45 protein-coding genes (1 of these 45 only partly in view) are annotated in these 57,671 nt (G+C 41.4%); 28 read left to right on the top strand and 17 right to left on the bottom strand.

Annotation, left to right across the window (positions count from 1 at the left end):
- Nucleotides 1-2,264: the 5' portion of a PAS domain S-box protein gene (locus tag PL11201_RS19690; RefSeq protein ID WP_079680588.1), read on the bottom strand. It extends 1,615 nt beyond the left edge of the window; only the first 2,264 of its 3,879 coding nucleotides appear in the window; its start codon is at nt 2,262-2,264; the stop codon falls past the left edge of the window.
- A gap of 152 nt (nt 2,265-2,416) precedes the next feature.
- Between PL11201_RS19690 and PL11201_RS19685 the strand changes: the two genes are divergently transcribed.
- Nucleotides 2,417-4,567, top strand: a complete 2,151-nt coding sequence (locus PL11201_RS19685) for an EAL domain-containing protein (RefSeq protein WP_079680587.1) — start codon at nt 2,417-2,419, stop codon at nt 4,565-4,567.
- 21 nt (nt 4,568-4,588) lie between these two features.
- Nucleotides 4,589-5,257, top strand: coding sequence for a DUF1345 domain-containing protein (locus tag PL11201_RS19680; RefSeq protein WP_079680586.1), 669 nt, complete (start codon nt 4,589-4,591; stop codon nt 5,255-5,257).
- Between the two features lie 64 nt (nt 5,258-5,321).
- On the opposite strand, the gene PL11201_RS19675 is transcribed toward PL11201_RS19680, so the two are convergent.
- The 4 genes from PL11201_RS19675 to PL11201_RS19660 all read right to left on the bottom strand — a co-directional run bounded on the left by PL11201_RS19675 (nt 5,322) and on the right by PL11201_RS19660 (nt 8,477).
- Nucleotides 5,322-6,143: a dienelactone hydrolase family protein gene (locus tag PL11201_RS19675; RefSeq protein ID WP_079680585.1), complete on the bottom strand. Its 822-nt coding sequence runs from the start codon at nt 6,141-6,143 to the stop codon at nt 5,322-5,324.
- Nucleotides 6,144-6,317: 174 nt separating this feature from the next.
- Complete coding sequence (gene rsmH, locus PL11201_RS19670) at nt 6,318-7,229, bottom strand: 16S rRNA (cytosine(1402)-N(4))-methyltransferase RsmH (protein ID WP_234996783.1); 912 nt, start codon at nt 7,227-7,229, stop codon at nt 6,318-6,320.
- 60 nt (nt 7,230-7,289) lie between these two features.
- Nucleotides 7,290-7,994: a hypothetical protein gene (locus PL11201_RS19665; RefSeq protein WP_079680584.1), complete on the bottom strand. Its 705-nt coding sequence runs from the start codon at nt 7,992-7,994 to the stop codon at nt 7,290-7,292.
- Nucleotides 7,995-7,997: 3 nt separating this feature from the next.
- On the bottom strand, nt 7,998-8,477 hold the full coding sequence (locus PL11201_RS19660; RefSeq protein WP_079680583.1) for a hypothetical protein: 480 nt from the start codon (nt 8,475-8,477) through the stop codon (nt 7,998-8,000).
- Nucleotides 8,478-8,763: 286 nt separating this feature from the next.
- Between PL11201_RS19660 and PL11201_RS19655 the strand changes: the two genes are divergently transcribed.
- Complete coding sequence (locus PL11201_RS19655; protein WP_079680582.1) at nt 8,764-9,948, top strand: NAD(P)H-quinone oxidoreductase subunit H; 1,185 nt, start codon at nt 8,764-8,766, stop codon at nt 9,946-9,948.
- 133 nt (nt 9,949-10,081) lie between these two features.
- Here the strand turns inward: PL11201_RS19655 and pyk are convergent, their stop codons facing one another.
- Both pyk and PL11201_RS19640 read right to left on the bottom strand, forming a co-directional pair.
- Nucleotides 10,082-11,863, bottom strand: a complete 1,782-nt coding sequence (gene pyk, locus PL11201_RS19650) for a pyruvate kinase (protein ID WP_079680581.1) — start codon at nt 11,861-11,863, stop codon at nt 10,082-10,084.
- A 329-nt stretch (nt 11,864-12,192) separates the two neighbouring features.
- Entirely contained in the window at nt 12,193-12,978 is a 786-nt protein-coding gene (locus PL11201_RS19640) for a COP23 domain-containing protein (RefSeq protein WP_079680580.1), read from the bottom strand.
- Between the two features lie 136 nt (nt 12,979-13,114).
- On the opposite strand from PL11201_RS19640, the gene crtR reads away from it, so the two are divergent.
- Entirely contained in the window at nt 13,115-14,008 is an 894-nt protein-coding gene (gene crtR, locus PL11201_RS19635) for a beta-carotene hydroxylase (RefSeq protein ID WP_079680579.1), read from the top strand.
- Nucleotides 14,009-14,122: 114 nt separating this feature from the next.
- Nucleotides 14,123-14,707, top strand: a complete 585-nt coding sequence (gene lepB / locus PL11201_RS19630; RefSeq protein WP_079680578.1) for a signal peptidase I — start codon at nt 14,123-14,125, stop codon at nt 14,705-14,707.
- A 165-nt stretch (nt 14,708-14,872) separates the two neighbouring features.
- Here the strand turns inward: lepB and PL11201_RS19625 are convergent, their stop codons facing one another.
- The 3 genes from PL11201_RS19625 to PL11201_RS19615 form a co-directional block, all read right to left on the bottom strand.
- Nucleotides 14,873-16,042, bottom strand: a complete 1,170-nt coding sequence (locus PL11201_RS19625) for a CO2 hydration protein (RefSeq protein WP_079680577.1) — start codon at nt 16,040-16,042, stop codon at nt 14,873-14,875.
- Between the two features lie 94 nt (nt 16,043-16,136).
- Complete coding sequence (locus PL11201_RS19620) at nt 16,137-17,639, bottom strand: NADH-quinone oxidoreductase subunit M (protein WP_079680576.1); 1,503 nt, start codon at nt 17,637-17,639, stop codon at nt 16,137-16,139.
- A 75-nt stretch (nt 17,640-17,714) separates the two neighbouring features.
- Complete coding sequence (locus tag PL11201_RS19615; protein ID WP_079680575.1) at nt 17,715-19,586, bottom strand: NAD(P)H-quinone oxidoreductase subunit F; 1,872 nt, start codon at nt 19,584-19,586, stop codon at nt 17,715-17,717.
- 559 nt (nt 19,587-20,145) lie between these two features.
- On the opposite strand from PL11201_RS19615, the gene PL11201_RS19610 reads away from it, so the two are divergent.
- The 8 genes from PL11201_RS19610 (at nt 20,146) to PL11201_RS19575 (ending at nt 28,267) form a co-directional block, all read left to right on the top strand.
- Nucleotides 20,146-20,457, top strand: a complete 312-nt coding sequence (locus tag PL11201_RS19610; RefSeq protein WP_079680574.1) for a carbon dioxide-concentrating mechanism protein CcmK — start codon at nt 20,146-20,148, stop codon at nt 20,455-20,457.
- 161 nt (nt 20,458-20,618) lie between these two features.
- On the top strand, nt 20,619-20,960 hold the full coding sequence (locus PL11201_RS19605; protein ID WP_026789214.1) for a carbon dioxide-concentrating mechanism protein CcmK: 342 nt from the start codon (nt 20,619-20,621) through the stop codon (nt 20,958-20,960).
- A gap of 89 nt (nt 20,961-21,049) precedes the next feature.
- Nucleotides 21,050-21,352 (top strand): EutN/CcmL family microcompartment protein, encoded by a 303-nt coding sequence (locus PL11201_RS19600; protein WP_079680573.1) that lies wholly within the window; start codon nt 21,050-21,052, stop codon nt 21,350-21,352.
- 253 nt (nt 21,353-21,605) lie between these two features.
- On the top strand, nt 21,606-23,546 hold the full coding sequence (locus tag PL11201_RS19595; RefSeq protein WP_079680572.1) for a ribulose bisphosphate carboxylase small subunit: 1,941 nt from the start codon (nt 21,606-21,608) through the stop codon (nt 23,544-23,546).
- A 257-nt stretch (nt 23,547-23,803) separates the two neighbouring features.
- Nucleotides 23,804-24,898: an RRXRR domain-containing protein gene (locus tag PL11201_RS19590; protein ID WP_079680571.1), complete on the top strand. Its 1,095-nt coding sequence runs from the start codon at nt 23,804-23,806 to the stop codon at nt 24,896-24,898.
- A gap of 61 nt (nt 24,899-24,959) precedes the next feature.
- Nucleotides 24,960-25,685: a carbon dioxide concentrating mechanism protein gene (locus PL11201_RS19585; protein ID WP_144017833.1), complete on the top strand. Its 726-nt coding sequence runs from the start codon at nt 24,960-24,962 to the stop codon at nt 25,683-25,685.
- Nucleotides 25,686-25,691: 6 nt separating this feature from the next.
- A complete protein-coding gene (locus PL11201_RS19580; RefSeq protein WP_079680570.1) occupies nt 25,692-26,456 on the top strand; it encodes a carbon dioxide-concentrating mechanism protein in 765 nt (254 codons plus the stop codon).
- A gap of 116 nt (nt 26,457-26,572) precedes the next feature.
- Entirely contained in the window at nt 26,573-28,267 is a 1,695-nt protein-coding gene (locus tag PL11201_RS19575) for an NAD+ synthase (protein ID WP_079680569.1), read from the top strand.
- 7 nt (nt 28,268-28,274) lie between these two features.
- Here PL11201_RS19575 and PL11201_RS19570 read toward each other — a convergent pair whose 3' ends face one another.
- Nucleotides 28,275-31,286, bottom strand: a complete 3,012-nt coding sequence (locus tag PL11201_RS19570) for a UPF0182 family protein (RefSeq protein ID WP_079680568.1) — start codon at nt 31,284-31,286, stop codon at nt 28,275-28,277.
- A gap of 610 nt (nt 31,287-31,896) precedes the next feature.
- Between PL11201_RS19570 and PL11201_RS19565 the strand changes: the two genes are divergently transcribed.
- From PL11201_RS19565 to PL11201_RS19555, 3 genes are all read left to right on the top strand, one after another.
- A complete protein-coding gene (locus PL11201_RS19565) occupies nt 31,897-32,742 on the top strand; it encodes an ABC transporter permease (RefSeq protein WP_079681038.1) in 846 nt (281 codons plus the stop codon).
- Nucleotides 32,743-32,808: 66 nt separating this feature from the next.
- Nucleotides 32,809-34,227: an ABC transporter ATP-binding protein gene (locus tag PL11201_RS19560; protein WP_079680567.1), complete on the top strand. Its 1,419-nt coding sequence runs from the start codon at nt 32,809-32,811 to the stop codon at nt 34,225-34,227.
- A gap of 51 nt (nt 34,228-34,278) precedes the next feature.
- Nucleotides 34,279-40,566: a glycosyltransferase gene (locus PL11201_RS19555; protein WP_079680566.1), complete on the top strand. Its 6,288-nt coding sequence runs from the start codon at nt 34,279-34,281 to the stop codon at nt 40,564-40,566.
- Between the two features lie 137 nt (nt 40,567-40,703).
- Here the strand turns inward: PL11201_RS19555 and PL11201_RS19550 are convergent, their stop codons facing one another.
- On the bottom strand, nt 40,704-41,411 hold the full coding sequence (locus PL11201_RS19550) for a methyltransferase domain-containing protein (RefSeq protein ID WP_234996781.1): 708 nt from the start codon (nt 41,409-41,411) through the stop codon (nt 40,704-40,706).
- Between the two features lie 228 nt (nt 41,412-41,639).
- Here PL11201_RS19550 and PL11201_RS19545 point away from each other — a divergent pair, with 228 nt between their 5' ends.
- The 3 genes from PL11201_RS19545 (at nt 41,640) to PL11201_RS19535 (ending at nt 46,968) form a co-directional block, all read left to right on the top strand.
- A complete protein-coding gene (locus PL11201_RS19545; RefSeq protein ID WP_234996780.1) occupies nt 41,640-43,226 on the top strand; it encodes a sulfotransferase domain-containing protein in 1,587 nt (528 codons plus the stop codon).
- Nucleotides 43,227-43,328: 102 nt separating this feature from the next.
- The gene (locus tag PL11201_RS19540; protein WP_079680563.1) at nt 43,329-44,591 is read left to right on the top strand and encodes a glycosyltransferase family 4 protein; all 1,263 of its coding nucleotides are present in this window, start codon (nt 43,329-43,331) and stop codon (nt 44,589-44,591) included.
- A gap of 373 nt (nt 44,592-44,964) precedes the next feature.
- Nucleotides 44,965-46,968, top strand: coding sequence for a calcium-binding protein (locus tag PL11201_RS19535; RefSeq protein WP_079680562.1), 2,004 nt, complete (start codon nt 44,965-44,967; stop codon nt 46,966-46,968).
- Between the two features lie 179 nt (nt 46,969-47,147).
- Here the strand turns inward: PL11201_RS19535 and PL11201_RS19530 are convergent, their stop codons facing one another.
- The gene (locus PL11201_RS19530; RefSeq protein WP_079676739.1) at nt 47,148-48,482 is read right to left on the bottom strand and encodes an IS701 family transposase; all 1,335 of its coding nucleotides are present in this window, start codon (nt 48,480-48,482) and stop codon (nt 47,148-47,150) included.
- A 437-nt stretch (nt 48,483-48,919) separates the two neighbouring features.
- Between PL11201_RS19530 and PL11201_RS19525 the strand changes: the two genes are divergently transcribed.
- Complete coding sequence (locus PL11201_RS19525) at nt 48,920-49,183, top strand: AbrB/MazE/SpoVT family DNA-binding domain-containing protein (protein ID WP_200816822.1); 264 nt, start codon at nt 48,920-48,922, stop codon at nt 49,181-49,183.
- Between the two features lie 68 nt (nt 49,184-49,251).
- Here the strand turns inward: PL11201_RS19525 and PL11201_RS19520 are convergent, their stop codons facing one another.
- Nucleotides 49,252-49,527: a hypothetical protein gene (locus PL11201_RS19520; protein WP_079680561.1), complete on the bottom strand. Its 276-nt coding sequence runs from the start codon at nt 49,525-49,527 to the stop codon at nt 49,252-49,254.
- 69 nt (nt 49,528-49,596) lie between these two features.
- On the opposite strand from PL11201_RS19520, the gene PL11201_RS19515 reads away from it, so the two are divergent.
- Complete coding sequence (locus PL11201_RS19515; protein ID WP_079681036.1) at nt 49,597-50,013, top strand: XisH family protein; 417 nt, start codon at nt 49,597-49,599, stop codon at nt 50,011-50,013.
- Nucleotides 50,001-50,336 (top strand): XisI protein, encoded by a 336-nt coding sequence (locus PL11201_RS19510; protein WP_079680560.1) that lies wholly within the window; start codon nt 50,001-50,003, stop codon nt 50,334-50,336. The genes PL11201_RS19515 and PL11201_RS19510 overlap by 13 nt, the downstream gene beginning before the upstream one ends.
- Before the next feature lie 12 nt (nt 50,337-50,348).
- Here the strand turns inward: PL11201_RS19510 and PL11201_RS19505 are convergent, their stop codons facing one another.
- Together PL11201_RS19505 and PL11201_RS19500 are read right to left on the bottom strand one after the other, a co-directional pair.
- Nucleotides 50,349-51,281, bottom strand: coding sequence for an FTR1 family iron permease (locus PL11201_RS19505; RefSeq protein ID WP_079680559.1), 933 nt, complete (start codon nt 51,279-51,281; stop codon nt 50,349-50,351).
- Nucleotides 51,282-51,353: 72 nt separating this feature from the next.
- Entirely contained in the window at nt 51,354-51,788 is a 435-nt protein-coding gene (locus PL11201_RS19500; protein ID WP_079680558.1) for a ferritin-like domain-containing protein, read from the bottom strand.
- 433 nt (nt 51,789-52,221) lie between these two features.
- On the opposite strand from PL11201_RS19500, the gene PL11201_RS19495 reads away from it, so the two are divergent.
- Nucleotides 52,222-52,638 carry a CAAD domain-containing protein gene (locus PL11201_RS19495; protein WP_079680557.1) on the top strand — a complete coding sequence of 139 codons (417 nt, stop codon included), beginning with the start codon at nt 52,222-52,224 and terminating at the stop codon, nt 52,636-52,638.
- A gap of 66 nt (nt 52,639-52,704) precedes the next feature.
- On the opposite strand, the gene PL11201_RS19490 is transcribed toward PL11201_RS19495, so the two are convergent.
- Complete coding sequence (locus PL11201_RS19490) at nt 52,705-53,484, bottom strand: response regulator transcription factor (RefSeq protein ID WP_079680556.1); 780 nt, start codon at nt 53,482-53,484, stop codon at nt 52,705-52,707.
- A 351-nt stretch (nt 53,485-53,835) separates the two neighbouring features.
- On the opposite strand from PL11201_RS19490, the gene gvpA reads away from it, so the two are divergent.
- From gvpA to PL11201_RS19465, 5 genes are all read left to right on the top strand, one after another.
- Nucleotides 53,836-54,054, top strand: coding sequence for a gas vesicle structural protein GvpA (gvpA, locus tag PL11201_RS19485; RefSeq protein ID WP_026789190.1), 219 nt, complete (start codon nt 53,836-53,838; stop codon nt 54,052-54,054).
- A 184-nt stretch (nt 54,055-54,238) separates the two neighbouring features.
- Nucleotides 54,239-55,261: a gas vesicle protein GvpC gene (gene gvpC, locus PL11201_RS19480; protein WP_079680555.1), complete on the top strand. Its 1,023-nt coding sequence runs from the start codon at nt 54,239-54,241 to the stop codon at nt 55,259-55,261.
- 107 nt (nt 55,262-55,368) lie between these two features.
- Nucleotides 55,369-56,565, top strand: coding sequence for a gas vesicle protein GvpN (gene gvpN / locus PL11201_RS19475; protein ID WP_079680554.1), 1,197 nt, complete (start codon nt 55,369-55,371; stop codon nt 56,563-56,565).
- Nucleotides 56,562-56,939, top strand: a complete 378-nt coding sequence (locus PL11201_RS19470) for a gas vesicle protein (protein ID WP_079680553.1) — start codon at nt 56,562-56,564, stop codon at nt 56,937-56,939. The genes gvpN and PL11201_RS19470 overlap by 4 nt, the downstream gene beginning before the upstream one ends.
- A gap of 162 nt (nt 56,940-57,101) precedes the next feature.
- Nucleotides 57,102-57,662 carry a transposase gene (locus tag PL11201_RS19465; RefSeq protein ID WP_079680552.1) on the top strand — a complete coding sequence of 187 codons (561 nt, stop codon included), beginning with the start codon at nt 57,102-57,104 and terminating at the stop codon, nt 57,660-57,662.
- Nucleotides 57,663-57,671 lie beyond the last annotated feature (9 nt).

The raw sequence follows: 57,671 nt of genomic DNA, 5'->3' as shown, positions 1-57,671 counted from the left end.
AGTCCATTAAACACTTGATCTGCGTCATCTGGATGTAGATGATTCATCCAAAATTCAGAATCTTCTAAAAACGCTTTGGGTTCGTAGCCCAATAAATCCTTGATATTTTCGCTAACAAATGTTGCACCATAGTCACCATCGGGTCTACTGCTAAAAATCACAACGGGGCTGTAGTTGAGCAGAAAGTTAAGGCGATTAGTGGTGGCTTGCAGGGCTTGTTCCGCCAGTCTTAGCTCTGTGATATTCTGCTGAACAGCAACATATACAGTTCCGTATTCAGGATGCTCAAACCTAGAGGTGTGAACTCGGCACCAAAAGAGTGTGCCATCTTTTTTCCGATTGTAGACCTCATATTTGGCTTCCCCGTCCCGTTCAAGTTGGGTGGCGATATCTTCAACGGTGGCATCGGGCGTCACCCGGGTATCGACATAATTAATTACACCCACGGGTTGACCGGAAAGTTCGCCCTCTGCATAGCCAAACATCGCATCAAACTTGGGATTAGTGTAGACAATTATCAAATCTGGGACTTTAACTAAACAGACTCCCCCCGCCATATTATTCATAATAATGCTTTGCAGTTCTAGGGTCTTTTGAGCTTCTTTTCTGGCCGTGATATCTTGGATTTGAGCAATAATGTGCAGTGGATTTCCCTGCTGATCTTGGACGACCGATCCATTCAGCAGAATCCAAACAATATGTCCTTGCTTATGGATATAACGTTTTTCTCGTTGGTAAGTTGACAGGGTTCCTGCTAATAGCTGATGTCTATTGTTCAGATCTACTTCCAAGTCTTCAGGATAGGTAATATCTTCAAATGTTAGTGTTAGCAATTCCTCTGGAGAGTAGCCAACAATTTGACACAAAGCAGGATTGACTTTCAGCCAATGCCCATCCATCGAAAGAATTCCCATCCCAATTGAGGCATCTTGAAACGCATGGCGAAACTGTTCTTCACTATTGCGTAAAGCCGTCTCAATCTGTTTGCGATCGCTAATATCCCGCAAAATAACCGTAAATAATGTTTCGTCTCCGATTTCTAACCGAGAAATTGAGGCTTCAGCCAAAAACTGCGTCCCATTTCGACGACGACCCCAAATTTCACCTCGTTCTCCCATTCTTCTGGCTTTTCCCGAAGACTGGGCAAATTTTTGGATATGCTGATGATGGGCATTTCTAAACTGTTCTGGGAGTAATAAACTCAAAGGTTGCCCCAAAACCTCCTCTAGTTTGTAACCAAAAATCTTTTCCGCCCCTTGATTAAACAGGGTAATATGTTGAGTGCTATCCACTGAAATAATCGCATCATTGGCAATTTCTAAAATTCCGGCAAAACGAGCCTGGGATTTTTCTAAAGATTCTGTGCGTTCGGTTACAAGACTTTCTAAGGTTTGGTTAATTTTTTTGAGTTGTACCTCGGCTTGTTGGCGTTGGTGATCAATTTGGTTCAAAAATCGAGCCGTGACCCAGAGCAGAATTGAGAAGGTCAAAACTAGAATGATTGACCGTAAACTATAGCCAAATTCGGCGTTATACCAGCCTAATTTTTGTCCTTGAAATGTTAACAAGTTTAGGGATATGGGAAAAACAATTGCCCAAGGGAGTAACAGTCGAAGTATGACACCACCCACTAGGGGACTGGTTAAGACCTGCATGAATCCCTCCTGCGGTCGGAGCCACAAAATTCCGATATGGAGAAGGAAAAAGGCTAGGATTGAGTTGATTGCTTGACCCGTGCTTAGGAGGAAAAATCGTTCAAGAACATCGACATGGAATAGGTGTCCTAATAACGCTAACAGAGAAATTAAAGCCGCAACACTACTACAAATCTGAGCCAACCCAATATTCCAGGGACGGTTTCGCCCGAGTAGGAATAGGGCTACTCCCATCAGGACAAAATTGAACGCCGTATTGATTCTCATGCGTCCTGAATCATGGGTTTCTGAGGATACAATATATCCATGATTTGTCTTCAAATCCGAACCGAATAAATATCCGCTCAGGGTTAGTAAACCGATGAAAATGATCGCTCCGGCTAAACCTTGAGAGATTCGATAATATAGTTGGGTGGGTCGTGGGCGCGACAACAATATTAAAGATACTCCAGCAGACAGAAAGCACAGTGCTGTGTTTACTTTCATGGTTGAGGTCATCGAGGGAAAACCACTTTTGAGCAGGGATAGGTTAAATTGCCAACCTAGGAGTACAATTACAGAGATGGAAATAACCAGTAGCCCGGCGATTTGGGAAGTCCGATTTTTCATAACCGATTTACTTGATATTTAGGAAATTCCAACTATCTGAAATCCCCAGAAAATAAAATATGAGTATCTAATAAAAACCCATTAATATTTTTTCCCTATTCAGTAAAATATTGCTATATTATACTTAAATTTTATCAAATTAAAGATATAGCATGATAAGCGATCCAATTATCAGTCATCAAGGGGATATTTTAATCGTTGACGATTTACCCGATAACCTCCGTTTGCTCAGGGATACCTTGAGTGAAGAAGGCTATAAGGTTCGCAGTGCCACGACGGGGGCCATGGCACTCAGAGCCGCCCAATCTCCATCGACGGAATTAATCTTACTTGATATTAAATTACCCGATATCGATGGCTATGAAGTGTGCAGACAATTAAAATCCGATGAGCGCACCGCAAATATTCCCGTGATTTTTTTAAGTGCACTGAATGAAACATTAAATAAAGTTCAAGGACTGGCGGCGGGCGGGGTAGATTATATTTCTAAGCCGTTTCAAGTCGAAGAAGTATTAGCCCGGGTCGAAACTCACCTCACTATCCAACGACTCCAAAAAAGACTGCAAGAACAGAATTTGCGCCTGCTCAAAGAGATAGAAGAACATCAACGCCTCAAAGATATCCTCTTTGCTGAAAAAGAATTAGCTCAGGTGACCTTACAATCTATTGGTGATGGGGTGATTACCACTGATGCCCAAGGGAATATTAGATATATTAATTCAGTTGCTGAAAAACTCACGGGCTGGAAAGCAGAGCAGGCCCAAGGACTTTCTTTATCTGAGGTTTTGGTAATTATTAATGAAGTTACCCGAAAACCCGCAGATAATCCGGTCAGCCAAGCACTGTTAGAAGGGAAAATAGTAGGTTCAGCTAATAACCATACAATTCTGATTGCCCGGGATGGGACGGAGTATGCGATTGAGGACTCAGCAGCCCCAATTCGCGATCGTCAAGGTGAAGTTATCGGCGCAGTCATTGTCTTTCATGATATGACCCAATGGCGTCATCTCACCCGTCAACTCTCCTGGGAAGCCAGTCATGATGCCCTGACAGGGTTAATTAACCGTCGAGGATTTGAGCAGTACCTCATAGATGCGATCGCTTCTACTAAAAATAGCAATCAGCAGCACGTTCTCTGTTATTTAGATTTAGATCAGTTTAAAGTTGTTAACGATACCGTCGGTCATATTGCTGGGGATGAGTTACTGCGTCAAATTACGGAACTTTTACAACAGGGGGTTCGCGCTAATGATATATTGGCTCGCCTGGGGGGTGATGAATTTGGTCTTTTGCTCAATCAATGTCCCCTCGCTCAATCTTTTGATATTGCAGAAAATCTCAAAGACCTAGTGCGTCAGTTTCGGTTTATGTGGAGTGGCAAAACTTTTATCCTCGGGGTCAGTATTGGAGTGGTTGCCATTGACCAAACTAGCCGAGATTTGATGGAGGTTTTAGGAGCAGCTGATGCGGCTTGTTATGCTGCTAAAGCGAACGGGCGCAACTGTGTTCATATTTACCGTCAAGATGATCGCGAACTCATTAAACAGCGGGGGGAGAGACAGTTAATTGCCAAAATCAGTCGAGCCCTGGAAACCAATCGTTTTTGTCTCTACTATCAAAAGATTATCTCTATTACTTCTAAACCTTTAGTAGAGCATTATGAGATTTTGGTCAGAATGTTAGGTGATAATGACGAATTAGTCTCGCCTAATGAGTTTATTCCCGCCGCCGAACGTTATGGCTTGATCACCGAGATCGATTGCTGGGTAATTGAAACTTTTTTCTCGAATTATCAAAATTTATCTAGGCAAGAAATTCTGACTAAAGGCTTATATACGATTAATCTTTCTGGTGCTAGTATTTGTAATCATCAGTTTATGAGGTTTTTAATCGAACAATTTCCTCGCTTCCAAATTCCCCCACAGACCATTTGTTTTGAAATTACTGAAACCGAAGCGATCGCTAACTTTGACCAAGCCCGATATTTCATAGGCGCGCTCAAAGAGATTGGCTGTAGTTTTGCTTTAGATGATTTTGGCAGTGGGTTAAGCTCCTTTGCTTATTTGATGAATTTACCCGTTGATTATCTAAAAATAGATGGTATTTTTGTCAAGAATATTAATCATAATTTGATTTCTCAAGCGATCGTTGAAAGTTTTAATCATATTGCCCATGCCATGAATTTGGAAACGGTGGCTGAGTTTGTCGAGGACGAAATGATCTTAGAAAAATTGCGGGAGATAGGAGTTGATTATGCTCAGGGTTACGGAATTTCCCACCCCGTCCCAATTAACTTTAATTAATAAAATTTGGGATATAAACTAATGCTCAAACCTCAAATTCCTCACCAATGGAGAGTTCGCTATCGCCTGATTTTATCGGCTTTATTCTCTTTAATATCATCATTTTTTCTGCCATCTTGGTTTAGTTTATCCACTCGGATTCTCTCGGTATGGAATACGGGAATGCTCTGTTTTTTAATCTCAACTTGGCTATTAATGGTGCAAGCAATCCCCAAAACAATGCGCCGCAATGCTCAAAGTCAGGATGAAGGAAGATTAGTAATTTTGAGCTTAATTACGGCTGCTGCCTGTGCTAGTATATTAGCAATTACTTTTATATTAAAAGAAACAAAAGATCAGAATATTCATATAATTATTCCCCATATAATTTTGGCAGTGATCACAATTATTGGGTCATGGTTGCTAGTTCATACAATTTTTGCGATTCACTATGCCCATGAATATTATCAAGACCATAAAACTCTCAGTAATTCTCCAGCAGGAGGACTGGATTTTCCCGAAGATATAGAGCCAGACTACTGGGATTTTTTATATTTTTCTTTTGTAATTGGCATGACCAGTCAAGTTTCAGATGTACAAATTACCTCGCGATCATTAAGGCGTTTATCGCTATTTCATAGCATTCTTTCTTTTTTCTTTAATACCGTAATTGTGGCGATGAGTATTAATATTATTGCAGGTTTAATTTAATAGAAATCTATAGAAAATAAATGCGATCGCCTCTTGTTTAAAAAAGCGATCGCACCTTTAACCTTTAAAAAATTTCCTCAAAAAATAGTTTCATCGCTTCAAAAGAACGACGATCAGAATCGGGATTATAGGCGATTCCTTTAGAGGGATCATCCCCCGATTTCGGATTAGTAAAACTATGAACTGTTCTACCATAATTCACCATTTGCCAATCGACATTTCCCTCTCGCAATTCCTTCTCAAATGCCTGAATATCCTCTTGGGAAACTAACGGATCATCCGCCCCATGTAAGACCAAAACTTTGCTTTTAATTCGTTTCCCATCCTGGGGATTAGGACTATCTAAACCGCCATGAAAACTCACCACCCCATCCACATCTGCACCACTTCTTGCCAATTCTAACACTGTTGTTCCTCCGAAACAATAGCCAATCGCAGCCAACTTTTCAGGATCAGTTTGAGGTTGTTTACGAAGTTCTGCTAAAGCAGCATTTACCCTTTCCCTTAATAACGCCCGGTTATTGCGGTAAAGGGTCGCTTGGGTTTTAGCTTCCTCTGCGGTTTGGGGTCGAATTCCTTTGCCATAAATATCCGCAGCAAAGGCAACATAACCCATACTAGCCAGTTGTTCTGTGCGTTTTTTTGCATAGTCATCTAACCCCTTCCATTCATGCACAACCAACACCCCTGGACGTTTGCCTGTTTTTGAAGAATCATAGGCTAAATATCCTTCTAAAACCGCATCTCCTTGGCGATATTCGATGACTTGAGTTTTCAGAGTATTAGAAGTTTGGGCAGAGGTTAGCATTGTCCAAACGGGAGCGATCAAAATCGCAATCACCAACAGAATGAATACAGAATATTTTTTGAGAATGTTCATCAGCATCGGAGATATACTATTAACTCAATTTTGCTATTATAGCAACTATAGCGAGTTGCATAAATTACCCAAAATCACAACAATGATAGGGGCGGAGTCTTCCCCAATTCATAATCCACTGAACGTGATTTCTGGCTGTAGAGACGTGCCATGGCGCGTCTGTCTTGGTGCGTCTCTACGTTATTCTATTATCTTTCGTTCAGCTAATCTTAATTTAGCTGAACGAGAACGGTTATTATTATTCAGTTCATCGGGTTGGGGTTGAATTGGTTTTTTAGTTAATACCTGCAAAATAGGAGACTCTTTTAACCGATGTTTAACGATTCTATCTTCTAAACTATGAAAACTAATCACCCCAATTCTACCTCCAGGTTTTAACCAATATTGCGCTTGATCTATAAATTTTTCTAAACGAGTTAACTCTTGATTCACCGCAATTCTTAATGCTTGAAAGACACGGGTAGCCGGATGAATTCGTCCATGACGATAACTCGCTGGAACACAACCGCCGATCGCATAGGCTAAATCCGTTGTGGTTTGAAACGGCCGTTTTTCTACAATTCCTTTGGCAATGCGTCTGGATAATCTTTCTTCCCCATACTGATAAAAAATATCCGCTAATTGCTTCTCATCCCAATGGTTAATAATCTCCGCCGCCGTCAAAGATTGTTGTTGATTCATTCGCATATCTAAAGGGGCGGTATGGCGAAAACTAAACCCTCTTTCTGGCTGATCAAACTGATAGGAACTTACCCCTAAATCCGCTATAATTCCATCAAATTGTTTAGATTTGGGCTGATATTCAGCAAAGTTTCCTTGCCAAAACTGCACTCTTTCCAATAGAGAAAGATCTGCTTGTTCAAATTTAACCCGAGCAGCAGCGATCGCGTCTTTATCTTGATCAATTGCTGTTAACTGGATATTCTCCCCGGCTTGCAATAATAACAAACTATGTCCACCACCGCCAACGGTTGCATCGAGATATTCTCCCCCCGCACGAATTTCTAACCCCGCAATTAATTCCCGACTCAATACGGGAATATGGACAAAGGAGTTTTGAGTATTTTCTTCCACTACTTCGATTTCAGACAATGTAATTATTCCTATAGAATGGTTATTTATTAATGAATAAAGCAATCTTATTTTGTTACTCTATATGGCTGCCAGAGAGTAATTATTTTTAACTGCATACTGTTTTAAAGTGTACCTATTGGTCGCTAATTGTTGCATATTTATCCAGTTATGGTAGTCTATGTGTATCCTTCCTTTAATTACAATTAAGTTTTTTTCATCATTGGCTAATGATGGATCTTCAGACTGTCCTTCAATATGATGTACGTGCTTCTCATCATCATTAGTAAAAGTTTCTGTAGATAGCTGACAAATATTATGAGTTCTTTTTAATTTGGCAACTACAGAATTTTGGACAGCTTCCTTATATTTCGCTTCAATACTTGATGAGAGAGCCAATTGAGGATGTTTAGCTACTATGTATGCTAATAATGCCAGACTACCGCGATAATCGCTTGCTCGTTTAGGATTAGCCTCTGCGAGGGTTTCCAGCAGATTGTAAAGTCCGACTGGTCTTATTGCTGCTATTACTCCATATTTTTGAAAGCGAATTGGATCAGTAACTAAGTATGCTTTAACAGTATCTCTATAATTATTAATAATTACTTTAGCTCGATCTCGACTATTAGTTAATAAAACGCCATGTAGTTCATCAATAGGTATATAGGCAGCACCATCCTCAATAATCATTTTCTGAATCAAACCATTAAATTTAGAAATTTGTCCCTGGGTTAAAGTGGTTTCTAAAGTAATTTTTCCTTTATCACTAATTTCAATCTTTTTCATAACTTATCTCCCTAATCCATTGTTCATTGCAACCAGTGCCATCATTTGTTCATAAAGACGGTTTAAATTAGACATTTGCATTTCAGTACCTCCTTTATCAGGATGATATTTTTGAGCTAGTTTTTTATAAAAAAGATTAGCTTTTGATTCTATTTTTGTTTGTTCTTCTGAAATTTCAAAATCTGAGAAATTTGATCGATTAAAATTTTTATCTAAAAGCCAAAAACCAACTTCATCAAAATCTTTTGTTTTGGAAATAGAGTTTTTTAAAATCTCGTTTTCCTTTTGAAGAAATTGGTTCTCTTGCTCTAATTTTAATAATTGTTCTTTGATTTGTTCATAACTAGGAGCATTTAGCTTATCTACTAAAGCCTGCCAGCTTTGAGCTTTGATATTCAATGCTAATTTTGCTTGTTTAAAAGTCTTGTATTGACTTTTAAGCGCACCAGCAGTGTATTGAGTTACTTGATCATTATTTGACATACAATTAACACCGAACAAGGGAAATTGCGATCACTAACAACCTAATCATACATCGGACAGACAACTAAAACGAGTGTTCATTTTTCCAATACATCAGATTAGTAACGGGTTGAGGACTTTCGCACAGAAGTTAAGAAACCCGGTTTCTGGGGAAGTACAGACCCTTGCCAGTATTTTTTGCTAAAACTTCGATCTCAGACTATCCAAGTATTCCTATAATATTAAGCAATTGAAACAAAAATCCCAAGAAATCCATAAATCCGCGTTAGGGAACACCGATAAAAGTATGAGTAGAATTGAAACCCGCACAGAACCGATGGTCTTGAACATGGGGCCACACCATCCCTCCATGCACGGGGTCTTACGGTTAATTGTCACCCTGGATGGGGAAGATGTGGTGGACTGTGAACCCGTGATTGGGTATTTGCATCGCGGTATGGAAAAAATCGCCGAAAGTCGTAGCGTTGTCATGTATGTCCCCTACGTTAGCCGTTGGGACTACGCCGCTGGAATGTTCAACGAAGCAGTGACGGTGAATGGCCCGGAAAGATTGGCCGGAGTCACCGTCCCCAAACGGGCGCAATATATTCGGGTGATTATGCTCGAACTAAACCGCATTGCTAATCACCTATTATGGCTTGGCCCATTCCTGGCCGACGTCGGCGCCCAAACTCCCTTCTTCTATATTTTCCGAGAGCGGGAACTGATTTATGATCTCTGGGAAGCCGCCACCGGATACCGGATGGTCAATAATAACTATTTTCGGATTGGGGGCGTAGCCGCCGATTTACCCTACGGTTGGGTGCAGAAATGTCGAGATTTTTGCGATTATTTCGGGCCGAAAATTGACGAGTACGAACGCTTAATCAGCAATAACCCGATTTTCCGACGTCGGATTGAGGGTTTAGGAACCATTACCCGGGAACAGGCGATTAACTGGGGATTATCTGGCCCGATGTTACGCGCCTCTGGGGTGAAGTGGGATTTACGCAAAGTTGACCACTATGAATGTTACGACGAATTGGACTGGGATGTGCAGTGGGAAACGGCCGGAGACTGTTTGGCCCGTTATTTTGTGCGGATTCGGGAAATGCGAGAATCCCTAAAAATCCTGTATCAAGCCCTCGAAGCCCTTCCGGGCGGCCCCTACGAAAATTTAGAAGCCCAACGGATGATGGGCGGGCCGAAATCCGAATGGAATGGTTTTGATTATCAATTTATTGGCAAGAAAATCGCCCCGAGCTTCAAAATTCCCAAAGGGGAACATTATGTCCGAATTGAAAGCGGGAAGGGAGAACTCGGTATTTATATTATTGGGGATGATAATGTCTTTCCCTGGCGGTTCAAAATTCGGGCGGCGGATTTCTGCAATTTACCCATTCTCTCGGAATTAGTTCGAGGGGAAAAAATCGCTGACCTCGTGGCAATTCTCGGGAGTATCGATATTATTATGGGTTCGGTTGACCGTTAGGGATAATTTTTCAACCTCGGGTCAAAAAGAGCTAAAGAAAAAGCGATCAACGAATGATTTTATCATCCGGCGATCGCTAATTTTTCAGGAAAAAATCTAATGTTAATCAATCCAATAGAGAAGGAAAATAGCTTTAGAGATTTTCACTTCCCGAACCACTGCTAGAGCCCGAATAGACAATCCCGCGTTCCATATCTAAGGTCAGAATCACCCCATCTCGAATCAAGCGAGTGGCATTCTTCACCCCAACAATCACAGGCACCCCCAAACGTAAAGCAATCACCGCCGCGTGACTGGTCAAACTATCAACTTCCGTGACCACACCCCCCGCCTTCCGCATCACATCGACAAAATCGGCACTGGTTTGAACCGTGACCAAAATTTCCCCGGCATTAAAATCAGCTAACTCTCCAGCACTGCGGGCCACCCGCGCCCGTCCGGTAACACAGCCTTGACCAACGGCCGTTCCCTTACCCAAAGCAGCCGTCACCACTTCCACCTTAATCAAATCCGTAGATCCGGCCACCCCTTGTAAAGTTCCCGCCGTGGTCACAACCAAATCCCCATCGGCCAGCAGATTTTTTTCCCTCGCCACATTCACCGCCGCTTGAAAGGTTTGGTCAGCCGAAGGTAAATCTAAAACTAATAAAGGCTTCACCCCCCAAACTAAACTTAACTGTCGCGCCACCTCAACGTGGGGAGTAATGGCTAAAATCGGGGTTTGGGGTCGGAATTTCGAGACATTGCGGGCCGTAGACCCGGTTTTGGTTAAGGTCATGATCGCCGCCGCGTTCAACTGGTGAGAAATTTGTGCCACCGCCTGACTAATGGCGTTAGGAATTGAACGTCCGGTATCTTCAACCTTGGAAATATTACGGGTCACACCCTCCTGTTCAATCCGCACCGCAATCCGGGCCATGGTCGCCACCGCTTCCACCGGATAGTTACCCACGGCGGTTTCATTGGAAAGCATCACCGCATCGGTACCATCTAAAATCGCATTAGCTACGTCGGAAATTTCCGCCCGGGTGGGTCGGGGATTATTCACCATGCTATCTAGCATCTGAGTCGCAGTAATCACCGGAATTCCCATCCGGTTGGCGGTGATAATTAACCGTTTTTGTAAAATTGGCACATCTTCGGCAGGGAGTTCCACCCCTAAATCACCTCGGGCCACCATCACCCCATTACACAACGCCAAAATTTCTTCCATTTGTTCAATGGCTTCATGTTTTTCAATTTTGGCAATCACGGGAACATCCTTACCCGCACTCGCAATTAATTCTTTAATTTCTAAAACATCCTGGGGATTTCTCACGAAACTTAAAGCTACCCAGTCCACCCCTTGATCTAAACCAAACATTAAATCCCGGCGGTCTTTTTCCGTCATGGCTTTAATGGACAGATAAACCCCAGGAAAATTCACCCCTTTACTGTTAGAAAGAGTCCCGCCCACAACCACACGACAACATAAGCGTCCTTTGGCCTGTTCGACTTTCTCCACGACCATTTCCACCTTGCCATCATCGAGGAGAATCACCGCCCCATCAGGGACTTCATCGGCTAAGGGTTTGTAGGTGACAGAGGAAATTTCTTGAGTTCCCACCACATCTTCACTGGTGAGAATAAACTGATCATCCCGGTTCAGGACAATCGAACCCGTCTCAAATTTCCCTAATCTGATTTTTGGGCCTTGGAGATCTTGTAAAATCCCCACAGGTTGATTCAGTTCAAAGGCGGTTTGTCGAATCATCCGAATACTGCGTTGATGATCCTCATGGGTATTATGGGAAAAATTCAAGCGCAGAGTCGTTGCACCCGCTAAAATCAATGCGCGGAGAACTTCAGGCTTCTGGGTAGCAGGGCCGATTGTAGCGACTATTTTGGTTCGATGCAGTAGATTTTGCGGTTGCATGACTCAATTAAAGATCTAGGGAATTGTCTGTAGAGACGAGCCATGGCGCGTCTCTCTACAGATCATAAACAGAATTTAACCACGTCAGGGACACATCAGGATCAGGAATTACGAATTACGAATTACTAATGGGGAATGGGTAATGGGTAATAGGTAATAGAAAGAGTTTACTCCCCCTGCTCCCCCTACTTCCCCTGCTCCCCCTGCTCCCCCTGCTTCCCCTGCTTCCCCTGCTCCCCCTGCTTCCCCTGCTCCCCCTGCTCCCCCTGCTTCCCCTACTCCCCCTGCCTGCTCCCCCTGCTCCCCCTGCTCCCCCTGCTCCCTGTTCCCTATTGAGGAAAATAACGGGGGTTTAAGCGTGCTCCGGTGCCGCCATCGGTGGGGTCGAGGAATTGACGGAGGGGAATACCAGTAGAACGGGTTCTCGGACGTCCTAAAGCCCCTCGAATGATGTCCCCGGTACTTTTTTCATCTATCAGGGTTAGAACACCTTGGGTGCTTTGGCCACTGTCGGCAATTACGAGGTTTTGGAAAATGCGATCGCGGACTAATAAAGGATCTTCCCCAGGGGGTACGGTTAAGACAATCCGACATTGGGGAACATCTTCGGTGGTGGCGCAGAGGGTATTGTAACCGTTCTCCATCGCTGTACTGATTTCTGCTAATCCATCGGGACGATAGGATTCTAAACGGCGACTAATCTCTCCACAACGGCGTTCCGGTGTCCATCCGCCCCCCATATTACTAGGAACTGCCCAAGCATAGCCTTGATTGGGTTGGCTGACGGGATAATACATCACCGTATATTGACCGCCAATCACCTCACATCGAAACCGAGCAATTGCTGTGTCCCCGGTTTCCACTTCCACTTGAGGATTTAGGGGGCCTTGATCGGTGGGTTGGGGGGCTGGGGATTGGGTGGGATTAGTGGCCGGAGTCGGAAAGGTTTGGGGGGGTTGGGTTGTGTTGCGGGGGAGTTGCAGCAGGTCGGTCAGACTGGGTAAAGATGGCCACCGAGGTTGAGCGTTGGCCCCGGTGGCGGAACCCAGGATTGATAGGGTCATGGATAAACTAAACAGTCCGACTAAGGATGTACGCGACAGTGAGCTAGACATAAATATTTTCTCCTAGGGGTAAAATCGTGGTATTTTAGGCAATTACGTTCGGGTTTAGTGATTTTATAAATCTTTACACTTTGTTACTTTTCTCATAAAATACTCAGGTGTGAAACTTCAAGGAGTGCAAACTGTAATGTCGGAGGCAAGTAAGCCACTGACAGTCCCCAAGGAATACCTCACCGCAGAGGGTGGTTTTAACACCACGCTACTGATGTTTTTCGGTGCGGTAGTAATGGTGATCTGTTCCACATTGGGATACTGGCTTTGGGGTTGGCCGGATTGGTGTTGTTTTTTGATTAATGTTTTGGCGCTGCACCTTTCGGGGACAGTGATCCATGACGCATCCCATAATTCTGCCCACAAAAACCGCATTCTGAATTCGGTATTAGGACACGGTAGTGCTTTGATGTTAGGGTTCGCTTTTCCCGTATTTACGCGGGTGCATATCCAACATCATTGCCATGTTAATGATCCAGACAATGATCCGGATCATTTTGTTTCCACAGGTGGCCCCTTGTGGTTGATTGCGGCACGTTTTTTCTACCATGAAGTGTTTTTTTTCAAGCGCCGACTTTGGAAAAAATATGAGCTTTTGGAATGGTTTTTGAGTCGCTTATTTGTAGTGACTATTGTTGCGATCTCTATTCATTATGAATTCCTCGGCTATATTCTGAATTTCTGGTTTTGTCCGGCTTTGGTTGTGGGCATAGCTTTGGGTTTATTCTTTGATTATTTACCCCATCGTCCGTTTCAAGAACGGGGTCGCTGGAAAAATGCTAGGGTGTATCCGGGTTCGGTTTTAAATCTGTTAATTTTGGGGCAAAATTACCATCTGATTCATCATTTATGGCCATCTATTCCTTGGTATTATTACAAGCCAACCTATGAATTTATGAAGCCTCTGTTAGATGAAAAAGGTTCTCCCCAAACCTTGGGAATATTAGAAGGAAAGAAAGACTTTTGGGGTTTCCTCTATGATGTCTTTTTGGGAATTCGTTTTCATCACAAATCCTCCCATGAGAATTAACAATTTATCCCTTCAATTTCCAGGGTTAATGATTGAGAATTAAGAATCATAGCTTAATTGCGATTCTTAATTCTCAATTTATTTTTATAGATAATAATATTAGGGAAAAAAACAATGAAATCCGAAGAAAAACAAGTAACTCAAAAGCCCCAACCTGCAATCCCTAAAAAAAGTATTTGGGATCAAATCCGAGAGAATATTGTAATTTTAGCGATCGCCCTGGGATTATCATTATTAATTAGAACTTTTGTTGCTGAACCTCGATTTATTCCCTCAGATTCCATGTTCCCGACTTTAGAAATAAACGATCGCTTAGTCATAGAAAAGGTATCCTATTATTTAGATTCTCCCCAATTTGGCGATATTATTGTTTTTGCTCCTCCTCCCCAATTACAAGAGATTGGCTATGCGGCAGATCAAGCCTTTATTAAGCGAATTATTGGTCAGCCAGGTCAAACCATTGAAGTTAAAAATGGTCGGGTTTATATTGACAATCAGCCCCAATTTGAGCGTTATATTGCTGAGGAACCTCATTATCAATTACCCCCAGTAAAAGTTCCTGAGAATTCCTATTTTGTTATGGGAGATAATCGCAATGATAGTAATGATTCCCATGTTTGGGGTTTTCTTCCCAAGGAAAATATTATTGGTCGCGCCGTATTTCGTTTTTGGCCGATTGAACGATTTGGCCGCGTTTAGGATGAGCTTCCCTCGACAGATTCTTCTTTTTACTATTACTATCTTTTTGCCCTTACTATAGTGATAAAAGAGGGATTATCTGTTTTCCGCTCGTTTTTGGCGCGATCACAACTTCTCAAAAACCGGATTTCTCAAATAAACCTGGTTTCTAGTTTAAAGTGTCTTTTAACGTTCAGGAAATAGCTTACATTCCCTGAATGTAGGTTGATTAACTTCCCCTAAACGGGAGTTTAAAAATCGATCCATCCAATTCTCAAAATAGATCCGATTAGCTTGTTTTTGTTCAGGATCATTAGTATTAATAGAATGGGGGGCTAATCCCACAATTGCCGCCGTGGTGACACAGAACATTGACTTTTGAAAACTCTGACAAATTTGCACCCGTAAATCATCTTCTCCGCGACAACTATTTTGATAGATATTATGTAAATAATCAGGAAGAAAATGACGCATATCCTGCATTAATTGAGTTGGGGGAATACCCGACCCACCAATCGGTAAAGGATCGGCGTATAATGCACCATAGGCAAAGTCTTTTTGCTCTGTGGGAATTTGATGGGCTTGAGCATTATAAGAAACCGTTCCAGGAAAAGGAGTTCCCCTAAAGAACACAGCTTCAACATAGGGAACTGCGGTATCCATTAAAAAAGTTAATCCGGCAGATTTTGGCAGGATATCATAAACTTGATTATTGATTTTGACGCTATAAGTAATGGGTTTATTAGCAGCTTCTACTAGGGCTAATAAAATATGATTGACTACTTCAGGAATAGATTTAATTTCTCCTTGATCATAACGATCAGAAAGGGAAATAAACATATCACTCATCACCCGCCAAAATTGACCTAATCCACTATAATAAGCCAGTTGTCGGATTTGTTCGGGTAGAAATTCCGGGAAAAAACGATGGAGAGTTTGAATCATCAAATTTCCCTTAGTTTTAGCTTGAATCGCAGTTTCTGCTAACTTGAGAAATTCAGAAGAATCTAAATATTCATCTAATTTACCGCCCCCATGCCAAAACATGGTTTTCATACAATATTCGGCATATTCAAAATTAATCCGATCATGCCACAAATATTGAAATAATTTTTTGATATTGACTTCTCCATTAAAATACTTGAAAAAGGGGAATAATTCTAAAAACTGTTCATCTGCAATATAAATTAAATTATTAGAATAGGCATCCAGAACAACACCATAACTTTTCAAGATACCCACAACTTCCACCAAATTTTCGGGATAATTCGGCAACAGAGCTTCACCGGACTCCAGGCGATGAATATATTCAGATAAAGGATGTTTAGACATGGGGGTAAAATCCGTAAGTTTCATTTTGTTTAAAGGTTTAATTAAAATTTATCTTTGGAAAAGTGATAAAGTGGGTTTGATTTTCTGCTCAATTATTTAAACCCACTCTATCAAAAAATTAAACTTTTTCTGCGAGATGGTGAGCAAATAAGGGTTGAGTATGGGCTAAAGCCGTTGTAGAAGCATCACTTAATCTCACCAGTAAGTTAGGCTGAATTCCTAAAATCACAATAATTAAGGCTAAAATTATTGCCGGAATCCGATCGCTCCATTGTACAGAAGGCAAATTCACCACATATTCCGAAAGGCGACCAAAGAAAGCTTTATTAATCATAATCAGGAAATAAACAGAAGTTAATCCGGTTCCAATCATGCACAATAAAGTTTGTACGGGGAAGACTTCCATACTGCCCCGAAAGATGATAAATTCTGCCACAAATCCCACTAAACCAGGTATACCCGCACTCGCCATTACCGCCATAATCATAATAGTTCCAATTAGGGGTAAACCGCGTTCTGGGTTAAGTAACCCTTGAATAATATCTAAATCTCGACTCCCCGCTTTTCGGTATACAACGCCAACGGTTAAAAACATTAATCCCGAGATTAAACCATGACTCACCATTTGCATCACAGCCCCTAATAAACTGGTGGAGTTAGCAGCAGCAAAGGCTAATAAAATATAGCCCATGTGAGCAATAGAACTATAGGCGACCATTTTCTTCATATCTTTCTGAGAAATGGCACAAAAAGCTCCATATAAAACACTAACTACAGCCCAACTGGCCACCCAGGGAGCAATTACTGACCAAGCATCAGGAAATAGGCCGACTCCAAACCGTAATAACCCATAGGTTCCTAACTTTAATAATACCCCGGCCAACAGCACAGAAACGGGGGTTGAGGCTTCAACGTGGGCATCCGGTAGCCAGGTATGGAAGGGAAACAGGGGAATTTTAATCCCAAATCCAATTAACAGACCGCCTAATAAAATCAGTTGGGTGTTTAGGGGTAAAGATGAGACTCCTAACGCCGTAGCACTAATAGTATCTAAATCAAAATCTAGGGTATGGGTCAGCCAAACAATGCCTAAAAAAGAAGCTAAAATGAGAAATCCCGAAACGGCTGTATACAGGAGAAATTTAGTGGCTGCATAGCCTTTGCGTTTACCTCCCCAAATCGCAATTAACAGATATAAAGGGATGAGTTCAACTTCATAAAATAGCAGAAACAATAATAAATTTTGGGATAAAAATGTTCCTGAAATTCCTGCCGAAATCAATAAGATTGAGGCGTAATAGAGTTGATGACGACTGATAAATAAATCCGTAATAGCGATCGCAATGGTAATTAATAACCCATTTAAAATCACTAAAGGTAAGGATAAACCATCAACCCCTAAAGTATAATTTAACCCCAAGGGTTTAATCCAAGGAATAAATTCTTTAAATTGTAAGGAAGGATTCCCCGGATCAAATAATCCTGCTAAAACCAATGACCATAAAAATAATCCAACCGTGATGACCAAGGACAATTGACGAGCCGTTTTACCCGATAAATTCGGCCAAAAGGCAATAATAGCCGCACCAAATAAAGGAAGCCAAATTAATACACTAAGCATAAATAAATTGGTGTTGATAGTTGATAGTTAATTTCCGTAGATTAAGAAAATAAAGCCCTAAAGGGCTTACTACAGTTAGAATTGCCACAACATTAATCCCAGCAATACTCCTACTCCTAAAGCAATAGTTAGGAGATAAAATTGAGATTGTCCAGAAATACTGTATTTTAAGCCTTCTCCACTAAATAAAGTGGCTAAACCAAAAACATTAACAATGCCATCGATAATATAGCGATCAATCCAAGCACTAAAAGCAGAAATTCGATTCACAAACAAAACCACCGTTAGATCGTAAATTCGATCAATATAAAAATCGTAAGCGAATAAATCTTGCAATCCTTTCCAGGGTAATTTGTAAGGCTTAGAACCCATTCCAAATAAATAAATCCCGCCTCCAATTGCCACTCCAACTAAACCCGAAATCACCAGTAAAGGCACCGTAGCTTGACGCAAAATCTCAGCCAACCCAGTAGCGGGAACTTCCACCAAAGGCGCAGTCCAACTGAGCAATAATTGCCATTGTTGTAACATTATTGGCACTAATAAAGTCAAAATAATCATGGCAACCATCGGTAAAGCCATCGGCCATGGAACTTCTGGTGCTCGCCGGGTTTTTTGTTGGGGTTTTCCGGCAAAAACCAATCCGAAAACCCGGGTTAAACTTAAAGCCGTTAAACAATTAACCAGCAGCAAGACCAAAATTAACCACAGAGGAATTGTCCAAAATCCATCGACCCAACGGCGCATCGTCCAAAAGGTTCCCAAGGGCATTAACGCCACTAAACCCCCTGCACCCACAATAAAAGCGATGGTTGTGGCGGGCATTTTTGACCATAACCCCCCCATCTCGGTTAAATCTTGAGTATTGGTGGTTAGAATTACCGAACCCGCACTCATGAAAATTAAGGCTTTGGCGATCGCATGGGTGAACAGCAATAGTAGGGCAATATCAACATGACTTTCTCCTACCGCAATAAACACCAACCCTAAATAGGCACTGGTGGAATGGGATAAAGCCCGTTTGAGATCAATTTGAGCAATAGAAACCAGAGAAGCACCAATGGCGGTAATTGTCCCTAAAACCACTAAGGTTGTGGAAGCAATCGGGGATAGGGCCAAAACCGGTTGGAGTTTAATTAAGACATAGGCTCCACTGGCCACCACCACCGAATTTCGCATAATCGAGGCTGGGTTAGGGCCTTCCATCGCCTCATCTAACCAGAGATTTAAGGGAAATTGAGCACATTTTCCAATCGGGCCAGAAATTAAGGCCAAACCCAGTAAGGTCGCCTGGAGGGGCATTAAGGTGGCGGTTTCTGCCCATCCTTCCAAATCGGAAAAGCTCAAACTTCCGGCCAGGGTGGAGAGGTACACCACCCCCATTAACAACAAGACATCTCCGACCCGTTTGGTTAAAAACGCATCCCGAGCCGCCGTCACCACCAGGGGTTGGGCATACCAGAAGCCCACCAGTAGATAGGTAGAGAGGGTTAATAATTCTAGGAGGATATAACTCAGTAACAAGGAATCACTCAAGGCTAACCCACTAATGGCCGCCTCAAAGAAGCCCATCAGGCCAAAAAACCGAGCCAGAGCCCAGTCCTTTTCCATGTATCCCAGGGCGTAGCATTGAGCAATTAAACTCAAACCCGTAATTAATTCCATGGCCCCCAAACTCACCGGGGAGATTTCCAAGGCAAAGGACAGGTCTAAATTGTTGGTGTGTACCCAATGGAAAAGGATTTGCTGAATGGGTTCATCCCAGGTAGTGCGGAAAATCACCGAACCATGGACAAGGGCTAAAACCGTCATTAACAAATTAAAGTAGGCGGCGGGTCTGGGCCCGGTGCGTCGCACCAATCCCATTGACCAAGGCAAGGTCAAGATTGCCCCAATTAAGCCATAAAAAGGTATCCACCAACTGGTGTGGAGGAGAAAATCTGTCATTTAACTTAAAATTAGAAAATTCTTAGGAATTCTCAGCTTACTATACCAAGATTTTGGATTCATAGGTCTTTGGGTTGACTTGTAGCCGGAATTGGCGGGCTATTATACTAGCTTGTAGAGCTATAAGGGTAAAAAATCTTTTAATTAGAGCTATGGTTTTATTGGCACGGCTATAATTCTTAAAAACTTAACAAAACTTAATCAAAATTCATTATCAACAAAAATAATATTAAAAATGAGAAAATATAATCCAGATTAATATTGTCAAGAGTGTCACCCTTCTCCTATTCTTAGAGAGGGAGGTTCGTTACTATTTCTGTAAATTGAAATTGTAGGTAATCTGCTGATCTCGGTTTCCATCCTCAAGGGTCGGAAAGTAAGCAATAGGAAAATATAACTATTGCCAAATCTAGGGATCAATAAGCCCTAAAATTAGACTTAAAGGGGAACTGCAACATCTGAGTGTAGCCCGAAATCTGACGGTTAAATCTGTTGGAAAGTCGCTTATTGCTTAAAAATACAGTGTAGTTTGTTTTGTTCACCAATTAGGAGTTAAACCATGTCAATTGCTGTGGGAATGATTGAAACTTTAGGCTTTCCTGCTGTTGTAGAAGCAGCAGACGCCATGGTAAAGGCCGCCCGGGTTACCTTGGTGGGATATGAGAAAATTGGCAGTGGCCGAGTCACCGTGATTGTGCGTGGGGATGTCTCCGAAGTGCAAGCCTCCGTAGCAGCCGGAGTCGAATCCATCAAACGAGTGAATGGCGGTCAGGTGACTTCCACCCACATTATTGCTCGTCCCCATGAGAACCTAGAATATGTTCTGCCGATTCGCTATACCGATGCAGTCGAGCAGTTCCGTTCTTACTAGGGACTCAAAAAATCCAACGTTGAATTGACTCGCGTAGAAGTTCTAAAAAGTAATTTCACAACCCCAGGTCAATTTCAATTGAAATCAGAATTATTCCCATTTTATGGAGAAATTCTGTATTATTCCCTGACTGTTTTGATTGATTTTAGGAGTCAAATTTAATGGCGATTGCAGTTGGCATGATCGAGACCTTAGGCTTTCCTGCCGTTGTGGAAGCGGCGGACTCAATGGTAAAAGCCGCCCGTGTCACCTTAGTGGGTTACGAAAAAATTGGCAGCGCCCGGGTCACCGTGATTGTGCGCGGGGATGTCTCCGAAGTGCAAGCATCCGTATCCGCCGGGGTAGAATCGATTAAACGAGTTAAGGGTGGAGAAGTGTTATCCACTCATATTATCGCTCGTCCCCACGAAAACTTAGAATATGTTTTACCCATCCGCTATACCGAAGCAGTGGAACAATTCCGCGAAAGCCTCAGTGGGATTCGTCCTTTAAACCGTCCCTAATGTCCAGAGGATTTTAAAAATCGGTAAATTGACCCTAAATCCTGTGATGAATCGCTCCAAATTCCCATTTATTCTTCCTCAGACTCATTATGCAAATTGCCAAAGTGATTGGCACGGTTGTGGGCAATCAGAAAGAACCTAGTTTAAGGGGTTCCAAGTTTCTACTTTTACGATTTGTTGATGAACATGGAGAGGATCTCTCCAACGAGTATGAGGTGGCGATTGATGTGGTGGGAGCCGGAATCGGTGAATGGGTACTCGTGAGTCGAGGCAGTGCGGCTCGCCATGTTGAAGGGAGTGAAAAACGACCCAGTGATGCGGCGGTTGTTGCAATCATCGACACCATTAATGTGGAAAATCGAACGATTTACAGCAAAAAAGATCATTATTAACAGGAAAAAAGTGGGAGTTATTGAGAAGCGAAAGACTTTAAATTTTTAAGAGGGAAAAAGTTAGGAAAGGTGTTATTTATAGGATAAATCAAATTTTGAAAAAAAGTTGAAATTCCGCACCCGAAATTAAAAACTTCAGAACTTCTTAATGTTTAACGGGATCAACTTCTTAATCATCCCTTTTGCTCCAGTGCAATAACGAACAACTGAAAACAAACTAACAAACAACTATTCGGTTAGGAGAAATTAAAATATGGCAGTTCGTGGCCTAGCGGCTCCTCCAACCCCTTGGTCGAAGAACTTGGCAGAGCCGAAAATCGACCCAACGGCTTATGTACATTCTTTTTCTAATATTATTGGTGACGTTCGGATTGGTGCTCATGTATTAGTCGCCCCGGGTACTTCTATTCGAGCCGATGAAGGAGCACCCTTCGCCATCGGGGAAAATAGCAATATCCAAGATGGGGTAGTCATTCACGGCTTAGAAGAAGGTCGCGTTAAAGGGGACGATGGTCAGTCCTACTCCGTATGGATAGGTAAGAATTCCTCTATTACCCACATGGCTTTAATCCATGGCCCAGCCTATGTGGGAGATAATTGTTTTATCGGATTCCGCTCTACGGTGTTCAATTCCAGAGTCGGGAATGGTTGCATTATCATGATGCACGTTTTAATCGAAGACGTGGAAATTCCCCCGGGAAAATATGTTCCCTCCGGTTCGATTATCACTAACCAACAACAGGCCGATCGCTTACCTAATGTCACAGATGCGGATCTGAGCTTTGCTACCCACGTCATCGGGGTCAACCAATCCCTAAAAGCGGGTTATCAGTGTTCTGAAAACTCCTCTTGTATTAACCCGATTCGTAATGAATCGGGGGGAGTCGGTAATGGCAGTGGTCGCGATCGCTCCTATGCCTATACCGGAAGTTCCAATTTAGCGGCTGAAATCGTACAGCAAATCGGGGATCTGTTAGCCAAGGGTTACAAAATTGGCACCGAACACGCCGATACCCGTCGCTTCCGCACCGGATCTTGGCGCAGTGGCGCTCCGATCACGGCCAAAACCACAGGGGAAGTCGTGGCAGCCTTAGAAGCTTGCCTCAGAGATCATGGCGGAGAATATGTCCGTCTGTTGGGCATTGACTCCAAAAACAAACGTCGTGTCCTAGAAGAAATTATTCAACGTCCCGACGGCGCCGTAGCTCCAAAATCCAGTAATGGAAAAGGTAGTGTTTCCGTGGCGGCTCCTGGGGGTTCGGCCAGTGTTGCCAGTTCCGATCTCGGGGGACAAATTGGCGATCTGTTAGCCAAAGGCTACAAAATTGGGACGGAATATGCAGATACCCGTCGCTTCCGTACCGGATCTTGGCGCAGTGGCCCCAGCATCTCTGGCTCAGGAGCAGCAGACATTCTTTCTAAATTAGATGCGATCGCCAGTGAGCATCAGGGGGAATATGTGCGTTTAATTGGGATTGACCCCAAAAACAAACGCCGTGTCCTAGAAGAAATTATTCAACGTCCCGATGGTGCAGTAGCTCCTAAAGCTGGCACGGCTAAGGTCAGTGCTTCGGTGGCGGCTCCTGCGGGTTCGGCCAGTGTTGCCAGTTCTAGTCTCGGGGGACAAATTGGCGATCTGTTGGCCAAAGGCTACAAAATTGGCACAGAACACGCCGATGTTCGTCGCTTCCGTACCGGATCTTGGCGCAGTGGCCCTAGTCTCTCCGGCTCAGGAGTAGCAGACATTCTTTCTAAATTAGATGCGATCGCCAGTGAGCATCAGGGGGAATATGTGCGTTTAATTGGAATTGATCCCAAAAACAAACGCCGTGTCCTGGAAGAAATTATTCAGCGTCCCGATGGCAAAGTAGCGCCAACGGTTTCGGCTCCGGCTTCCGCCAGTCGTCCCAGTACAGCAACCGTCAGCAGTGGCAAACTGGATAATGGCGTTGCGGATCACGTTCGGGGTCTGTTAGCCAAAGGCTACAAAATTGGCACAGAACACGCGGATGCTCGTCGCTTCCGTACCGGATCTTGGAACAGTTGTGCTCCGATTCAATCTAACAATATCTCCGAAGTGATGGCCGCTTTAGACGGTTGCTTGAACGAACATCGTGGGGAATATGTCCGATTAATCGGGATTGACTCCAAAGCCAAGCGTCGGGTACTGGAGGAAATTATCCAACGTCCCTAACATCAAGTTTCCTGTTGCAACGCTAGAGGTTCGAGTAAAGTTCACTAACCCCGCCCTAAAAGTGCGGGGATTGCTTAAACCAATTTAGGCAACGCAAGAAGTGAATAGCTGATTGAGACTCAATTGGGTACAGACTTCCGAATACTTCTCTAGTTCGGACAAAATCTAAACCTGATTGGTTCAGGTGTTGGGTAAAGCCAAGACATCTTAATTGAGTTGAGCAAAGAGACTAAAACAAGAAATTGGGTTATACCAAAATGCGAATCCCAGTAATTGATCAAAACAACAAGCCGTTGATGCCAACCACACCAGCAAGAGCGAGGAAGTGGATTGAGTCGGGAAAAGCAGTTAAGCACTGGTCAGATGGTGGGCAATTTTATGTTCAACTAACAGTTGAGCCCAGTGGGTACACAACCCAAAATATTGTGATTGGGATTGATCCTGGCAAGAAATTCTCTGGGATTGGTGTTCAGTCAGCTAAATTTACACTTTATACGGCTCATCTAATTTTACCTTTTCAGACAGTCCGTGAGCGCATGGATATAAGACGATTAATGCGCCGAAGTCGTAGAGGAAGAAGAATCAACCGGAAGGTTGAGTTCTCAAAACGCAACCATCGCCAAAAACGCTTTAATAATCGTCGCCAAGGTAAACTTGCTCCCTCAATTCGCGCTAATCGCCAATTAGAATTGAGAATAGTTTCCGAATTATGCAAAATTTACCCAGTTGCAGAAATTAGATACGAGTATATCAAAGCCGATGTTGACTTAACCAGTGGACGTAAACAAGCGAAATCTGGTAAAGGTTTTTCACCTGTTATGGTTGGACAAAAATGGATGTTAAGCCAACTAGAAAAGTTAGCACCTGTAGTTAAGATTGAAGGTTATCAAACCGCATCAACTCGTAAATACTTAGGGCTAACCAAGAACAAAGTAGACAAATCTAAGGCTAAGTTCAACACTCATGCAGTTGATGGTGTAGCGATTGCAGCAACAGCTTTTGTTGAGTATCGCCCATATCATACAGCCAAAACTGATGGTGCTAATTGGTTTGGTGATGTTGTGATTACCACTACCCAATTCCGAGTGATTCGCCGACCGCCTTTTTCTCGTCGTCAACTTCACTTAATGCTCCCGGCAAAAGGCGGAGTGCGTCGTAAGTATGGAGGTTCTACAACTCGTCATGGATTTCGCAAGGGGGACTTAGTGAAATGTCCCAAGGGTGTTGGTTATGTGTCAGGAGACACCGAAAGACAAGTATCTGTCAGCGATGCTAATTGGAAACGGTTAGGGCAGATTGCTTCTAGTAAAGTACAGTTAATTCGCCGTTCCAACGGGTTGATTGTTACTTAGAAGATTGTGTAAAGCCGTCCTTCACTTCGCTAAAGGACGGGGTTTCAAACCCAGTTTTTCGATGAAAATATCGCCACCGCAACTCCTAAACCTAGATGTTTATGTGAGTGGCGATGTCACAATTGATCCCGGGGCTACCCTAGCACCCGGGGTGATCCTACAAGCGGCAGCCGATGGTCAGCTTCGGATCGCTGCGGGAGTTTGTATCGGGCGGGGGGTGATTATTCAGGTTTACCAAGGTATCCTAGAGATAGAGACAGGTGTGGTCTTGGGTTCGGGGGTGTTGATTCTAGGGGCAGGAACCCTGGGGGAAAACGCCTGTATTGGTTCAGAAACAACGATCTTGCAGAGTTCTATTGCACCTCAACAAGTTGTTGCCGCGAGATCTCTAATTGGGGATCACTCTCGTGTATTAGAACCCCAACAGGTATCTCCGCCACCGGAATTGACTCCAGAACCCGCGATCATGTCTCCCTGGTTTGAGGAGCCTGCTCCAGTTTTAGACTGGGTATCCCCTACCTCTGAACCAGAGATTACCCCGGTATTGGAGGAAATCCCGGCTCAACCGTCCGATATTCCGCCCACTCCGGCTGAACCGGAAACGGTTGTCCCCTCTAACCCAGAAAAATCGGAGGAAACGGCTCTGGTTCCCCAGTCTCCAGTATCCTCGGAACTGTCATCTGGGCCCCTTCCTCCGGTAATCTATGGAAAAGAACATCTGAGTCAGTTATTAGATACCTTGCTTCCCCATCGCAAAGCCTTCAATAATTCCCATCTATCGGAATAATTAAAAATGGACGCAAACAGACGGAATTCCGGCCATTCTGAACGGTCAAACCAGACCGATTTTAGAGATATGGCTTTGGGTTTAGTTTCCACCCAGAGCTTCCCGGCGATTGTGGGAACGGCGGATATGATGTTGAAGTCCGCCGGGGTTCATTTAGTGGGCTATGAAAAAATTGGGGGGGGACACTGCACGGCAATTGTGCGGGGAAAAATTTCTGAGGTGCGTTTGGCTGTGGAAACAGGGGAGCAAACGGCTAAACAGTTTGGTCAATTTATTTCTAGCTTAGTAATTCCTCGACCCTTTCCAAATTTAGAACTGGTGCTTCCGATTAGTTCGCGGTTATCCAATCTAACCAATGGGGCGGGTCATCGTTTAAGTAATCAGGCGGTGGGGTTACTTGAAACTAGGGGATTTCCGGCGATGGTGGGAGCGGCGGATGCCATGTTGAAGGCGGCGGATGTGAGCCTGATGTCTTATGAACGGATTGGGGCGGGGTTGTGTACGGTGATTATTCGGGGCCCTGTGTCCGATGTGGCGATGGCGATAGAGGCGGGAATGTTTGAAGCCGAACGGATTGGGGAGTTAAACGCTGTAATGGTCATTCCTCGACCTTTGGAAGATTTGGATCAAACCTTACCTTTAGCCAGTTGTTGGTTAGAGCAGCGTCAACCTTTGAGGGTTCCAATTAGTGTGAAGGAACAGGAGAAAGAACTGGTGGAAATCCCCGATTTACAAAAGTTACCCACTCCGGCTCAAGAAGAATACTTATAGATTTTAATATCATAATTTTGATCGACTATGGGGGCGGTGCAGAGGTTGTCTTTTTCTGATTTTTTAGGGTGGGTTTGCAATAATTTAAGTCAGTTTAATTGATGTCATACTCAAGCATGAAAATTGCGATCGCTCAACTTAACCCCACCGTTGGAGACTTAACGGGAAACGCCCAACGGATATTAGAAGCAGCAGAAAAAGCCTTGGCCGCCGGATGTGATTTGTTATTAACAACAGAATTATCCTTAACAGGATATCCTCCCAGAGATTTATTAATTCGTCCCAGTTTTATTCAAGCAGCAACGGAAAAGTTAGAGCAATTAGCAAGAGATTTACCGCCAGGAATTGCGGTATTAGTAGGAACAGTTGAACCCAATTTAGACTATCAAAAAAATGGGGGAAACCCGATTTATAACAGTGCAGCCTTATTAGAACAGGGTGAAATTAAACAGTATTTTCAGAAGCGATTATTACCGACCTATGATGTTTTTGATGAAGATCGATATTTTGAACCGGGGTTAGAAAGTGATTTTTTTATTTTAGAAAATTCTGGAGAAAGGATTAAAATTGGGGTAACAATTTGTGAGGATTTATGGAATGATGAATCATTTTGGGGTAAGCGTAATTATGCTTGTAATCCTTTAGCAGAATTAGTAGAAAAAAATATAGATTTAGTCGTTAATTTATCGGCTTCTCCCTATCAAGTGGGGAAACAGAAGTTCAGACAATCTTTAATTAGTCATAGTGCAAAACGGTATAATATTCCCATTTTGTATGCGAATCAAGTGGGGGGAAATGATGATTTAATTTTTGATGGCTGTAGTTTTGCATTTAATAAAAATGGTGATAAAATATTAAGTTTAAAACCTTTTGATACGGATTTTGAAATTATAGAATTTGACCCAAATACACAAGATTTAATTGCTGTTTCTGACCAAAACCAGCAAATAAACTTAATTGAAAGTCAGGATCAAGAAATTTGGTTAGCGTTGGTTTTAGGCGTAAAAGATTATGTGCATAAGTGTGGATTTTCTCAAGTTATTTTAGGTTTAAGTGGCGGAATTGATTCGGCTTTAGTCGCTGCGATCGCAACGGAAGCATTAGGCAAAGAAAAGGTTTTAGGGGTGTTAATGCCCTCTCCATATAGTTCCGATCATTCGATTCAAGATGCCTTAGAATTAGCCAATAATTTAGGAATACAAACCCAAACTTTACCCATTGAGGATTTAATGAAAACCTTTGATCAAACCCTAGATCCGATCTTTGCAGGAACCTCCTTTGGGTTAGCAGAAGAAAACCTGCAATCTCGCATCCGAGGCACACTATTAATGGCGGTTTCTAATAAATTCGGACATTTGCTATTAACTACAGGGAATAAATCAGAAATGGCGGTAGGATATTGTACCTTATATGGGGATATGAATGGGGGATTAGCGGTAATTGCCGATGTGCCTAAAACCAGGGTTTATTCCTTGTGTTCTTGGTTTAATCAATATCATGGCAAAGAAATCATTCCTGATCATATATTAACAAAGCCACCCAGCGCAGAACTTAAACCCGGACAAGTCGATCAAGATTCTTTACCCCCTTATGAAATTTTAGATGATATTTTATATCGTTTAATTGAAAAACATCAATCCTTAGCTGAAATTGTGGAAGCAGGACATCAAGAATTGGTGGTTCAGAAAGTGATTAAATTAGTGATGATAGCAGAATTTAAACGTCGTCAAGCAGCCCCGGGATTAAAAATTAGCGATCGCGCTTTTGGAACTGGATGGAGAATGCCCATTGCTAAAGGGATTTATTGGTAATCCCTCTTTATTTAACTGGCTTTGGTTGGGATAAATTTAGGGGAGCAGAGGGTTGAATCGGTGGGACTTGAAAGATGTCTCTTAATGCTTCTTCTAAGGTTGGTCGCATCACAACTCGGTTTTCACTAGCAACAATTACTCTAACTAAGGTCGGTAAACTATTTTCCTCTGCCTCTAAATATAAAGGTTCAACATAAAGTAGGGATTGTTCAATGGGAATTACTAATAAATTGCCTTGAATTACCCGGGAACCTTGACGACTCCAGAGGGAAATCTGCTCAGAAATTTCGGGTTCTTGGTTAATTAAAGCTTCTACCTGTTCCGGCCCAAAAATCAGGCGTTGTTTGGGGAAACGATATAATAGTAAACTGCCATAATGTTCGAGATCAGAGCGAGCCGCTAACCAGGCGACTAAGTTATTCCGACTAGCAGGAGTAAAGGGCAGCAGCAGCATAAATTCCTCGGTTTTTTCCGTCGGTAATCGCATGATTAAATAATAGGGTTCCATGGGTTGTTGTTTACTCGCATAAATTTCTACTGGAACCCGCCAGAGGTCTTCCCGATTATAAAAAACAATCGGATCACTCATGTGATAAGTGAGTAAATGTTGAGATTGAACACTAAATAAATCAAGGGGATAGCGAATATGTTGACGCAGGGTAATAGGCATTTCTTCAATAGAATTAAACAAATCAGGAAAAACCTGTTTTAGTGTGGATATGATGGGATCTTTATCTTCCTCTAATGAATAGAACTTCACCTTACCGTTATAAGCATCAACAATTACTTTAACCGAATTTCTAATATAGTTAAATCCCGCCCCTTCGGGATCGGAATAGGGGTACATATTACTGGTGGTATAAGCATCAATCATCCAATATAAATAATTATGATCTACGGATGGGAAATTAGAGTCAGCAACCACAAGATAGGGGTTACTATCATAATGGAGAAAAGGAGCGATCGCCTTTACCCTTTCTAAGATATTACGCCGAAATAATAACTTAGTTTCGGGGGTGAAGTTATCGGTAAATAGCATTTGCCAATTTTTTAAATAATAGGCAAATAAAAACCGTTTCCATCCGGTGCCAATGATAATGCCACCCTCACCATCATAGATATTATAAACATTCTCATTGCCCAAGGGAAAATCCAGTTCTTTGACCTGAGTAGAAGTCATGATTTGAGTATTAGTCAATAAACCGTAATAAAGTCGAGGTTTACCAATCGGAATAATATTTTTAATTCGAGGAGAAACTTCTAAGGTGGTATCGGGATCTAATTGGGGATCAGCGCCAATATTTTTAACAAAAAATTCAGGGAGACCGCCCTCAGCCACCCGATTGACTGGAGAAAGGGTAAAACCATAACCATGAGTATAAACCAAATGCTCATTAACCCAAGTCTTGGCTTTTTCCGGCACTAATTCATAATTTAATTCCCGAGGGGCGATCAGTACCTGTTGTTTTTGTAAACCCGTATTAAACTTTCCTAAAAATTTATCGGGTAAAATGGAATATCGATCATAATCAGCATCGGAAAATTCATAATAAAGACGAATTTGTTGTAATTGACGATTTGTTTGTAATAACGGTCGTTTATCCCAAAGACGAATATTATCGATGGTTAAATTATTATTTTGAATATCGGTATAACTTAATTTAGCATTGGGATCAAAAGTTTCAACATTGATTTTATCTAAATTAAAGCCTTGGCGAGTATACTTAATACTGTGTTTAATATAAGGTAATTCTCGCTCTAATTCGTTGGGTTGAACAATAAACTGTTGAACCAAATTGGGAATAATACTTACCACTAGAAGACTCAGCCCTAAATACCAAGTAAATATTACTCTAAGGGAATAGCTATCTGCGAATAATTTATCTCGGCGTGAATTTCGGTTTTTAATTAGAGATAGTACCCCTATTTTTCTTAAAAAAATATCAATATATGGTCTGACTTTTTTGACCGAAAAAAGAGATTGCCAGATTAGAAAAACAGAAAGAAATAGAGCAATTATAGATAACAATAAATAACCAGGTTTTAATACATTGATATCGGTAAAATCTGCCCCAAATACAACCCCCTGGGTGGAGTATAAAAGTTCATAACGAGCTAACCAATACCGCATCGCACAACTAAACATTAAAAGCCCCGCTAGTCCGTGCAGGTGACGTTGCTGGGGTTGGGAAAAACTTGGGAATCGTCCTTGACTGAGACTATTTCCAGATAGTAAATATATTAAACTACAAGTAATAAAACTAACTGAAAACAATCCAATTACCCAAAATTCTAACAGGTGGGCAATGGGAAGACTAAAAATATAAAAGCTAATATCTCGATTTAATAAGGGTTCGACTTGGTTAAAAGAAGTAGGATAAAAATATTGCAAGAAATTTGCCCAATGACTTGATAATAATAAGCTAAATCCAAAACCAAAGATTAAAGCAATAAAACTAAAAACAATTAAAGAATTCCAGAGAATAGAAATTACTAAAATTACTAAAACAGGTATTTTCCAACTGTAGTCTTTAAAATTTTTAATCCATTGCTCAAAAATTTGAGGTTCAAACTGAGCCGGAAGTTTAGAAAATAGAGGTTGACTCGAATCCCAATGCCAATAACTAATAAAAATCTGGCTATAATGAATAATAATCAAACCCAGCAACAGGGAGAAACCCATCACCAGCATTAGAAGCGAAGGTAATCCCAAGGAAAATCGAGGTAAATTCTGATGAGATAAATCAAAAAGATGATCGGGAGGTTTATTTTGTAAATCTTGAGACAAATATCGATAGCGTCGAGCTATCACTAAATTCCCCATTAACCAAGCCACAGTTATTAATAAACCCAGTAGAGCCAACCCAACTTCTATCAGTAATCGTCCTTGAAAAACCGACAAATAATTAACTTCTTCAAACCAAATAAACTCTCCCCAGAACTTAGCGGTGAGATCCAGAATAAATCCTAAACTCAATCCCACTAAGATCACTTTAAAAAACAAATTTTTTCTCAGCATGAGATTCAATTAATCAATGAGAAAGCCTCGGGTTTTATTGTAACTGATCAAACCTAAATTCTGAATTTAAACAAACCCCGGGATAGAATATTAAAACTCTCACTACGGATTTGCTATACACCTGCCAACTCAGAACGGTCTACAATCAAAAGCGTATTGAGTGGAGTTGATTACCAAAAATGGATATTAAATTAATCCTGACCGTATTAACGGTGTTCTTTACCCTGGGCTGTCTGTTCTTCGGAACCAAAAACGGCTTCTATAATAGCGACGATTACCATGGTAACGGTTCCGCTCATTAATTAGAGAGGCGGGGGAGGCTGGGGAGCAGGGGAGGTAAACTCTTTCTATTCCCCATTCCCCATTCCCCATTCCCCATTCCCCATTCCCCATTCCCCATTCGTAATTACTTCTTGGACTAGCTTTCTGGACACTTTGTATGGCACACTGATTGATTAAGATCAAGATCTGGGAGTAATAATCCTCTGGCCGGGATATCTGATAACACTGTTGACTTTAGGGTTGAGGTCTTCTTGGCTCTTTGTGTCAGGTGGTGAACTTGAAATCATGGTGTGTGTAGTGAACGAGGACGAAAAAATTGCTGCGGTCAATCAAGGGTTTTGTCAGAACTTCGGGGCGTGGGAGTCAATGGTCGCTTGTCAATAGCCGATTATCCCTCAAACTGAATCTGCTAAGTACATTAGTCCGAAGGGACTTAGAGGCACGATACAAAGGTTCGATTCTTGGCAACCTCTGGCCTCTGTTGAATCAGCTGTCCCAACTGCTGATTTATACCTATGTTTTTTCCATTGTTCTCAAGGTCAAACTCAATCTTGAGGGGTTTCCCGATAACGAATTAGCCTTTGGCCTGTGGCTATTTGCGGGTTTAATTCCTTGGTTTGCCTTCACAAATGGATTAATTCAAGCCGCCAGTTCCGTCGTTGGACAGCCGAATTTAGTCAAAAAGGTGGTTTTTCCCCTGGGATTATTGCCCCTGGTACCGATTTTTTCCGCCTTTATTGAAAGCTCCTTTGGCTTAGTAGCCTTAATTGGCTTAACCGCCTTGTCTTCTCAAATCCTCCACCCCACCCTTTGGTTACTGCCGTTAGTTTGGATACCCCAAGTTTTATTAACCGCCGGGTTAGGCTACTTAACAGCTGGATTAACCGTATTTCTACGCGATATTCCCCAGAGTTTAGGCGTAATTTTAAACCTTTGGTTTTATGTGACACCAATTTTATATCCCGTTGCCAAAGTTCCCGAATCCTGGCAATTTTGGATTGTTTGGTGCAATCCCATTACCGGACTTTCAGAAAGCTATCGAGATTTAGTTTTAGTCGGGGAAATGAGACATTGGGGAGAATTAGCCATATCCTCAATTATTGCCCTGGTTATATTTTATGGGGGCCTATGGGTTTATAGACGGTTGCGTCCAGCCTTTGCTGACGTTTTGTAGCGGTGACAGTTCCTCACACAACTCACACACAAACTGATCACTGATAAACCGGGAAATCAACATCGAATGACCGAAATTGCTATATCCGTTAATCACGTCTCTAAATGCTTCAAACGTTATCGCCATCCGGTGGATCGATTGAAGGAGGTTTTTGTGCCTGGAAAAAGTCTGGCGCATAATTTTTGGGCATTGCAAGATATAAATTTAGAAGTTTGGAAAGGCCAAACCCTGGGGGTTGTCGGTCGCAATGGTTCGGGAAAAAGTACCCTATTACAAATAATTGTGGGAACTTTAACCCCAACTCAAGGAGACGTGGAAGTTAATGGTCGAGTTTCCGCCCTATTAGAACTCGGGAGTGGGTTTAATCCTGAATTTACCGGGCGACAAAATGTATTTTTTAATGGTCAATTATTGGGATTAAAAACCCATGAAATTGAAGCCAAATTTGATAGTATTGCTGCTTTTGCTGATATTGGAGATTTTATTGATCAACCCGTCAAAACCTATTCCAGCGGGATGTATGTCCGTTTAGGATTTGCGGTAGCTACCAGTGTTGATCCTGATATTTTAATTGTTGATGAAGCCTTATCCGTTGGAGATGAAGCCTTTCAACGCAAATGTTTTAGTCGAATTCATGAAATCAAAGATCGGGGTGGCACCATTTTATTTGTCTCCCATTCAGCCCCTTCAATTATTCAACTCTGTGACTCGGCTGTATTAATGGATCGGGGAGAATTATTACTCGAACATACTCCTAAAATGATCATTTCTAAATATCAAAAAATGATCTATGCCGATGCGGATCAAATGATCATGATCCGAGATGAAATTCAACATTTAACCCGTAAATCCTCCCAACCTTCGGAGGAAATTGAAGAAGATGCCCAAAAAAATCAGTCCCATCCTAAAAACCCAGCCTCTCCCTCCGTCCTACCTTCTTGGAATACAAAAAATGGACATTATAAAGATTATTTTGATCCCAAATTAGTTCCTGATCATCCGATTAAATATCCCTCCAGGGGGGCGGAAATTTTAGAACCCCATATTATTACCCTAGGGGGTGAAACCGTAAATCATTTAGTCGCTCGAAATAGTTATATTTACACCTATTCCGTGAAATTTGATAAACTCGCCTCCCATGTTCGCTTTGGAATGTTAATTAAAACCGTAAGTGGATTTGAATTAGCGGGAGCCTCCTTTTTAGCCACATCTCAATCTATTAAACAGATTGAACCCGGAACGACCATTGCCATCAAATTTAAGTTTGAATGTCAACTATCACCAGATGTGTATTTCCTGAATGCGGGGGTTTCTGGTATTGTAGAGGGTGAATTTACTTATTTAGATCGCTGTATTGATGTTGGGATGTTCCGAGTTCAACCCTATGAAGATTCCTGTAGCACTGGGGTAGTGGACTTGTTGATTGAACCCAGTTTAAAAATCAAGTCCGGTTTAGTCAAGACAGCATCGGAACTAGGTCTTTAAATATTGTTGTTGATTGTGATTAAAACGCTGAAATAGAACCCCAAGAACATGATGGATACAAATAACACCCCTTCTCCCATTATTATCATTGCCGGAATGCACCGCTCAGGAACCTCTTTAACCGCTTCCCTGCTACAAAATCTAGGGGTTAATATTGGTAAACAGTTAGTCGGTGCCGACTATGGTAATATTAAAGGTCATTTTGAAAATGTTGATTTTGTAGACTTTCACAAATCTATTTTTAAAAGCAATAATATTGATGAACTGGGGTGTGTATTCTCAGGGGAAATCTCCCTCACAGAACAAGAGATAGAAACCGCTAAAAAACTGATTGAAATTAATCAAGATTCGTCTTCAGCTTGGGGATGGAAAGATCCTAGAACTACTTTATTTTTGGACTTTTGGCATCAATTATTACCCCAAGCTAAATTTATTTTTGTCTATCGTTCTCCTTGGGAAGTCATCGACTCTTTGTATCGTCGGGCGACGGATGCTACCTTACTAGACCATCCCGAAATTGCCATCCAAATGTGGAGCAATTATAATCGCAAAGTTTTAGACTTTTATCATCAACATCCCGATAATTGTTTGTTAGCAAATGTTTATACTATTGGCAATCAACCATCTGATTTTATTGAAGAAATTAATCATAAATTTAATCTTAATTTACAGGGTGAATTTTCCGATAAATTCGAGCCGTCTCTATTAGTAAATCGGATTTTAGCTACTCCAAAACCCCTGTTTATTAAAGCCTATTTCCCTGAAGCCATTGAACTCTATCAAACTTTAGAAGCCACTGCTTACCCCTTAAATAGCAATTTAACGGCATCGGAATTAGAGAGTTTAAATCAGCCTTTATCCGCCGATTGGGTTTTTGAAGATTGGGCAAAACTCAGAAAATTAGAAAAAAATCAGTCTGTTCTCGCAAAAGATTTAGATATTTTACTCAAAGATCGAGATATTTTACAAACGGATATTCAAGAATGGCAAGAACGCTTTCAAGATGCTGTTGAACGTTTAATTAAAACTGAAAATCTCCTGGGTGAAACTCAGTTAAAACTCAACGGTGTAGAAATCAAAGCCGGGGAAGCCATTACAAAGTTAATCTCTACCGAAGAAGAACTCGGCAAAACTCAAGGGGAATTAGAAGGGTTTAAAACCCAATTTGAACAAGCAGTAAATAAACTCGTTGCCACAGAAATAGAATTAGGTCAAACCCAGGGTAAATATCAAGATATTCATGAAAAGTATATCCCCTTATATGCTAAATATCAAGAAATATTAGCTCGATGTCTGGAATCGGAAACCGCCCTAGAAAAAACGGAATTTAAACTACAAGTTACCAGTATTCAATATCAAGATGGACTGGCTAAACTCCTAACCTTAGAAGACGAATTAGGTCGCACCCAACTTAAATTATTCGGGGCAGAATCTCAATTTGAACAAGCCTTAAATAAAATATTCAGTTTAGAAGATGAACTGGGTAAAGCCCAGGGAGAAATTATCGCCATGAAGTCCTCCAAATTTTGGAAACTGCGAGGAAAATGGCTCGGGGCTAAACGACGGTTAAAACAATTTCGCCGTCGATATATCTACTCGCTAGATTTTCCTCTCAATTGGGAATTAATAGGGTTTACCGAGAAATTTTTGAATATTTCCGGTTGGTGTTTTCATACGGGAAATCAAGAACTAAAAGCAGTAAGAGCCAGAATAGGAACGGATATTTTCACCGGAGAATATGGTATTGAACGTCAAGATGTGGCGGAGATTCATGCGGCCTATTCCCAAGCAAAATCATCAGGATTTTATCTGCAAATTCGTGTTCCCCAAGGCAATTCTTTAGTAGAATTAGAAGCCCAAGATAGTAACGGAAAATGGACGGTATTCGCCCGTTATCCCTTAACAGTTTCTAGTTTGAGAGCGTCCTTTGATGTGCCGTCACAGTGGGAACAAAGACAGGGACAAATTCTATTTGCCGGTTGGTGTTGCCATCCAACTCAGCGAATTACACAGTTAAAATTAATCTACGGTAATCAATGGGTGATTTGTGCCTATGGGTTACGTCGTGTGGATGTGGGACAGGTTTTTCCTAAGTGGATAGGAAGCGCCGAAAGTGGATTTGAAGCCTTAATTGATTTACCCCCGGGAACTTGGGAAATTCGATTAGAAGCCCATTTAGAAAATGGGGAAATTCTGATTTATAACTGTCCTCAAACGCTCCAAATTTCTCGCTATGGACTATTAGAAAAAAGCACCGCAAAGGTCAAACAAGTTTCTCGTTATACCGCAGCCATTCAAAAACGAATGGCAGAACGAAAACAACGTTTAGGGCGTCTTTTACCGATGCCTTGGGAAATTCCCGCTATTCTACGGCAAATGAGCCTAATGTATCGGCAAACAACCGTTCCTCAAGGAGATTTTTTACCCCCCCAAGGCTTTGAATTACTGCAACCCATTGAACCCTATCAAGCCTGGTTAGCGGCCAATCAATGGACAGAACGCAGTTTAGAATCTTTAAAAAATCGATTAACAGTTTATTCCCCGGAAATACTGCCTAAAATTTCCGTGGTTATGCCCGTGTATAACCCCCCGATTGAATTTTTAGAAAAAGCGATTCAAAGTGTTGTTAATCAGGTTTATACCAATTGGGAACTCTGTATTGCGGATGATTGTAGTAGCGATAGCAAAGTTATCGAATTATTAACTGAATATTCAGCAAAAGATGCTCGAATTAAAGTCTATTTCCGTACTGAAAATGGCAATATTAGTGCGGCGACCAATAGTGCAGCGAGTCAAGCCACCGGGGAATTTATTGCCTTTTTAGATAACGACGACGAATTAACCCCCGATGCTTTAGGGGAAATGGCATTATATCTAATCCAACATCCCGAAACTGATTTTCTCTATTCCGACGATGACAAAATTGACCCAGAAGGCAAACGATTTGCCCCCCAATTTAAGCCCGATTGGTCGCCCCAACTCTTGCTTTCCTATATGTATATGGGGCATTTATTAGTGGTGAGACGAGGAATTTTTGAGGAATTAGGCGGATTTAGAATTGGATTTGAAGGGTCACAGGATTATGATTTTGCCCTACGAGCAACCGAAATTTCTCGCCAGATTGGTCACATTCCTTTAGTCCTCTACCATTGGCGCACCGCCCCCGGCTCAACGGCCGTTTCTGGAGCGGCAAAACCCGCGAGTTTTGATGCTGGAAAACACGCCATTCAAGATGCCTTAACCCGTCTTCAAAGTTCAGGAAAAGTTTATCAACCGAATTGGGCCAGTGAACTAAATCTAGGAATTTTTTATCATCAATTCCCCGACCAGGGGCCGTCGGTAACAATTATTATTCCGACTAAAAATCAACTGAAATTACTCCAGGCCTGTGTCGAATCAATTCAGAAAACAACCTATCAAAATTATCAGGTTGTAATTATTGATAATGAAAGCGATGACCCCAAAACCCTAGAGTATTTAAAGAAAGTTGGCGACACGGAAAAAGTATCGGTTTTAAAAATAGCCAATCAAGGAAAATTCAACTTTGCTGCGATTAATAATCGGGCGGTGGAACAGGTGAATACGGATTATGTATTATTCCTGAATAATGACACAGAAGTGATTAATTCCCATTGGTTAACTCAGATGATGGGTTATGCTCGCATCCGAGGCGTCGGGGCTGTGGGGTCGCGGTTAATTTATCCCGATGACCGGATTCAACACGCTGGAATACTGCATGGACTTCACCATGGTTTAGCGGGTCATGCCTTTAAGTTAACCCATCGTCAAGATTTCGGTTATTTAGCCTATTCTAAAGTCGTAAGAAATTATTCGGCGGTGACGGCGGCTTGTTTATTAACACCTCGCCAATTGTTTTTAGATTTAGGAGGATTTAATTCAGTTGATTTTGCCGTTGCTTACAATGATGTGGATTATGGTTATCGATTATTTGAACAAGGTTATCAATCGGTTTATTGCCCAGAAGCAGAATTAATTCACCGAGAAGGAACCAGTCGGGGTTATAAAGATGACCCGAAAGAAGTGGCAAAATTCCGTCGCCAATATGCCCATAAAATTGATCCCTTTTATAACCCCCATTTATCCTTAGATAATGAATGGTTTCAAATTCAACCTCGACGTTATCAATTGAAATCAACGGTTAATTTTGCCCCCATTCCTAAAGTTTTAATGTGCAGTAATGCCTTAGAATATACGGGCGCGCCGTTACATCAATTTGAAATTGCTGTTAAGTTAGCCGCAGAAGGAAAACTAGAACCGACGATTTTCTGTGTTGATGATGGGCCGTTACGCTATGCCTATGAACAGCAGGGAATTAGAGTCATTGTTCGGGAACATCCCCTGGCTAATGTTTATCAACGGGAAGCCTATAATACTGCCCTTGAAAGTTTAGCCAATGAACTCAAAATAGAACAATTTGATCTGGTTTATGCTAATACTTTAGAAACCTTTTTCATGGTCGATTGTGCCGAGAAAAAATCAATTCCTTGTGTGTGGAATGTCCATGAAAGTCAGGCTTGGCAAACCTATTTTAATGGACTGGGTTCAGAAATTGCAGCCCGCGCCTTAGAATGTTTTCAATTTCCCTACCGAGTGATTTTTGTTGCCGATGCAACCCGCAATCTTTATCACTCTTTAAATAGTCATCATAACTTTACGGTGATTCATAATGGTTTAGATATTCAAAGGTTACTGAAAACATCGGAACAGCTAACTCGAACTGAAGCCAGAACCGCGTTATCAATAGCAGAAGATGAAATCGTTATTCTGCTACTGGGAACGGTTTGTGAACGCAAAGGACAAAAGGATTTACTCCAAGCGTTGCCCTTATTATCGACTGAGTATCATAACAAAATTCGTTGTTTTATTGTTGGCGATCGCCCCAGTATTTATAGCACCGAATTAGCTCAATTAAAAGCCCAACTTCCTGATACTTTAAAACAGCGATTAACCCTAGTTCCAGAAACCCCAGAAACCGCCCAATATTTCCTCGCTGCGGATATTTTCGTCTGTACTTCTCGGATTGAAAGCTATCCCAGAGTGATTATGGAAGCCATGGGATATAATCTACCAATTATTACTACTCCCGTATTTGGAATTCCTGAACAGGTGCGTCCTGAAATTAATGGTTTATTTTACACGCCCCACCAAGCGGAAGAATTGGCAAAATGTCTAACATCATTGCTAGAAAACCCGGATTTAAGACAGGAATTCGCACAAAATTCTCAGTATGTTTTGGAGTCTCTCAATACCTTTGAAGAAATGACTCAAAGTTATTTAGAAATCTTCCAAGAAGCCTATTTTATTAATCCCTATCCCGCCTCTAATAACCTCTCTACTCCTCCATCTGTTGAATCCTTAGAGATTCAGATTACCGCCCCTTCTGCGGTTACAATTTCCGCCGTCGAAGTCAATCATCCTGAGCCGGAAATTGCCGAACCTCAAGCCAAGAATTATTGGGAAACTAACCCTACTGCCGCCGCCAGTCAATGGGTTTCTAATCCAATTATTGCGGATACTATCCATCAACGAATGTCTGGAGGTCAAACTAAAAAATATTGGTTACGGTGGTTAATTGAAGATTATTTTGCAAGCCAAAAGTTTAATCACCTGATTTCCCTGGGATGTGGGATTGGGAATCATGAAATTTTGATGGCAGAATTGGGATTTGCTCAACATATTGATGCCTTTGATTTTTCGGAATCCTCCTTAGAAATTGCGAGAAAGGACGCTGAAAAAGCCGGAGTTAAGGTTAATTTCTATCAGGAAGATTTTAATACCTTTAACCTGAATCCAGAGGTTAAATATGATGTGGCATTTTGTTCAGGTTCTCTGCATCATGTGCGGGAACTAGAACGATTTTTAGAAATGGTTCATAAGGCGTTACATCCCCAGGGATATTTTATTATTAATGAATATGTTGGGGCTAATTATTGCATTTACAATAAACGCCAGGTGGAACTGATTAATCGCCTGTACCAATGTTTCCATAAATTAATTCGTTCTGGAATTATGGAAAACAAATTTATTAACCCCAGCATCCATCAAGTTTTTGCCACTGACCCCTCAGAAGCGGTTCGTTCTCAACTGATTTTACCCTTTATTGAGTATTATTTTGATATCGAAATTTTTCATCCGTTTGGGGGCGCAATTCTTCATCCTCTGTATCCTTTGTTAGATCATAATCAGTTTTTACCTGGTGATCCTAAAGGAGAAACCTTAATTAAACTTTTGTTGGAATTTGAACAAATATTAATGGAAATTCCCGGGGGTTTAGAATCGGATTTCTGTTTGTGTGTATTGCGTCCCAAACGCTTTTGAATCAGTTATCATTTGTAGGGGCGGGTTCATCAAGATTTAGGTAATTTACAAAGATCTAAAAGAACCCGCCCGTACCAGTCACCAGTTATTACCAATTACCCATTACCAATTACCCATTACCCATTCCCTGTTCCCTACTATACTTTTCTGATAATAGTGATCAGTTCATTTCCATTATCAAAAATCTTTTCTAAGGTAAAAGGAAACCCGAGTTGGTGTTTTAAGGTCAGGAGAAAATCCACAAAATCCGCAGTTGTCCAGACGTGGAAATGGATACTAAAATCCCGTCTCATCAACTCTTTAACCATCCATTGTGCTTTGGTTTCATCCGTTTCTTTTTCTACTAATTCAATCCATTCTTCATAATGATTTTGCCGCGACCATTCCGGGCCCTGTTGATAATCTTTTAATAAATGTTCAATAGAAGTGACTGGGCGATCGCAATCAAAACAGGTTCGTTTTTCAGGAACCGCTAAATACAAAATCCCGTCTTTTCTAATCACCCGTAATAAATTTTCAATCGTTAGGATCGGGTTTTGGCAATGTTCAATAAAATGATTAGCAATCAAAAAATCCTGGGTTTCATCCTCAACTGTTTCTAAGAGTTCACCATTATCGATAATATCGACAGGAACTAAATTAACATCTGCTAACTCGGGATAATGTTTTCTTAAATCAGGAACACTCATACGATCCACATATTGAACATGAGCGGATAAAGGCACCTCCAGAGGATGATTTAATGCCCCGACTTCAATGCCATTTCCCTGTAAATATCGGTTGGCAAAAAAACGGCGAAACATATAAATTGGAGAAAGTGTTTCAGCATCAGCCGTGAGTGTCATAATCTAATGTCCTCAGCAGTTCATTCTTAATTTACATTCAATTTTCAGTCAATTTATAACCGAAACAGTTAACCCTTTAGAGTATAATCCTAAATTGAGTTGAAAATTTATCCAATTGTGTTCAGTTTCTACCTGCGGAGTGATCTTGATTTGCGCAGGAGGAAAATTGAACTGATAGGAGAGTGTAACTGTTGATGATTCAACTTTCAATCTGGAGGCATATCACCGTTGATTCAACAAGCAAGGATAATCGATTCAAAACCGATCACCGCGCCCCAGTTTATTATTCTTGGGGTACAAAAGGGGGGAACTAATTCCCTCTATCAGTATCTATGTCAACACCCTCAAATTGTAGCCGCAACCCAAAAGGAAATTCATTTTTTTACGCTAAATTATCAGCAGGGTTTAGAGTGGTATAAATCCCAATTTTCAACCGAAGCTGATGGAAAGCACTTAATTACAGGGGAAGGTTCTCCCTATTATTTTTTTCATCCCTTAGTGCCCCAACGACTTTATGAATCTTTTCCTGAAACTCGGTTCATTGTATTATTGAGAAATCCGGTAGATCGGGCGATTTCCCATTATTATTGGGAGGTGAAACTCGGGTATGAATCCCTATCTTTGAAAGATGCGATCGCCCAAGAAACTCAACGGCTGCAAGGAGAAGCCGAAAAAATGGATGCAGATCCGACTTATTTTAGTTTTAACCATCAACATTATTCCTACCTTTCCAGGGGAATCTATATTGATCAACTGCAAAGATGGATGAAGTTCTTCCCTCGGGAACAATTCTTGATTCTCAAGAGTGAAGATTTATATGTAGATTCTAAAACCATAGTCAATCAAGTTTTTGATTTTTTAGGAGTACCGAATTATCAATTATTGAGTTATGATAAATACAATGTTAATAGTTATCCCAATATTGACCCAATTATTCGTCAGCAGTTACAAGATTATTTTCAGCCTTTTAATCAAAAATTAACGCAATTTTTAGGTCAAGATTGGAGTTGGAAAATTCCTGAAATTTCCTCTAAATCAACGCCTGAATTATCAGAAATATCTGAAAATACCCGTTCTCAATCCATCTCAAACTCAGTTAAAATCATGAAAAAAGTTGACTATGAATCCGCCTGGGATGACTATGCTAAAAATTGGCAAAGTGTAAGCTCTGAAGAAGTTTATAGAGGAGATGAATGGATTGGATTTGCCGCGGGTGCGGCGACTTCCTTAGCCGAATATGAAGCCTTAATTGAGAACCAATTTATTGCCCCTTATATTCAGAAGCACCATCAGGTTTTAGAAATTGGTGTAGGGGGAGGAAAAACGGCAGCTTTGTTACTGAAATATTGCGATCGCCTAGTCTGTGCCGATATTTCCAATGAACTCCTGAATGCAACTCACAAACGTTTGGGAGATGAACGGGTGAGATATGTTAAATTAGACGGTTTAACTTTAGATGGAATTGCGCCCCAATCCCTAGATGTTTGTTTTTGTTATGACACCATGGTACATATTGAACCCTGGGATATCTTTAACTATTTAACCCGAATTCCGGCTTTATTAAAAGGCGATCGCCTCTGTATTTTTCACCATACCAATCTATTAAGTGAATTGGGCTGGCAAAAATTCGTACAGGATTGGGATAAAAACCTATTAGGAAACCGACATGGAACCGCTTTTTCCTTAATGACCGATACCATTATGGAGAAATTTTTAACCCATCTTAACTATAAAATTATCCGAAAAGATAGTGAGTCTGTACCCAGAGACTGCGTTTGGATTTGTCAAGCACCCGAAGTGATCAGTTATCAGTGATCAGTTATCAGTTTAAGAGTTATCAATTACGAGTTATCAGTTTAAGAGGTAACATTCCCTGTTCCCCGTTCCCTGTTCCCTGTTCCCCGTTCCCTGTTCCCTATGAAAGCATTATTTTTACATCCCAACTTTCCCGCCCAATATCGCCATATTATTACAACATTAGGTGCAGATCCCAATAATCAAATTGTATTTGGGACAAAAAACGAACGTCCCGAGTGGAGCATTCCCGGGGTAGAAAAAGCCGTATTTAATCCCAGTCGAGAAACGAGTGCAGACACCCATCAATATGTCCGGGTTTTAGAAAGTGCCGTATTACAGGGACAGGCTGTATTTAGAATGGCTGAACAACTCAAAGCCAAAGGATTTGTCCCCGATGTAATTTGTGGCCATTCCGGTTGGGGGCCGACTTTATTTGTCAAAGAAGCCTTTCCGAATACCCCATTATTATGTTATTTCGAGTGGTTCTATCATGCAGAAGGTTCCGATGCTGACTTCGATCCGGCTGACCCCCTGAGCATTGATGATAAAGCCCGAATTCGGGTGAAAAACACCCCAATTTTAATTGATTTATATTCCTGTGATTGGGGACTTTCACCCACCCATTGGCAACAATCCCAATTTCCCCCGGAACTGCGAGAAAAAATTTCTGTGCTTCATGATGGAGTGGATACCAGTTATTTTAAACCGAATCCCGGGGCTAAATTAGTTTTACCCAACTTGGATTTATCAGGTGTAGAGGAACTAGTAACCTATGTGGGGCGGGGAATGGAACCCTATCGGGGCTTTCCTGAATTCATCGAAGCCGTGGCTTATATTCAAGAACGTAGACCCAAATGCCATGTTGTAGTTGTGGGATCGGAACGAGTTTGTTATGGTAAACCTTTACCCAACGGCATGAGCTATAAGGACTATATGCTCAAGAAAGTCCCCTTGGATCTTTCTCGGATTCATTTCGTTGGGCCCCTAGCCTACGGCCAATATCTGCAAGTGATTCAGGCTTCAGATGTTCATATTTATTTAACCCGGCCTTTTGTTCTATCCTGGTCAATGATTGAATCCATGTCAACCGGTTGTTTAGTTCTGGGTTCAGATACTGCTCCCGTGCGGGAAGTAATTCAAGATGGAGTAAACGGTTTGCTGGTAGACTTTTTCTCTCCCAAACAGATTGCAGATCGGGTCGATGAAGTCTTAGATCATCCTGATCGGATGGCTCAATTACGAGTTAAAGCGCGTGAAACAGCCTTAGAACGTTATGATCTGAGCAAACTCCTCTCGAAACATCTACAACTGATTACCCAAGTTGCCAACCGTTCCCTCCCCGCCACCGTTGGCCGGGTTGAGTCGGGAATGGTTTTGCGATAGGGCGGGAACTTGCTCGAAGTTCCGTTCGTCTACAGAAGGGATCTTTTGATTAGAAGATAATGAATGGTTAATGAGGAACATTGTTGTCTATAAACCCGTCTGACGGAGGTAAGCAAGTCAAAATAAACTGCCTTTTATGAGTTAAGAGTGATGGCTTCAATACCAATTGAAGATGAAAATTTTCAATACATAATTGATAATAAAATCCGGCCATCGAAACCACCATATCTATCAACTAGACAAGAATGATCACAAAGGACTAGACTTGCTGGAGATAAACAGGTTAAACTACTGCCGAACAAGTTATGGTGTTTTAAGCAGTGTCTGTCATCCCAACAGAGCTAATGACATTATTGCAGAGGAGTGAAATCAAATGGTAACAGCTTTAGGCGCAGGGCCACAATTTTACGATCAGGATGTGGGCTTCGCCCCCAGACCCGATACCATTCTGGGTGAAGGAGGAAATGACACAATCCTTTCTTCTACCCTCGGTGGAAGCCAGGTAGACGGTGGTGCGGATAATGATATCCTGACATCCAGAGGCCCTGGCGACACAGTTTTTGGTAATACGGGCAATGACTCTATCCGGTCTCAACAGCTTCGTACCCTTCTGCTCGGTGGTACAGGCCGGGATACCCTGTCGGCAGATTTAACCGCCAGCCTGTATGGGGGGGTAGACCGCGATTTTCTCATAGGTCAGGCTGCTAGTAACTACCTGTTTGGCAATAAAGATGAAGATACCCTGCTAGGCGGTATTCAAGGTGGAGATTTCCTCTATGGCGGTGGAGGGGATGACCAACTGGGGTTTGTAGGCACCAACGGTCAAAGTAACCTCACAGGGGTTGCGGTGAGTGGGGCTATCGGTGGCCTGAACCAAGGAAACAACTATGTCTCTGGAGATAAGGGCAGAGATAGTATTGTTGGGATTAACACTGGAGATACCCTCCTCGGTGGTGACGATAACGACTCCATCATTGGTGTAGGTAGTCTGAACTTCCTTCATGGTGACAGTGGCAATGACAGCCTAAGAATCCAAAACCCCGTCGCCCCCCAACAATTCTCAACCAATCTGGCGGTTGTTGGTGTGAGCCAAACCACCCTACTGGGTGGGGCCGGTGATGATTCTCTCTACGGCGGTGTAGGTCGCTTTGGAGCGGGCCAGAACTACTTTGCGGGTGGAGAGGGTAACGATACAATCCGAGGCTTTGCCCTTCAAGACGTCCTGTATGGTGGTGACGGCAATGACTTGATCGTCACAACCAATCCTAATGTTCTGACCATTCAGGGTGGCACCAGTCAACCAGGCTTTGCCGGTGAAAGTACCCTGTACGGTGGTGGTGGCAATGATACCCTACTAGCAGGTTTCAGCACCGATTTCCTCTATGGTGATGCCGGGAATGACAGCCTCAGTGGAAAATTCTCCATCTTAGAGGGTGGGGATGGAAATGATACCCTCTATGGGGGAAATTGGACATTAGATATCCCAGGAGCCACTAAAGTTCCGACTGTTACCTTATCTGGTGGTGCCGATAACGACTATCTCTACGGTGCCTTAGGGTCTGTGGCTAATCTTTATAATGGTGGTCTTGGTGATGACACCATTGTCTTTACCACAACTAACGATAGCCTCCTGGGTGAAAGTTCCCCAGAGGGTAATGACAAAATTTCCTTCGTGAGTGGTTTAGCCGATGGAGCTACCGGACTCAGCTTTGTCTTGTTTGATACCCTCGGCAACAACACCATTTCCGGTAGTAATGGCAATGACAGCATCGTTACAGGTAGTGGGGCTGACTTCCTGCAAGGGGGCAGCGTTGCCGCCGCTGCGACATTCGATGTTGGCTTCGGAGATGACACCCTGATCGCAGGTGGTGGGAATGACTACCTGTTTGGCGGTTCAGACAGTGATGTTCTGTTCGGCGAAGCGGGTAATGATACCCTGCAAGGTGGTACTGAACGGGATACATTAGTCGGCGGTGAAGGTTCTGATATCTTCCTGTATCAGTTTAAATCAGATCTTAACGGTGCTAATGCCAGTACAGCCGACATTATTACTGACTTTAAGTCTGGTGAAGATAAACTATTCTTCTCTCGTGGGCCTGGAGGCTTTGCCTTTGACTTGCGTCCAGGTGTCCCGACCACTGAAATTTCCTTCGAGCAATTTATTGTTCTCGATAAGAACAGTTACAATGGCGGTGGTGCAAATACTCAAGCTCCAACCAATGTTGGCCCTGTATTAGTGTACGAGAAAGCCAGTGGAGTCTTATGGTATGACTCCGATGGTGGTGGCTCTAATCCAGCCGATATCGTTGCCAACTTGGCACAACCGAACAATACAATTCCGACCCTAACCCGAACTGATATTGTGATCGTTCTCTAGGTTAGGTTGATACAAGTAGAGACGTTGCATGCAACGTCTCTACTTTCGGGATTTCAATAGGTTCAAATATAACAAAAAGACCGGGAAATAATTTCTCGGTCTTTTTTTCTATAGCACCACGCATTACAGTTATCCCTCTTCTGTCAGTCTCCGAAACCAACAAGTAATAAAAAGTAGAGTTATCCATTGGGAAAATAAGATTGAAATTGATTAATATTCTGAATTAATTTATGAAACCCAAGCAATAAATAACGATCAGGAAAAACATCTAACCACGGGGCAATCAACCACAATATAATAGTAGGCTGAATTATTAAACGCAAATTATTTAAAACATTTTTCCATCCCTCTTTATGATTCCATTGTTGGTGATTCGAGCAATCTGTGGTGTTTTTTTTGCTCTCCGATTCTCTGGGACTTCCTTGACTTAAAGACCGGAAAACTTCGGAGTTGAAACTAATCATTAAATACACACAGAAAATGATTTCCCACCATTTTTCTATATCTTGAAAATCCGTCAACCGATAGTCAGTCCAACCCAGTTCTTGTTTACATTGTCGAAATCCATATTCCACCCATGTTCTTAACCCGTATAAATTACCTAATGTCTTTTTTATCTGGTTCCTATTTTCTGTTAAATTTGTCATGACAAATGAAGTTGAGGCTTCTGGCATTGTTTCTGGATCTGTGGTGATTTCCCAATAGGTTCTCGGACTTCTTTTTCCAAATATAATTTCTCTAATATATCGGGTTTCTGATTCTCCATTGCTAAAAACTCTCTCAAATTTACACCATTTGTTTGCTCTAACTTTCTCCTCGCTTGACATCCAGACTCCATGATTACTTCTTATTGCCAGCACCCAAGGTAATCCAAATTTATCTAATGTACTGATAAACGAACTACTTTCACCATAAAGGCTATCTGCTAATACCAATTCAATTTGAAATCCCAGTTCAACCAACTCTGTTAGGATTTCTGATGCGATTTCAATCTTAGTTTTGTAGACATCTCCTTCTTTTAATGTTCCTTTGGGTTTAAATACTCTAAACACTAAAGGAAAAGTTATATTTTTATAAACACCGTAAGCATTAACTGATACTATTCCCCGATCTATTTTGCCCACACTTCCCAAGTATTGTCGGGCTACATAGTCGGTTTTTTTACCCTTTCTCCTATCTCCTGTTTCATCAATTATTACTATAATCTTCTCTTCTTTCAATGCTTTTAGAGTTCGAGCTAATCTTCTTTCCTTTAATTCCCTTGCTGACCAAGGCGAATTGGCTAAAAAATGATGGAGTGATTGCGGCGACCTAATTCCTACTATTTTAGCAATTTCCGGTAAAGATTTTCTCGGAATTGGTGAGATGATTCCTAGATGTAAGTATTTAAAACATTCGTAACTTCTAACTTCAGGGAATAGGTCTTTATAACCTTGACAATATTCATCAATCACTGAAACTGTTGGTTGTGCATCTCTGGCTAAATGTTTGATAATCTGTAATTCTACATCCATTACCCTATCCCCCTTCTAGCTACCCATGTGGTTTATTTTCTAATTTTACTTCTAGGAGACTGACAGAAGAGGGATAATACAGAAATTTTTTCTGGTTAAAAATCATGCTCATTAGGCAATTTTGTTGTTTTCGTTTCCCAATTTAATGTAACACCATCAACTAGATCCTTAGCCGTGATTATTCGTTTTAAAGGATGAGTAAATGCTTCCTCAGCACAACTTCGACAGGACTTACGCAAAACAACCATATCTAGTAGGGGCGAACGGCCGTTCGCCCCTACAGGCGGTGTATAATTGGGTATTCTGCGTAAGTCCTGTTCGATTTAACTTACTCAATGATTTAAGTTTTGCATCTTAAAATTTGCCTGTTTTTGTTGGTATATTTACTTGTATTGAGATCTACAATAGTTGAGTAAACCCAAACTATCATACATAATATGAAAGCACCGGAGCTAGAGATTAAACAGATCCCTATTGTTTTAGGACAGAAAGGAGAAATTACCATTCCCCAGGTTATACAAGATTCCCTCAATATTAACGAGGGAGATAACCTGGTGTTACTACAAATCGGTGATTTAATTGTACTGACTCCCCAACAACCTCAAGTTCCTCAACTGATTGATCAGATCGCAACTCTGATGGAAAATGAAAATGTCAGTTTGACTGATTTATTAGCAGGTTTGGAAGCAGACATTATTTAACAAAAAAAAGAAAGAAAATTGAATCTTCCTAATTTTAGGATGGTTTCAACTTCCTTTCCTGTACTATTTTATTTTAAAATAGGTTTGGTTAAATGACTACAATCAACATCATTAACAATCCTAGAATCAATCCTTGCAGGTTGAACTTCAACATTGGGAGGTAAAGGACGATTTTCGAGATGGAAAACGACTTTTTTACAGACCATTTGACTATTCCCAACTGAAGCATAATCCCAAATATACACTTCTGAATTGGGGGATGTGGCATTAGCGGGGGGCATTACCCAGGAACTCAGCAAAACGATTTCTAAAGCCACTAAAGCTGCAATCACAAACTTTAGCATAAATTACTCTTTGTGCATCAATTGAGGACTATGATTAGTTTACCCTTGAGTTCCAAAAAAACGATCACAATGCCAGCCAGAGATATCTATCACAATACGGTTAAAAATGCCCTAATCAAAGATGAATGGGTAATTACCCATGATCCACTGAGTTTAAAATGGGGGAAGAAAGATATGTATGTTGATCTCGGTGCAAAACAGCTTCTGGCGGCTGAAAAAACAGAACGTAAAATTGCAGTAGAGGTAAAAAGCTTTACTGGAAACTCAGAAATGACCGATTTAGAACGAGCAGTTGGTCAATATATTGTTTATAATGATGTTTTATTGCAAGTTGAACCGAAACGACTGCTTTATTTAGCTGTTGCTGAAGAAGTTGCTCAGGGACTATTTGAAGAACCTCTAGGTCAGTTATTATTAAATAATAACCGGATTCGTTTACTTGTTTTTAACCCAGTTTCAGAGGCGATCGTACAATGGATACCTTAAAACAAGATCGAGAAATTATTGAAAAAGTCATTAGTGATTATGCGGCTATTTCTTATGCTTATGGAGAAATTGAGCGCCATGTTGTGTTTGATCATCACCATGATCGTTATTTACTCATGATTTTGGGATGGGAAGGTATTAAACAGGTGCATGGATGTATTATTCATCTGGAAATTATTGAAGGTAAAATTTGGATTCATCGAGATGGCACCGAAGATGGCGTTGCGAATGATTTACTAGAGGCGGGAATTGCTAAAGAACGGATTGTTTTAGGGTTTAAATCGCCTCAAGTTCGACCTTTAACTGGATTTGCGATCGCTTAATTTCAAATCACATTAAGAAACTGTTTTTTCTATTTTTGGGGGTGCGATCGCTTTCCCCTTGATTTCTTTTAAATAAAACCCTCCCACTGTTATTAAAAACAGAAAATAACTTACAATTTGTACAAAATACAATTGATCTCGATAGCCAAATAAAGCTTTTAAAACAATCCCGGGAAATTGCTTGTCGGGTAAAAATCCCTGGGCATTTAAGACCAAATCCCCCAATAAACAAGACCCAGGTTGAGTTAAACATAATCCCGCATATTCAGGATTAATTTGGGCTAATATTCCTACTCCCGCATCTAAATGTTTGAGAACTGAAATTACTAATCCCGCTACAATTAATAACAGAAAAATTCCCATGATTTGAAAAAACAAACGAATATTAATTTTTACCCCCCACTTAAATAGTAATATTCCCAAACCCGCAGCTACAAATAAGCCCAAAACTGCCCCAATAGCAGGCATAATTCCCTGTTCAAATGTGGCTAATATAAAAACAACGGTTTCCAAACCTTCGCGTAAAACCGCAATAAAAATCAACCCAAAAATTGCCCATCCTGCTGCGGTTTTATTTTGATTAATGGCTGCTTTAACCGCCCCTTCTACTTCCGATTTTAAGGATTTAGCTTGTTGGGTCATCCAAATTAACATCCAACTTAACATAGCGATCGCAAATAACCCAATTCCCGCCTCTAAAAATTCCCCAAAAACTGGGGCGTAGGGATGTTCAGAAGTAGCAATTCCTTGAATTAGCCATCCAAATAATATGCCGAAAAATGCACTGGCAATAATTCCTACTCCCACTCCAGAAAACACCCAGGAATTGAGATAACTTTGTTCGGCTTTTTTTAAACAAGCCATGACAATGCCTACTACTAAAGCAGCTTCAAAACCTTCTCTTAAAGTAATAAAAAATGTAGGTAATGCTTGGGTTATACTCATAATAATTGTTTGAAACCAGTTAAATAAGTGGCTGGATAGGCTGGAATCAACCAGCCTAAAGATTATCTAAGATCAACTAAAATCTCGTAACATTTTCTTGATCTCAATATTATGTAATTCCTCCTGACCAATCATAGTACGAGCATATTCTTCCAAATAAATACTCGCATTTTCAACAACTTCTAGCAAATCCTTATACAATTCTAAAGCTTTGCGCTCATGTGCCAAACTTTCCTGCAAAAGATCCCTGACCGAATGCTGATAACTTTCCTCAATTGGGGCAATTTTCTGACTAGGATGTCCTTCTAAACCCGTGAGAATTTCTCCAGCTTGTTGAGCATGAAGCAAAGATTCTGTGGCCTGAGCCTTGAAAAACTGTACAATGGGTAAACGATTTGGCCCAGTTACCATCAGAGAATAATGGGTATAACGCACCACTCCGGCTAACTCGAATTCCATGATCGTGTTGAGAAGTTCAATAGCTTTTGGTAAATCGAGATCTCTCATATTTTGTCTTTTAACTAAAAAACACTTTACTTATTATGGCAATAGTTTATGCTTTTTAGAATAACGAGTTACAATTATCATCTTCCCCCAAAAGTAATGATTAAGATTTATATAAAATTTCTTCTGTATAGGTTCACCTACCCGATTTTTTCCGTTTAGGGGTAAGTCGATAACCCACTAAAGAATTGTTGCAAGATCTATTCATCTTAGAACAGTGTAGTTTACCGTTAGATGATTAAGCGTTTTGAAACAGTCTAGGTCTGTCAAATCGTTTAATTCTCACCCACACCGATCGGAAGGTAAAGTATGGACTTGGTGATTTTGCCAAGGAGGGCCTAAGCATAGACTTACACCCATATTTAGGACTTACATCCCCTCCATTTCAGTTAAAATCGATTGGTACTGCATATTTTTTTAAACAAGGAGACGAAAAATGCAAGAACCCACGAAGATCACGGACACATCCACCCCTAGCGGAGCCAAAATAGACGTCACTGTAGACACAGGTGGTGCTATTACCTCCCCTTCAACCAATGCTCAGTTTGATGAAATTAAAGAAAAAGTTGTAGTAGTCTTATCCGAACTTCCGGGTTATATCTCCAGTTTTTTTGGCTCCTACCAAAAACCGATTATTACCATCGTTCTGATTTTATCTGCTCTTGTGACTCTGAAGGTTTTATTTGCGGTGATCGATGCCCTGAATGATGTTCCCCTTTTGGCTCCAACCTTTGAGTTAATTGGCATGGGGTATACCGCCTGGTTTGTCTATCGTTACCTGCTCAAAGCCTCAACCCGTCAAGAATTGGTTCAAGAATTCAAATCCTACAAAGAACAAGTTACAGGCGACTAACTTTGGATGGGGACAGGAGACAGAAGACAGGGGACANTCCCCTGCCTCCCCTGCCTCCCCTGCCCCCTATTTCTTCTTACCCTTGGCTCCATTGCCGTCTATCGAAGACTCTGTAGGGATAGCGAGATCATCGGGTTTCCCCTTACCCGTGGGAAGTTCCAGACAATATCCCGCACCGTAGACGGTTTTAATATATCGAGGATGACGGGGATCGGGTTCCATTTTTGTGCGTAAATGGCGAATATGAACTCGGATCGTCTCGATATCATCATTGGGGTCATAGCCCCAAACCTCTTTTAAAATCTCACTGGGCGCGACGGTTTGACCATGACGTTGCAGCAAGCAATGTAAAAGTTCAAATTCCAAATGGGTTAACTTAACCGTGGTCTCAAACCAAATCGCCTCAAACCTTTCAGGGACTAGGGTTAAAGCCCCATAACTGAGAATTTCGCTATGTTTAGCTGCCTGGGGAATGCGATCAGTTCTTCGCAACAGAGCCCTAACCCTTGCCAACATTTCTTCTAATTCAAAAGGTTTAGTTAAATAATCATCAGCCCCCGAATTAAACCCTTCAACTTTGTTTTGGGTTTGTCCCAATGCAGTTAACATCAATACAGGAATATCTGCCGTGCGTTCATCCCGGCGTAAACGTTGGCAAATGGTGAACCCGTCCACCTTCGGCAACATCAAATCTAAAATAATTAAATCTGGCAACAATTGCATCGCCAGGGCCTGTCCTTTAATCCCATCTTCCGCTTGGCTCACTTCATAACCAGCCATTTCCAGGTTAATGGCTACCAATTCCGAGATTGCGGGGTCATCATCTATGACTAATATCCGGGGCATCATTTAATCCGGTGATTTGGGCATAATCAGTGATCAGTTATCAGTAAACAGTTATCAGTTATCAGTTATTAGTAAAGATAAAATATAAATCTCTACTCTCTATTCTTGATTCTTAACTGATAACTGAAACGGCGGATTAGATTGTAACCTTTTTTTGTTTTTTGTGCAACAATTCTTGAAATCGGAATTAATTATTGCACAAATTCATTCCCGGGGATAAATCGAGCTTCAGAAATTGTAAAAATAAGTAACAAACAAAAATCAAAATTAGCAACTTTCGGGGTATGATTAGCCTAAAGGACTGTATCAGCATATACCCAGTTCTTTCCACCAAAAAGGAGTAATAGACTCATGGCCGTTGAAAAAGTGAACTCATCCTCCAGTCTGGCTGAAGTAATTGATCGGATCTTAGATAAGGGCATTGTGATTGACGCTTGGGTACGGGTTTCCCTGGTTGGGATCGAACTTTTATCCATAGAAGCGAGAATCGTGATCGCTTCTGTTGAAACCTATCTCAAATACGCGGAAGCCGTTGGTTTAACCGCACAGGCGGCTGTCCCTTCGGTCTAAGATTGACGGAATAGGCAACGGGTATGGAGCAAAAAAAAAGCACAATGACTCACGAAAGTCATTGCTGCCCAGTGTAATCTTTTACCGATTGATGGTCAGGGTGTAAGTATAATCAACGGAATTAAAAGCCCATACCCAATGCACAACAATACACAACCCACCGACACGAGGGTTTCAAAAAATTATGGCTTTAAAAGATCAGTGGCAACGGGAGCGCCTCGGACGCCAACAGAGGGTTCAAGAACGTCAACAGCACGTTCAAACCACCCTATCCCTTTGGCAACAAGAGCGCCAAAATCAAGCTTTAGACGATCAAGAATCTCGACAGGAGTTTGTCACGGGTTTACAGCAACAAACCCAAGAATTATTAACCAACATCAGCACCGAACGTCTGTTGGTTGCCCAGCAACAGCGACAACAACTGGAAGACTTTATCGGGCAGTTATCCCAAGAAGTCGGTGAGTTTTTGCAGCAAACCACCGAAGAACGCTCACAGGTCGCAACCCAACTGCATCAACAGTTATCTGAATTTCGGGAAGACCTGGAATATCGGGTGGCAGATCTGTTAGCCGATTATCAGCAACAGCGCCTAGAAGTCCGGGAACCCTTACTTGAGAACTTAGCTATTTTTCGCCAAACCCTCTTTCGGGAAGTCGAAGACTATTTAGGAGAGTTAGATATTCTGCACCAACAAATGGCCGCACAATTGCAACAACAACTCCAACAGAGTCGGACGGAAAGAAAAAACGCTGTTCAGAAGTTATTTGAAGATTTAGGTGTATTTCGCGCCGAACTGCAAGACTATCACCGGAAACTCCAACAGACCGTTTGGGGAAGTTCCCATCGACAACCACGAGAAGCCGTCACTCCGCCACGGTCTATTGATCCTAAAAAAACTATTACTTATCATAAAACACCCCTTTCTTCTAAACCTCCCTTAAAGCCCAAAACTGCTCCCAAACCCCAAGCCATCCCCCATTCTATTAAACCCCAACCCACCGTTACCCCCTCTGTGCCCCAACCTGCCACCCCGGATCAACGGGTTTATCAGTATATCCAAACCCATCAAAACGGTGCTCGGTTAGCCGAAATTGAGCAAGCTCTGGGTATTAATCGGGTACAGACCGTGGATGCAATTCGGGTATTATTACAACGGGGACAGATTACTCAACGCGATCGCGTTTATATTCCCGCCAAAAAATCCTAGGGTTGAGGGTTTCTCCCCCAGTCCCGGTTCCCTGCGATAACATTAAATTAAACCTGCCGCCCATCCCTAACTCGGCAGTATTTTAGCTGAATAACGCCATTAAAAATATGACTACCGTGCTTCAAGCTCGTCCTAAAGGCTTTGTTAATACGCCAGCCATTGAACAACTTACCATTAGAGCCTTGAGGTATCTTCAGAGTGGATTTTCTCTGCACTTAAGGGGGCCGGCTGGAACCGGAAAAACCACCCTGGCGATGCACTTAGCCGATTTATTAAACCGTCCGATCGTCTTAATTTTTGGGGATGATGAACTCAAATCCTCCGATTTAATTGGCAACCAACTGGGCTATACTCGCAAGAAAGTTGTTGATAATTTTATTCATAGTGTTGTTAAATTAGAAGATGAATTACGACAAAATTGGATTGATTCTCGTCTAACCTTGGCTTGTAAAGAAGGCTTTACCCTGGTTTATGATGAGTTTAACCGTTCCCGTCCCGAAGTCAATAACGTTTTACTGTCTGCTTTAGAAGAAAAATTATTAGTGCTGCCCCCGAATAATAGCCGCTCGGAATATATTCGAGTCAATCCCCATTTTAGAGCAATTTTCACCTCCAACCCCGAAGAATATTGTGGGGTTTATGGAACTCAAGATGCGTTATTAGATCGGTTAATTACGATTGATATGCCCGAACCTGACGACGCAACCCAGCAGGAAATTTTAATTCAAAAAATTGGCATTTCCCCCGAAGATGCCCAAAGCATTATTAAAATAGTCAAAATCTATTTAGAAATAACCACCCAAAAAAAAGAAATTAAACCCGTTCAAAATGGCAAAGCTGCCCGACCCCATATTGATAAAGTATCAGGGTTAAGACCAGGATTAATTATTGCTAAAATCTGCCATGAACATGATATTTCTATTGAGGAAAATAATCAAGACTTTATCGAAGTTTGCGCCGATATTTTATTATCTCGTACCGCCCTATCTACAACAGAAGGTCAGAATAAACTAGAAAAAGTGATCAAAACCGTATTAACCGATGGTGATCTATCAACTAACAGTTTTTTGCCATCTTCAGAAACCCAATTAACTGAAAATAACTCCGTAGAGATTGAGGAACAAGTTTATCAATATTTACAGAAAACCACCAGTGCTAGGGTTTCAGAAATTGAAGTAGCGTTAGGATTAAATCGAGTTCAAACGACTAATGTATTGCGATCTTTATTAAAACAAGGTCATTTAAAACAGCAGGATAATCGTTTCTTTGCGGTGCAGAAACAAGGAGAATTAATTCAACCATGAACTCACAGCAACGTCCCTCAAATATACAACGCGGTGTTCCCACATCGACTCAAGGATCGAGTTTAGCCGATATTTTAGAACGGGTCTTAGATAAAGGAATTGTCATCGCTGGGGATATTTCCGTTTCCGTGGGTTCCACCGAACTCCTGAATATTAGAATTCGTTTGTTAATTGCTTCCGTCGATAAAGCAAGAGAAATCGGGATTAATTGGTGGGAAAGTGATCCCTATTTAAGTAGTCAAACCAAAGTTTTAACCGAGAGTAATCAACAATTATTAGAACAGGTGAAATTATTGCAGGAGGAAGTCAAAGTCTTAAAAGCATTATTACCCCAAGAAAACCCAGCCAACCCAATTTCTGATCCTCATAAATAACTATTAAAAATTCATCCCTAGGGGGTACANAGATGGGTAAAAGAAAGGGGGTTTAGAGGCGGGTTTAGGTAAATTATTTATAGGTATCAAAGATTAACTTGAACCCGCCCCTACAAGTTAACTTTAGATAGAATAGAAATATTGTATTAATTTTATAAAATTATGAAATACAATCGGGATATTCATCATCGCCGTTCTATTCGTCTACAGGGATATGATTATAGTCAACCCGGGGCTTATTTTATAACGCTTTGTATTGATAAACGGGAATGTTTATTAGGGGATATTCAAGAGCAAACTGTTATTTTAAGCCGTTATGGTGAAGTTGTTGATTTCAATTGGTTTAATCTGACCAAAATTTATCCTAGCATTCAATTAGATAGTTTTGTAATTATGCCAAATCATATTCATGGTATTATTATATTAACGGATTATAGCCATAATTTGTCTGAAATTATCAGAGGGTTGAAAACATTTTCAGCCCGGAGAATTAATCAATTGCGATCGCTTTCAGGAATATCTATATGGCAAAGGGGATATTATGAACATATTATTCGGAACGAAACAACATTAACAAAAATTCAGGAATATATTCTGAACAATCCCTATAATTGGCAAAAGGACGAAATGCACCCGTCACAAAAATTTCCAATTTCTCAAAAATTCAATATTAAATTAAATGATAACAGTACATTACCGATGAATTTATCATCCCAATTGTAGGGGCGGGTT

Origin of the sequence: Planktothrix sp. PCC 11201, assembly GCF_900009135.1 — a bacterium.
Lineage (GTDB): Bacteria > Cyanobacteriota > Cyanobacteriia > Cyanobacteriales > Microcoleaceae > Planktothrix.
The sequence above is the reverse complement of the archived record's forward strand: the minus strand, read 5'-3'. Positions and strand labels throughout refer to the sequence as shown.

What these genes read in the sequence shown, in the direction of transcription:
- PL11201_RS19685 (WP_079680587.1), top strand. Translation starts at nt 2,417, where the DNA reads ATGATAAGCGATCCAATTATCAGTCATCAAGGGGATATTTTAATCGTT.
- PL11201_RS19680 (WP_079680586.1), top strand. Translation starts at nt 4,589, where the DNA reads ATGCTCAAACCTCAAATTCCTCACCAATGGAGAGTTCGCTATCGCCTG.
- PL11201_RS19675 (WP_079680585.1), bottom strand. Translation starts at nt 6,143, where the DNA reads ATGCTGATGAACATTCTCAAAAAATATTCTGTATTCATTCTGTTGGTG.
- PL11201_RS19665 (WP_079680584.1), bottom strand. Translation starts at nt 7,994, where the DNA reads ATGAAAAAGATTGAAATTAGTGATAAAGGAAAAATTACTTTAGAAACC.
- PL11201_RS19660 (WP_079680583.1), bottom strand. Translation starts at nt 8,477, where the DNA reads ATGTCAAATAATGATCAAGTAACTCAATACACTGCTGGTGCGCTTAAA.
- PL11201_RS19655 (WP_079680582.1), top strand. Translation starts at nt 8,764, where the DNA reads ATGAGTAGAATTGAAACCCGCACAGAACCGATGGTCTTGAACATGGGG.
- pyk (WP_079680581.1), bottom strand. Translation starts at nt 11,863, where the DNA reads ATGCAACCGCAAAATCTACTGCATCGAACCAAAATAGTCGCTACAATC.
- PL11201_RS19640 (WP_079680580.1), bottom strand. Translation starts at nt 12,978, where the DNA reads ATGTCTAGCTCACTGTCGCGTACATCCTTAGTCGGACTGTTTAGTTTA.
- crtR (WP_079680579.1), top strand. Translation starts at nt 13,115, where the DNA reads ATGTCGGAGGCAAGTAAGCCACTGACAGTCCCCAAGGAATACCTCACC.
- lepB (WP_079680578.1), top strand. Translation starts at nt 14,123, where the DNA reads ATGAAATCCGAAGAAAAACAAGTAACTCAAAAGCCCCAACCTGCAATC.
- PL11201_RS19625 (WP_079680577.1), bottom strand. Translation starts at nt 16,042, where the DNA reads ATGAAACTTACGGATTTTACCCCCATGTCTAAACATCCTTTATCTGAA.
- PL11201_RS19620 (WP_079680576.1), bottom strand. Translation starts at nt 17,639, where the DNA reads ATGCTTAGTGTATTAATTTGGCTTCCTTTATTTGGTGCGGCTATTATT.
- PL11201_RS19615 (WP_079680575.1), bottom strand. Translation starts at nt 19,586, where the DNA reads ATGACAGATTTTCTCCTCCACACCAGTTGGTGGATACCTTTTTATGGC.
- PL11201_RS19610 (WP_079680574.1), top strand. Translation starts at nt 20,146, where the DNA reads ATGTCAATTGCTGTGGGAATGATTGAAACTTTAGGCTTTCCTGCTGTT.
- PL11201_RS19605 (WP_026789214.1), top strand. Translation starts at nt 20,619, where the DNA reads ATGGCGATTGCAGTTGGCATGATCGAGACCTTAGGCTTTCCTGCCGTT.
- PL11201_RS19600 (WP_079680573.1), top strand. Translation starts at nt 21,050, where the DNA reads ATGCAAATTGCCAAAGTGATTGGCACGGTTGTGGGCAATCAGAAAGAA.
- PL11201_RS19595 (WP_079680572.1), top strand. Translation starts at nt 21,606, where the DNA reads ATGGCAGTTCGTGGCCTAGCGGCTCCTCCAACCCCTTGGTCGAAGAAC.
- PL11201_RS19590 (WP_079680571.1), top strand. Translation starts at nt 23,804, where the DNA reads ATGCGAATCCCAGTAATTGATCAAAACAACAAGCCGTTGATGCCAACC.
- PL11201_RS19585 (WP_144017833.1), top strand. Translation starts at nt 24,960, where the DNA reads ATGAAAATATCGCCACCGCAACTCCTAAACCTAGATGTTTATGTGAGT.
- PL11201_RS19580 (WP_079680570.1), top strand. Translation starts at nt 25,692, where the DNA reads ATGGACGCAAACAGACGGAATTCCGGCCATTCTGAACGGTCAAACCAG.
- PL11201_RS19575 (WP_079680569.1), top strand. Translation starts at nt 26,573, where the DNA reads ATGAAAATTGCGATCGCTCAACTTAACCCCACCGTTGGAGACTTAACG.
- PL11201_RS19570 (WP_079680568.1), bottom strand. Translation starts at nt 31,286, where the DNA reads ATGCTGAGAAAAAATTTGTTTTTTAAAGTGATCTTAGTGGGATTGAGT.
- PL11201_RS19560 (WP_079680567.1), top strand. Translation starts at nt 32,809, where the DNA reads ATGACCGAAATTGCTATATCCGTTAATCACGTCTCTAAATGCTTCAAA.
- PL11201_RS19555 (WP_079680566.1), top strand. Translation starts at nt 34,279, where the DNA reads ATGGATACAAATAACACCCCTTCTCCCATTATTATCATTGCCGGAATG.
- PL11201_RS19550 (WP_234996781.1), bottom strand. Translation starts at nt 41,411, where the DNA reads ATGACACTCACGGCTGATGCTGAAACACTTTCTCCAATTTATATGTTT.
- PL11201_RS19540 (WP_079680563.1), top strand. Translation starts at nt 43,329, where the DNA reads ATGAAAGCATTATTTTTACATCCCAACTTTCCCGCCCAATATCGCCAT.
- PL11201_RS19535 (WP_079680562.1), top strand. Translation starts at nt 44,965, where the DNA reads ATGGTAACAGCTTTAGGCGCAGGGCCACAATTTTACGATCAGGATGTG.
- PL11201_RS19530 (WP_079676739.1), bottom strand. Translation starts at nt 48,482, where the DNA reads ATGGATGTAGAATTACAGATTATCAAACATTTAGCCAGAGATGCACAA.
- PL11201_RS19525 (WP_200816822.1), top strand. Translation starts at nt 48,920, where the DNA reads ATGAAAGCACCGGAGCTAGAGATTAAACAGATCCCTATTGTTTTAGGA.
- PL11201_RS19520 (WP_079680561.1), bottom strand. Translation starts at nt 49,527, where the DNA reads ATGCTAAAGTTTGTGATTGCAGCTTTAGTGGCTTTAGAAATCGTTTTG.
- PL11201_RS19515 (WP_079681036.1), top strand. Translation starts at nt 49,597, where the DNA reads ATGCCAGCCAGAGATATCTATCACAATACGGTTAAAAATGCCCTAATC.
- PL11201_RS19510 (WP_079680560.1), top strand. Translation starts at nt 50,001, where the DNA reads ATGGATACCTTAAAACAAGATCGAGAAATTATTGAAAAAGTCATTAGT.
- PL11201_RS19505 (WP_079680559.1), bottom strand. Translation starts at nt 51,281, where the DNA reads ATGAGTATAACCCAAGCATTACCTACATTTTTTATTACTTTAAGAGAA.
- PL11201_RS19500 (WP_079680558.1), bottom strand. Translation starts at nt 51,788, where the DNA reads ATGAGAGATCTCGATTTACCAAAAGCTATTGAACTTCTCAACACGATC.
- PL11201_RS19495 (WP_079680557.1), top strand. Translation starts at nt 52,222, where the DNA reads ATGCAAGAACCCACGAAGATCACGGACACATCCACCCCTAGCGGAGCC.
- PL11201_RS19490 (WP_079680556.1), bottom strand. Translation starts at nt 53,484, where the DNA reads ATGCCCCGGATATTAGTCATAGATGATGACCCCGCAATCTCGGAATTG.
- gvpA (WP_026789190.1), top strand. Translation starts at nt 53,836, where the DNA reads ATGGCCGTTGAAAAAGTGAACTCATCCTCCAGTCTGGCTGAAGTAATT.
- gvpC (WP_079680555.1), top strand. Translation starts at nt 54,239, where the DNA reads ATGGCTTTAAAAGATCAGTGGCAACGGGAGCGCCTCGGACGCCAACAG.
- gvpN (WP_079680554.1), top strand. Translation starts at nt 55,369, where the DNA reads ATGACTACCGTGCTTCAAGCTCGTCCTAAAGGCTTTGTTAATACGCCA.
- PL11201_RS19470 (WP_079680553.1), top strand. Translation starts at nt 56,562, where the DNA reads ATGAACTCACAGCAACGTCCCTCAAATATACAACGCGGTGTTCCCACA.
- PL11201_RS19465 (WP_079680552.1), top strand. Translation starts at nt 57,102, where the DNA reads ATGAAATACAATCGGGATATTCATCATCGCCGTTCTATTCGTCTACAG.